Source organism: Microbacterium allomyrinae, from assembly GCF_020682705.1.
In the GTDB taxonomy this organism is placed as follows: Bacteria; Actinomycetota; Actinomycetes; order Actinomycetales; family Microbacteriaceae; genus Microbacterium; species Microbacterium allomyrinae.
This window is the reverse complement of the sequence record NZ_JAGTTN010000003.1, coordinates 453621-511291: the sequence shown is the minus strand read 5'-3', so window position 1 is coordinate 511291 and position 57671 is coordinate 453621. Positions and strand designations below refer to the sequence as shown.

The window sequence follows — 57671 nt, the reverse complement described above, 5'->3', positions numbered from 1 at the left end:
GCTCGTCACGATGAGCACGAGCGCGAGCACGATGCTCGATGCCAGCACGACGAACAGCCACATCGGCGTCTCCTGGGTCGCCGGCGTGGCGATCAGGGTGTCGGACACGACGATCGTCACCTGGGCCTCGGCAGTGCCGCCGGAAGCCGCACCGGTCAGGGTGACCAGGTGCGTGCCCCCTCGAACGTCGCGCGGCACCGGCAGAACGCCGGCGACCTCGCCCTGTGCGCCCGCCGCGAGCGGCCCCACCGACACCAGTCCGTTGTCGAGGGTCGCCACCACCTGCTCCCCCGGTGTGAAGCCCTGGCCGGTGAACGCCACGGACGTGCCGGCGTCGACGGAGGTGCTCGCGAGCCCCAGGCGCAGCGCGCCGATCGCCGGAGCCGCCTCGGTGCCGGTGGCGGCAGCAGCGGCATCCGTCGTTCCTGCCGCGCCCGTACCGGCAGCGGCGAACGTGATCGGCGTGAAGGTCTCGTTGTTGGCGTTCTTCACGCCGTGGGCGCCGATCGTGATGATGCCGCACGTCACCTCACGGCAGTCGACACTCGAGTTGTTTCCCGAGCGGTCGCGGCTCTCGAAGACCGCGCCGGGAACCACCATCGACACCGTCCACGAGCCATCGGCGGCCATCACCGCGTGCGCGGCGCCTTCGGTCTCGCTTCCCGGGAACGCCACGAACCGCTGGAAGCCCTGGTTGTCCTGGGATTCCGAGTCGGGGACGTATCGGAAGTCGGTGCCGACGAGTCCGCCACTGCTCGGCGTCCACGACGTGCCGCGGGGGTCGTCCACCCAGCCGAACAGCACATAGACCCCGCCGAACCCGTTGGCGATCGACTGGAATCCGCTGCCTCGAACCGTCATCTCGGTCGCGTAGTCGGGGTCGGCGGTGGCCGCGCCCTGCGCGTTGGTCACGACGACCCCGGCGGCCGCGTGAGCGGCGGACAGCGGCAGCAGGATGCCCGCCACGAGAGCCACGGATGCCGCGGCCGCAGCCAGCCGGCCGGGGAGCCGCGAGCCGGTCACGATGCGTCCTCAGGGGCGTAGAGCGCGACCGCGAGCGCGTCGAGCACCCCGGCCGTGTGCGGGCCGAAGCTCAGGATGGTCGTGTCGGACATGTCGACGATGCGCCGATGCTGCCCGGCCGTCGTCTGAGCGACCGCCGGAATGTGCTCGACGAGTCCGTCCACACCGCCGACCGACTCGAGACCCTTCGTCATCATCAGGATCACGTCGGGATTCGCGGCGACCAGCGCCTCTGCGGTGAGGGGGCGCATCCCGATCCACCCGTTCTCGCCCGCGACGTCGATACCACCCAGCGCCTCGATCAGGGTGTCGGCTCCGGATTCCTCACCGAACAGGTAGTAGACCCCGGACTGGCCGCGGACGTAGAGGAACAGCATCCGCAATCTGTCGGCGGGATCGGCCGGTGTGACTGCGGCGATCTCGGCGACCTTGGCGGCCACCGCATGCTGCGTGCGCTCGGCGAGGAGCGATCCGCGCTCCGTGACGCCGAGGGCCGAGGCGACTTCGGCGATCAGGCCGCCGATGCCGTCGATCGAGCGGTGCGAGTCCACGACGACGACGGGGATGCCGATCTCGCGCATCTGCAGGATGGTGTCCCAGGGCCCCAGGCTCGTGTCGGTGAGGATCACGGTCGGGTTCAGCTCGAGCATCGCCTCGGCGTTGAGGTCGTGGCCGTTCTGGGTCACCAGCGGGACGCCGGCGATCTCGGGGAAGCCACTCGAGATGTCACGCCCGATCACCTGGTCGCCGAGCCCCAGCTCGAACACGATCCTCGACAGCGACCCGTAGATGTCGAGCGCGAGGATGCGGGATGCGTCGGTGACCGTGACGCTCGTGCCCTGCGAGTCCGTGACAGTGACCGGCAGCTGCACTTCGCCCGCGGTGACGGGATCGATCGCGGTCGTGCCGGCCACAGCCGTGCTCGGTCCTTCCCAGCTGCGGGGATCATCGACGACGGTGACCTCGGCGAGCGGCGGCGTCGCGGGGCCGTCGTCGGCGCCGTGGGCGCCCGCCCCCTGACATCCGGTCAGTGCGAGCGACAGGGCAAGTAGCGCGACGACCGCGCGGACAGGGCGATGAGTGGGCTTCGTCAACAGGATCTCCTGGTTCGAGTTAGGCAAGCCTTGCCTTAATCCTCGATGGCTTAATAAGGTAAGCCTAACCGAAGTTGTCGTGGCAACAATCGCCCGGCTTCGGCATATTCCCGAATCCGAAAGGAACATTCGACGTGCCATCACGCACCGACACACACAGACGCCCGTTCGCGCGGCGACTCGCCGCCCTGGGGGCCGCCGTCGCGCTCACCGCGTCCGGCCTCGCGGTCGCCGCGCCGGCCAACGCCGCCGAAACCGAGGTCGACGGAGCCACCTTCACCTGGGGCCTCAACGGATATGCCCAGAAGGGCATCTTCGGGCCATGGACGTTCAAGAACCTGACCGGCAACGTCGTTCAGCTCTCGGGCGCGACCCAGACGGAGTACGTGACTGCTGCGTTCCCGGCCACGTCCTTCCCGACGAACGCCCCGGCCGGCGCGAACCCGAACGCGGTCAAGTTCAGCGAGGGCGAGGGCACCGTCGATCCCGACACCGGAGCCGCAGCACTCTCGTGGATCGGTTCCTACACGGTCAACGCGTACCCGGCGATCTACAACGCACCGAACGAGATCTACTCGGACCCCGAACTGACGGTTGCAGCGGACGGATCCGGTGAGCTCACCTTCGACTTCACGATCGGCGCGGGCACCGACATGAGCGGCAACCCGTTCGAGGCGGTCGACTACGGGCGCCTCACGCTGGCGACGTTCAGTGCCGGCTCGATCAGCGGCCTCGACAGCGACAGCCTGCGACTGAAGCCGGACTTCTCCGGAGTCGTGCTCGATCCGACGATCGTGGCCGGCCAGATCACGACGTGCACGGCGCCGAGCCTGGCCGGCTCTTGGCCCGCCGAGTTCGTCGAGACGCTCGCCGGCGACCCGGCAGGCGCCTCGGTCTCGGCGCACTTCTACTCCACCGGCTGCGGCGGCAACCAGGACCTCAAGCCTGCGCTGCCGATCGACATCGGGTTCGTCCTCGCCGAGGTTCCGACCGAGCCCGCGGCGGCCCCCGGCGACATCACCGTCGAGGTTCCCACCGCGTCCGAGCCCGCGACGGGCTCGTTCGGCTGGGCATGGGCGACCGAGTCGGCCGTCGACCTCGGGACCGCGACCGCGACCGGTGCCACCTTCACCGCGACGGGCGCACTGAACGACGTCGTCGTCACCGACACCCGCACGGGCGGCACCGGCGCCTACAGCTGGAGCATCTCGGGCCAGGTGTCGGACTTCGTCTCGGGCGCGAACACCTTCACCGGTGCATACCTGGGCTGGGCGCCGAAGGTGACCGCCGGCAGCGCGACCGCCGGTGCCGCGGTGACGTCCACGCAGCTCGGCGGTGCAGGTCTCGCCGCCGCCAGCGTGCTGGCCGGCTCGAACGCGGCAACCAGCGCCACGGTGGGCGCCGACCTGTCGCTCGTCATCCCCGGCAGCACTGCTGCAGGGGACTACAAGACGACGCTGACGCTCACCGCCGTCCAGTAACCCACAACCGCATGGCGGGGGTCCGGCGCACGGCGCCGGACCCCTCGTGTGCTCCCGAAAGCAGACCCGATGCCTCGCCCCCCGCTCCTGTCGTCCGTCCTCGCGTCCGCGGCCCTCGCTCTGGCCGCACTCGCGGCATCCGTCCTCGCCCCGACCATGGCCCTCGCCGCCGACGCCCCGCCCGCCATCGCGTGGACGGTCGAGACCGTCGACGGCGCCCAGGGCGCCGGCCGCCCCAACTTCTCGTACGCCGTCGACCCGGGCGCCACCCTCACCGACACCATGCGTGTGACGAACACCGGCGCGACGGCCCTCGACCTCGCCGTCTATGCCGCCGATGCGTACACGACGCCCTCGGGCAACATCGACCTGAACACGACGGATGCGCCGTCCGTCGACGCCGGCACGTGGGTGGTCGCCGACGTCGCCGCCCTCTCGCTGCAGCCCGGTCAACAGGCCGACGTCGCCTTCACGGTCACGGTGCCCGCCGATGCGGCGCCCGGCGATCATTCGGCCGGGCTCATCACCTCGTTCCGCGGGGGCGAATCCACCGACACGATCGACGTCGACCGGCGGCTGGGCACCCGCGTCACAGTGCGCGTCTCGGGCGAGATCGCACCGGCGGTCGCCGTGCAGAACGTCACGACGACCTACTCCCCCTCGTGGAACCCCTTCGAACCCGGCACGCTCGTGCTGTCGTACCGGCTCGCGAACACCGGAAACACACTCCTCAGCGGTACGGATGCGTCGACCGCCGCCGGCCCGTTCGGCGCCTTCGCCGCCGCGAGCGCCCCGCTCGTGCTCTCCGAAGTGATCCCCGGATCGAGCATCGACGTGGTCCGTGAGATCCCGATCGCGCCCTGGGGGTGGGTATCCGGCACGGTCGCCGTCCAGCCGGAGGCGATCGGGCTCGGCGCTCAGCCCCTCGCGGCCGTCACGCACGAGTACGGCGTGGTCGCCGTGCCGTGGACGCTGCTCATCGCGTTCAGCGTCATCGGCGTGGCCGTGGTCGTCGTGTGGCTCGTCCGGCGCCGGCGGCGGGCCGAGCCGTCAGATCCGCAGCGGGAGCAGGTCGGAGATGTCGGCGCGCGTGCCCGAGGCGACGATGCGACCTGAGGTCGCGGCATCCGCCCACTGCTCGCCGCCCGTGGCGATCGCGATCCACGTGACGGCGTCGGTCTCGACGACATTGGGCGGCGTGCCACGGGTGTGACGCGGCCCCTCGACGACCTGCACGGCTCCGAACGGCGGCACGCGTACTTCGACCGAGTTGCCGGGGGCCTTCTCGACGAGCAGCTGCAGCAGGTAGCGCACGGCGGTCGCGAGATCGGTGCGGGACGGGAGGGATGCCTCGCCCGCGGCGCGCACCGCCTCGAGGGCGGAGCGTCCGTCGTCGGTAGAGATCTTGCGGGCCACGTGGCCAGGCTACGCCGCGCCTGCGACCTTCGGGCCGGTGCCGGCCGCACGTCCCGAAACATGCCGGGGACCCGCGGGTAGGCTGGGCGGGTGAAGATCCTGGTTCTCGGCTCGGGCGCGCGAGAGCACGCCATCATCCTCGCGCTGCGCTCGGAAGAGGCGGCGCACGAGATCTTCGCAGCCCCCGGCAACGCCGGCATCGGGCAGGACGCGCAGCTGGTCGCGCTCGACGCGAACGACCCCGCGGCGGTCACGATCTTCGCCAACGAGAACGCCGTGGACCTCGTGGTCATCGGGCCTGAGGCCCCCCTCGTGGCGGGCGTCGCCGACGCGCTGCGGGCACGCGGCATCCCGGTGTTCGGCCCCGGAAAAGCGGCCGCGCAGCTCGAAGGATCGAAGGCGTTCGCGAAGCGGATCATGGACGCCGCGGGCGTGCCCACCGGCCGCGCACTCCGCGCGGCGACGCGGCCCGAGCTCGAGGCGGCACTCGACGATCTCGGCGCCCCCTATGTCGTGAAGGCAGACGGCCTGGCCGCGGGCAAGGGCGTCATCGTGACCTCCGACCGCGACGCGGCGCTCGCCCACGCCGACGAGTACCTCCCCGTGGGCCCGGTGCTGGTAGAGGAGTTCCTCGCCGGCCCCGAGGTGTCGCTGTTCTTCCTGAGCGACGGGGACCACGTGCTCGCGCTCAGCCCCGCACAGGACTACAAGCGCCTGCTCGACGGCGACGAGGGCCCCAACACCGGCGGCATGGGCGCCTATTCGCCGCTGCCGTGGCTCGACGGCCCGTTCGGCAGCGAGCAGGAGTTCGTCGACCTCGTCACTCGAGAGGTCGCCGAACCGGTCGTCCGCCGACTGGATGCCGAGGGCACGCCCTTCATCGGCCTGCTCTATGCCGGCCTCATCCTGACCGACTCCGGCGTCAAGGTCATCGAGTTCAACGCGCGCTTCGGCGACCCCGAGACGCAGGTCGTGCTGCCCCGGCTGCTCGACCCGCTCTCGGAGCTGCTGCTCGCCGCGGCATCCGGCAATCTCGAGGATCGCCCGCGTCCCGCCTTCGCCGACGCCGTCTCGGTCACCGTCGTGCTCGCCAGCGAGGGCTACCCCGCTGCACCCCTCACCGGTCGCCCGCTCACAGGGCTTCGCGCCGCCGAGAGCGTCGAGGGCGTGCACCTCGCCCACGCGGCCACCGCCGAGTCCGAGGGCGGGCTCGTGGCCACCGGCGGCCGCGTGCTGAACGTCGTCGCGCTGGGCACGACCTTCATCGAAGCACGCGATCGCGTGTACCGTGCCGTCGCCGAGATCGGCCTCGACGGCGCTCAGCACCGCACCGACATCGCCGCACGCGTCGTCGAGCACTGACCTCTCCGAGCGCGCGCGCTCGACCGCACCGCACCGCGCCGTGCCGTGCGTGCGCGCCCGACCGCGCCGCGCCGTGCCGCGCCGCGCGTCGGGGATACACCGTATTCGTCACGAGACACCACACAGCGGATGGTGTCTCGCCCTGAACATGGTGTATCCGGGTCAGGCCTGAAGGGGATACACCGCATTCGTCACGAGACACCACACAGCGGATGGTGTCTCGCCCTGAACATGGTGTATCCGGGGCAGGTCTGGCTCAGACCGCCTGGCGCACCTGCAGCAGCGGGCATTCGAACGGGTCCCGCTCGCCGAGCCCCACGCGGTTGATGTAGCGCGTCACGATCCGGTACGACTCCCAGAGCCCGGTCTCGGTGTACCGCACGTCGTGCGCGAGGCAGTACTCCCTGATCGCGCCCGATGCCTGCCGGAGGTGGGGGCGGGGCATCGACGGGAAGAGGTGGTGCTCGATCTGATAATTCAGTCCGCCCATCGCGACGTCGAGCAGGCGACTGCCGCGGATGTTCCTGCTCATCAGCACCTGCCGGCGCAGGAAGTCGAGCTTCGCGCCGGCGGGGACCAGCGGCATCCCCTTGTGATTGGGTGCGAACGCGAGTCCCATGTACACGCCGAACAGGCCGAGCTGCACCGCGAGGAAGACGGCGGCGATCCCGGGTGAGAGCACGACGAACACGAGCGCGAGATAGCCGCCGAGGCGGATCGCGAGGAACGCGATCTCGATCGGACGCCTGCGGAGGGGTTCGCGCGAGACGACACGCCGCACGCTCGACGCGTGCAGTGAGAGGCCTTCGAGCAGAAGGATCGGGAAGAAGAAGACGCCTTGATGCGCCATCACCCAGGCGAGCGGGCGGCCGTAGTGCTTGGCGCGTTCCTCGACCTGATCGGCGGTGACCGCGATCACCGGCAGCTCGATGTCGGGGTCGGACCCGATCTTGTTCGGGTTCGCATGGTGGCGGGTGTGCTTGTGCTGCCACCAGCCGTAGCTCATCCCGACGAGCAGATCGCCCAGAACGATGGAGGTCCAGTCGTTCCAGCGCCCAGAGACGAAGATCTGCCGGTGCGCGGCGTCGTGCCCGAGCATCGCGATCTGCGTGAAGACGATGGCAAGCGCCGCGGCGGTGAACAGCTGCCACCACGTGTCGCCGATCAGGACGAATCCCGCGAGCGCCGCGGCCAGCACGAGCGCACCGCCGATCAGCTTGGTCCAGTAGTACCCGTAACGGCGTCGCATCAAGCCGCTCGCGACCACCGTGCGCGAGAGCTCCGTGAAGTCGTTGATCGCACGCGATCGGCGCTCGACGACGCGAACGCCCCGATCGACTTGTTCGGTCATCGTCCCAGCCCCGATCCTCCGGCCGCACGGCTGTGCGGGCCGACGATGTCGGGGTCCGGGGCACCTGTGCTCAGGCTACGCCGATGTCGCGCGGTGCGGGGCTGCTCGGAGCGAGTTCACAGACCGCGGACTCACCGATCGCGGAGGCCTCTCACGTCTGGCGCCGGATGAAGCGCATCAGCCAGGCGATGACGGCGATGATGATGATGACGAGGCCGATCCACAGCAGGAACTTCGCGGCCTCGATGAACACGCCCAGCAGCAGCAGGACGATTCCGACGACGAGCAGGATCACGGCGAGTGCGGTCATGTTCTCATCGTGCGCGCCTGCGGATGCCGCGTCCACCCGGTTGACAGAGCCGCCGAGGCCATGCCAAAGCCGCGGTTCAGTCGGCCAGCGAGGCCGCCTGCCACTGGTCGGGCGACACCGGCTTCGGGCGCCGCAGGAACAGCACCGCCACGACGCCCACCAGCATGACGACGGCGGGCAGCAGGATGGTCTGGGCCATCGCGGTCGAGAACGGCTCGGCGACGGCCGCGGGAAGCTGTCCGCCCGCGAAGCTGCCGCCCGCGGCATCCGACGCACCGGGCAGGTTCGCCTCGATCCGCGCCTGCATGAACACCGCGATCGCGGCCGAGCCGAGCACCGACCCGATGGTGCGGGTGGTGTTGTAGATGCCCGCGCCGGCGCCGGCCTGCCGTGGTGAGAGGTTGCGGGTGGCGGTGGTGGCCAGCGGCCCCCACATGCCGGCGTTGCCGACACCCATGAGGAACGACGGGATGAGGAACATCCAGATCGGGGTATCGAGGTTCATCAGTGCGGAGTAGAGCACGAGCGAACCCGCCACCAGCAGCAGGCCGGGCACGAGCAGCACGCGCGGATCGGTGTGGTCGAGCCAGCGGCCGGCGAGGGGCGACAGCACGCCGGCGGCGATCGCCATCGGCACGAGCAGCAGCGCCGACTCGGTCGGGGTGAGCCCTCGCGCCAGCTGGATGAAGAACATGAGCGGCAGCGACATGCTGGTGACGGTGAATCCGACGGTCGAGATGCCGATGTTGGCGACCGAGAAGTTGCGGTCGCGGAACAACTCCATCGGCACGAGCGGCTCGCTCTTCGTGCGGAACTGCTGCCAGATGAACAGGCCGAGCACGATGACGCCGGTGAGGATGACTCCCCACACCGTGATCGGGCCCCAGATGACGCCCCAGTCGTAGGTCTCGCCCTCCTGCAGCCCGAACACGATGAGGAACAGGGCGACGGCGCTCAGCACGACGCCGACGAGGTCGAACTTATGCGGGTGCGTCTCGAGCTTCGGGACGAGGATCCATGCGAGCACGAAGCCGACGATGCCGACCGGGATGTTGATGAAGAAGATCCACTCCCAGCCGAGGCCGTCCACGAGCAGGCCTCCCGCGAGCGGGCCGACGAGCATCGCAACGCCCGACGTCGCACCCCACAGGCCCATCGCCGCACCGCGCTGGGTCGGCGGGAAGGTGCGGGTGATGACGGCCATCGTCTGCGGCGTCATGAGCGCGGCGCCAAGGCCCTGCACGGCGCGGAACGCGATCAGTGCGCCGAGCGTGGGCGACAGCCCGCAGGCGAGCGAGGCGAGCGTGAAGACCGCGAGCCCGATGAGGTAGATGTTCTTCGGGCCGAAGCGGTCGCCGAGGCGTCCGGTGATGAGGAGGGGCACGGCGTACGCGAGGAGGTAGGCCGAGGTCACCCAGACGACGTTGTCGAGGTTGTTGGTGTCGGGATCGAGCGCGGCCTTGATGGCGGGGTTGGCCACCGAGACGATCGTGGTGTCGACCAGGATCATGAAGAAGCCGATGACCAGGGCCCACAGGGCCGGCCACGGGCTGCGCGGGGCGCTGTTCTTTCGAGCGGATGCCGCACCCGGTGCGGTCACGCCGCTCCCGGTCGCTGAGCTTCTCAATGCGTCGGTCACTGTCGTGCCGCCTTTCTCTGGGCGATGTAGCGTTCCGAGGGCTCCACGTCGGGACCCCACGGGAAGTCGGAGGCGTCGAGGCGAACGAGCAGTCCGTCGAGCCAGGTGAGGTCGGCCGCGAGGAGGGCCTCGTCACGGTCGACCTCGAGCAGATACTGCGCGGGCACGCCCTTGGCGTCGGCGAACCGGTGCCCCTCGACAAGGGCGCGGTGGGCGTCGGCGAGTGCGGTCCTGCGGGCGAGCAGCAGGGCGATCACCTCGCCGCGATCGAGGTTGTGCGCCTCGGCGAGCGCGACGCGGAACTCGGCAGGGCGATCGACGCGGGGAAGCTCGCGCCGCACCCATTCGACGACAGCGCGGGCGCCGGCATCCGTCACCGTGTAGGTGGTGCGCTCGGGGCGATTGCCTTCGCGATCGACGCCGACCTCGCTGACGAGCCCCGCCTTCTCGAGCCGCGAGACGGTGTGATAGACGGTGCCGTTGGTGATCGTGACGAGCCGCTCGTCGCGCCGCATGCGCATGAGGCGGATCATCTCGTACGGGTGCATGTCGCCCTCGCTGAGCAGCGCGAGCACCATGAGTCCGAGCGGGGTCAGCCGGCCGACGTCGTCCTTCACCATCACTCCATGTCGATTAGTCCAGATGGACTATACCTCTGTTCGCGCTCGTCGGGACCCATGGGCCGGGGATAATGGGCGGGTGACGGACGCGAACCCCACCTCTCTCGACCTGCCCGGCTGGCGCCACGTGTACTCGGGCAAGGTGCGAGACCTGTACCGGCCGACGGACGACACCCAGCGGATGCTCGTCGTCGCGAGCGACCGGGTGAGCGCCTTCGACCACGTGCTCTCGCCCGGCATCCCCGGCAAGGGCATCCTGCTGACCACGCTCAGCCTGTGGTGGTTCGACCGGCTGGCGGGCTCTGACGGCGGCCGCAGCATCCCGAATCATCTCGCGGCATCGCACGTGCTGACCCGCGGAGCCGACGGCGCGGCGAACACCCCCGACGATCTGCAGAACCTGATCCCGGATGCCGTCACCGGACGCGCCATGGTGGTCAAGAGTCTCGACATGCAGCCGATCGAATGCGTCGTGCGCGGGTACCTCACCGGATCCGGATGGGCCGAGTACCGCGAAAGCGGGACGGTATGCGGCATCCCGCTTCCGGCTGGGCTCGCCAACGGCGACCGCCTGCCCGAGCCGATCTACACCCCCGCGTACAAGGCCCCGCTCGGTGAGCACGACGAGAACATCTCGTACGAGCGCACCGTCGACCTCGTGGGAGCCGAGCGCGCCGCGGAGCTGCGCGACCTCTCGCTCGAGATCTACGAGCGTGCCGCGCGCACGGCCGAGGCGCACGGCGTCATCCTCGCCGACACGAAGTTCGAGTTCGGCATCGACGAGAACGGCGTGATGACGCTCGCCGACGAGGTGCTCACGAGCGATTCGTCCCGCTACTGGGATGCCGCGGCCTGGGCCTCGGGCACCACTGCCGAAGAGCGCATGGCGAGCTTCGACAAGCAGATCGTGCGCGACTGGCTCGCCGCGAACTGGGCGCCGCCGCGCGAAGGCGAGCCTCCGGCGCTGCCCGCCGATATCGTCGAGCGCACGACCGCCCGCTACCGCGAACTGCTCGACCGCCTCACCGCAGCCTGACCCGCCGCGCAGCGGGAGCGACGGCGCGGAAGCGACCGGCGCAGGCACGGGAGCGACCGGTGGGGCAGGCGCGGGGCACCGGCCGGCGTCTCCTGAGAGACGGCGGGTGGTGCGGGAACGACGGGCGGCGCAGCCGTGGGCATCCGCAGATTCCGGCATCGGTCTGTCGTGGCCACGCGCGCACCACCCCGGGGCACATTCGCCACCTCGGGGCGTGATCCTCCCGCCCCGAAGTGAACAACCCGCCCCGGGGGCACGGCATCCGCGGGTCGCGGCGCATGCAGCCCCGGCGCACGCAGCCCCGGGGCACATTCGCCCCGGGGCACATTCACCACTTCGGGGCGTGATCCTCCCGCCCCGAAGTGAACAACCCGCCCCGGGGCATCCCATCCCCGGGGCGCGCGCGGGGGGACTTCCAGCGGGAATTCACGGCGGATGCCGGGGGTTGAGTATTCACATGAATGAAGCAGTCCCCGGCCGGCTCGCTGCCGACACCTCTATGGGTGCGGTGACCCTGCTCGTCGGCGACCTCGATCGGATGACCGCGTTCTACCGCGATGTCGTGACGCTCACCGTGCTGTCGGCCGAGGGCGACACCGTCACGCTCGGTCGCGCCGGCCGGCCGATCGTGGTGCTCCGCCACGATCCCGCGCTCCGCCACGCGACCGCCGGTTCGGCGGGCCTGTTCCACACCGCGATCCTCTTCGAGACGCAGGAGGCCCTCGCCGCCGCGCTGTACAGCGTCGCCCGTCACGCGCCCGGCACTTTCACGGGCAGCGCCGATCACCTCGTGAGTCAGGCCTTCTACCTGACCGACCCCGAGGGCAACGGCATCGAGCTCTACTGGGACCGCACGCGCACCGAGTGGTCGTGGACGCACGGCCAGATCGAGATGGCGACGCTCTCCCTCGACCCCAACGAGTTCCTCCGCGACCACTTGACCGAGCGGGCCGAGACCGGCGAGACGACGCAGGATGCGGCATCCGTCGGTCACGTGCACCTGTCGGTGGGCGACGTCGCCACCGCGCGCGCCTTCTACGTCGATGCGCTCGGCTTCGACGAGACGGCGTCCTTGGGCAGCCAGGCGGTCTTCGTCAGCGCGGGCGGCTACCACCACCACATGGCGATGAACGTCTGGAACTCTCGCGGAGCAGGGCCTCGGATGCCCGCCCTCGGACTCGGTCGCGTCGACCTCTCGCTCACCGACTCCGATGCGCTCGGCGCACTGTCGGAGCGTCTGCGCGACCGCGGCTTCCCGGTGCGCGACGACGGTCGGACGCTCTCGTTCGACGACCCCTGGGCGAACCTCCTGCACGCCACGGTCCCCGGCCGCGGCTGAGCCGCGGGCCTGAGCGCGGCCCGGACACCAGAGCCGCGACGAGACCAGGCGTCAGACCGAGTCGCGGACGACGAGTTCCGTCTCGAGGATCGTGACGTGGCGCGGATGCCGCCCCGCGAGCAGATCGAGCAGCACCGTGGCCATGCGCTCCCCCTGCGCGAAGGACGGCTGGCGCATCGTCGTCAGCGGAGGGATCACGGATGTCGCGACGGGCGAGTCGTCGAAGCCCATGATCGCGACGTCCTCGGGCACCCGCAGGCCGGCCGCCGCGAGCACGGTCAGCGCGCCGCGTGCCATCAGGTCGCTCGCGACGAAGACCGCATCGGGCCGATCGCCGGACTCGAGGATGCGCCGCATCGCGTCGGCGCCGCCGTCCGCCGTGAAGTTGCCGTCCTCGATCGCGCCGGGAGCGAGCTGGAAGGAGGCGAGCGCATCCCGGAAGCCCCGCAGGCGGTCCACGCCCGCGGGCATGTCGCGCGGGCCGGTGATCGATGCGATCCGGCTGCGTCCGCTCTCGACGAGGAACACCGTCGCATCGTAGGCTCCGCGCACGTTGTCGACGTCGACGTAGTAGTCGCGTTCGCGTTCGCGCACGGGACGGCCGCCGTAGACCACCGGCACGACGCTCGCGATGCGGTCGATGAACGTGTCACTGGTGTGGTGCGAGACCACGATGGCGCCGTCGACTGCGCCGCTGCGCACGTAGCTGGTGGTCTTGTCGCCCGGGTCGTCGCTGGCGATGAACAGGTTGAGCACGTAGTCCGAGCGGCCGAGCCGGGCGTTGATCCCGGAGACGATCGCGGCGAAGAACGGGTCGCCGAAGAATCGCGTCGTGTCTTCGGGCACGATCAGCGCGATCGCGTGCGTCTGCCGGCTCGCGAGCGAGCGGGCGGCGCGGTTCGGCACGTAGTTGAGGTCGGCGATCGCCCGCTTCACGGATTCGAGGGCCTCGGGGCTCACCGCCGTGGAACCGTTGACGACACGCGAGACCGTCGACCGCGACACGCCCGCGGCCGCGGCGACCTCCTCGATCGTGACCGCTGCGCGGATCACTTCGGTGCTCATCCCTGCTCCCTCTTCCGGATGCCGCGGCTCGGGCCCGATCAGCCGACGAACAGCGTCAGCCGACGGTGGCGGCCGTCTCCGGCTCGAGCGCTCTCGAGCCGATGATCCGGCTGTACTCGAGTCCGCTGTCCTTCACCGTGCGCTCCTGCGTGTCGTAGTCGACGCGCACGATTCCGAACCGCTTCTCGTACCCCCACGCCCACTCGAAATTGTCGAGGAGCGACCAATAGAAGTATCCCCGCACATCGGCGCCCGCATCGACCGCATCGAGGATCGCGGCGAGATGCGCGCGGACGAAGTCGGCGCGCTCGTCGTCGTGGACGCGCACCCGGCCGTCCTCGACCACGCGCTCGTCGTCGTAGGCCGCGCCGTTCTCGGTGACATAGAGCACCGTCCCCGCCGGCTTCGCATACTCGTCCCAGACGTGGGTGAGCAGACGGGTGAGACCCTCGGGCTGCACTTCCCAGTTCATCGGCGTGCGCGGCAGGCCCCGCTCGTGCCAGTGGATGCCGTCGTGCGAGGGGAACGGAGAGCGCCCGGGGCGGTCGGTGGGCGCATCACCGGCCCGAGGCGGATCCGCCGGCACATGACCGCCGACGAACTCGCCGTGGTAGTAGTTGACGCCCATGGTGTCGAGCCGTGTCGAGATGACGTCGAGGTCGCCGGGGCGCACCGCGGCCTCCCACGCGTCGATGGCCGCGGCATCCACCTTCCGGATGTCTTCGACGACGTCCGCCGGGTACTCGCCCCGGAAGATCGGGTCGAGGAACCACCGGTTGAACTGCCCGTCGATCCGGCGCGCGGCGTCCACGTCTGCCGGGTCGGTCGGATCGACCGGATCGGCGACGGTGAGGTTCAGCGTGATGCCGAGCTGCAGCGACTCGTCTCGGGCGCGGAGCTCCTGCACGGCCTGACCGTGGCCGAGCATGAGGTGGTGCGCGGCGAGCACGCCCTCCTCGACGCTGTAGTGGCCGGGGGCGTGCAGTCCCGCGGTGTAGCTGAGGAACGACGAGCACCACGGCTCGTTGAGCGTGGTCCAGACGTTCACCCGATCGCCCAGCGCGTCGTGCATGCTCAGCGCGTACTCGGTGAACTTCTCGGCGGTGTCGCGGTTCGCCCAGCCGCCCTGCTCCTGCAGCGCCTGCGGCAGGTCCCAGTGGTAGAGCGTCAGCCACGGCAGGATGTCGGCGCCGAGCAGTTCGTCGACCAGGCGCTTGTAGAAGTCGACGCCCTGCGCGTTGACCGCGCCGCCGTCGGGGCGCACTCGCGACCACGACGTCGAGAAGCGGTACGTCTGCAGGCCCATGTCTTTCATGAGCGCCACGTCGCCGGCGTACCGGTGATAGTGATCGCAGGCCACGTCCCCGTTGTCGCCGTTGATGACGGCGCCCGGGACGCGGCAGAACGCGTCCCAGATCGAGTCGCGGCGGCCGTCCTCGTGGGCGGCGCCTTCGATCTGGAAGGCCGCCGTTGCGGCGCCGAAGAGGAAGTTCGACGGGAAGCTGCGCGAAGTCGCGTTCGTCATGAGGGCAGAGTCCTCTCGTGGTGCGGTGGTGGTCATGTGTCTATCAGCCCTTCACCGCGCCGGCCATGATCCCGCTGACCAGCTGCTTGCCGGTGAAGGCGAACAGGATGAGCAGCGGAATCGTCGCGAGCAGTACGCCGGCCAGCACGATCGAGTAGTCGACGAAGTAGTTGGATTGCAGCAGCGACAGTGCGACGGGCAGGGTCGGGCTCTGCCGGTCGAGCACGATGAACGGCCAGAAGAACTGGTTCCACGCGCCCACGAAGGTGAACAGGAACAGCATCGCGGCCGCGGGCCGGGCCGCGGTGACGCCGACAGTCCAGAACGTGCGGATCATGGATGCCCCATCCACACGTGCCGCTTCGATGAGCTCGTCCGGCACGGTCTGCGACAGGTACTGCGTCATCCAGAACACGCCGAACGCGCTGGTGAGCGCGGGGATGATGATCGCCCCGATCTGCCCGGTCCAGCCGAGGTCCGAGAACAGCAGATAGAGAGGAACGACTCCGAGCTGCATCGGCACGGCCATCGTCGCCACCACGAATGCGAGGAGTGCCTTGCCGCCGGGAAAGCGGAGCTTGGCGAACGCCCAGCCCGCGAGGGTCGAGAAGACGACGACGGATGCCGCGATCACGGTGGAGCTGAAGATCGAGTTCCACAGCGCCAGCCAGAAGTTCACGGCGGGGTCGTTCATGACCTTGAGCGCGTTGTCGATGAAGTTGCCGCCGGGCAGCCACGACATGTTCGGATCGTTGATGGTCGTCGAGTCGCCCGAGCCGATCAGGAACGACCAGTAGTAGGGGAAGATCGCCGAGACCACGACCACTCCGAGGCCGACGTATACCCAGACGCCGGCGCGGACGCCGCGGATCTTCGTGGTGCGATTGCTCCGGCGCGCGTTGGGGAGATTCTCCTCGACGATCGCGAGAGGCGGGGTGCTGATGGCGCTCACTGCGGGGCTCCCTTCCGGCGGCGGCGGCGTTGGATGACTCCGCGACCGCCCTCGTCGCGGACGAGGCGACGCGTGATGGCGAGGTTGATGAGGCCGATCGCCAGGATGATGATGAAGAGGATCCACGCCAGGGCTGCGGCGCGACCGAAGTTGAACTCGCCCCAGCCGATGTTGTAGAGGTACAGCGTGATCGTCAGCCATTGGCCGGCAGCGCCTCCGCGGCCGGTCTGGTCGAACATGCGGGGCTCGTCGAAGATCTGCAGCCCGCCGATCGTCGACGTGATGATCACGAAGATGAGCGTCGGCTTCAGCGACGGCAGCGTGATGCTCCAGAACTGGCGGAATGCGTTGGCGCCGTCGACGGTCGCGGCCTCGTAATACTCACGGGGCACGGCCTGCATGGCGGCGAGCAGGATGAGGGCGTTGTAGCCGGTCCAGCGGAAGTTGACCATCGTCGCGATGGCGATGTGGCTCCAGAACGGGTCCTTGTGCCAGGCGATGGGGTTCAGGCCGAGGTCGGTGAGGATGTTGTTCACCAGGCCGTGGTTGTCGCCGAACATGTTGCTGAAGATCAGCGCGACCGCCACCGGGGCCATGACGTACGGGAGCAGGACGCTCATCCGCCAGAAGGTCTTGGAGCGGATGTTGCGGTCGAGCATCGCCGCGATGAACAGCGCGAGGATGAGCTGCGGCACCGACGACAGCAGGAAGATGCTGAAGGTGTTGCGCAGGGCCACCCAGAAGTCGGCCTGCGACAGGATCCAGATGTACTGATCGAAGCCGACGAAGGTGCCGGAGTTTCGGACGAGGTCCCATTCCTGGAACGAGATGACCGCCGTGTAGACGATCGGGAAGAGTCCCACGATCGCGAACAGGATGAAGAACGGCGAGATGTAGAGGAAGGGCGAGAGCTTCAAGTCCCAGCGGCTCAGCCGGTGGGAGAAGGAGAGGACGCGTGCGGGGCGTTCGGGGGTGGGCCGATCGGCCGGCCCGGATGCCGTGGTGCGGGTTGCGGTCGAGGTCACCGGTGGCTCCGATTCGGGTGTCGAGGGTGGGGGTGGATGCGGAGTGCGTGCGGACCGGGAGGACCCGCACGCACTCCGCCTCTGTCGTCAGATCACGTTCGCGCGAGCGAAATGATCGTCAGGGGTGACCGGTCAGAACGCTTCGACTTCGGCGACGAAGTTGTCCCACGACGTCTGCGCGTCTTCGACCCCGTCGAAGACGCGCGTGATGGCGTCCTGCAGCGCGGTGTTGTACTTGAAGTAGTTCGCGCTCTTGTACGGGGTGACGGTGATCGCCTCGGAGCGGTCCGCGAAGACCGTGCCGGTGGGCGCGTCGGCGAAGTACTCGTTCGTCGAGTCCGTGATGGACGGCGCGCTCTGCGCGTCGACCGCGCTGGGGAATGCACCGACGGTGACGAAGGTCTTCTCCTGCTGCTCGGGAGCGGTCAGCCAGTCGGCGAGCGCGAGGGCTGCGTCCACGTTCTTGCCGTTGGCCGGAACGGTCAGGTACGAGCCGCCCCAGTTGCCGCCGCCGTTGGGGAACGCGTTGGCGATCTCCCAGCCGGTGACCTCGGGAGCGTTGCCCGAGATGATGCCCAGCATCCACGGCGGGCACAGCATCGCGGCGAATTCGCCGTTGGCCATCGAGGCGTTCCAGTCGTCGGACCACTGGCCCGAATAGGCCGAGTTCGGGATGCCGCGCTCGATGACGAGCTCGTACGCCGCCTTGGTCTCGGGGCTGGTGGTCGCGACGACGGTGCCGTCGGCCTCGTCGTACGGGAACTCGACCTGGTTGATGATGCCCTGGAACGCCGAGTTCGCGGCGTCGATCATCGGCTTGCCGGTCGCGGCCTTGTACTGGTCGGCCAGGTCGAAGAACGTGTCCCAGTCCCCGTCGATCGCGCCGGCGACCTCGTCGGGCGTGGAGGGGAGGCCGGCAGCGGCGAACAGGTCGGCGCGGTAGCAGACCGCCTGCGGGCCGATGTCGGTGCCGAAGCCGACGAGGCGGCCGTCGGCGTCGGTCGCGGCGGCTTCCTTCCAGTCCACCCAGCGGCCCTTGGCGCTGTCGGGCACCTCGGCGAGCAGATCGGAGTACTGCATGGCCTCGGCGAACCAGTCCACCTCGACGGCCTCGATGTCGGCGAGGCCCTCCTTGCCGAGCTTGGCGAAGAAGTTCGTGCGGGCGTCGTCGGTGATGGCGGCCTTGTTGTGGACGATCTTCACGTCCGGGTTCTCGTCCATGTACTCCTGGAGGAGTTCATCGTCGTAGCCGAAGTCGTTGAAGGTGGCCAGGGTCAGCGTGATCTGGCCGTCGTCGCCGGCGGCGTCGTCATCGCCGCTACCGCCGGCACAGCCGGCGAGGATGATGGCCGAGGCCGAGAAGGCGGCGACCGCCACGGCGCTTCTGCGGAAGGCGCGAGTATTCACTGTCACTCCTTTGTGTTGTCAGGGTCGTGTGTGTGTCTTGCAGGATGCGGTCTCACGGGTGCCGAGACCTGACCCGTGGGAGCGTTCCCACGGATTGTTGGGTAACGCTATGGGATCGCTCCCACGAATGTCAAGGGAGCGCTCCCACGAACTGATCACGGTTGAATCACGACAGATCCCGATGCAGGGGAAGCGGCGGTCTCCGCGGCCCGTAGACTGGGGGCGACCCCTTCCCGCGACATCCGGAGCTGTCTCATGCCCACCATCGTCGTCGACGTCATGCCCAAGGCCGAGCTGCTGGACCCGCAGGGGAAGGCCGTGACCGGCGCCCTCTCGCGTCTGGGAGTCGACGCCTTCTCGTCCGTCCGCATCGGCAAGCGCTTCGAGCTCACCGTCGAGGGCGAGGTCGACGACCAGGTCCTCGAGGCCGCTCGCAAGGTCGCCGACGAGATCCTGTCGAACTCGGTGATCGAAGACGTCATCTCCGTCGAGGTGGTCGCGTGACGACCCGCGTCGGGGTCATCACCTTCCCCGGCTCACTCGACGACCGCGATGCGCAGCGCGCGATCCGCGTCGCCGGCGGTGAGCCGGTCGCCCTCTGGCACGGCTCGCACGATCTCGACGGCGTCGATGCGCTGGTGCTGCCCGGCGGCTTCAGCTACGGCGACTACCTGCGGGCCGGAGCGATCGCGGCGCTCGCCCCGATCATGACCGAGGTGAAAGATGCCGCAGCCAAGGGCATGCCGATCCTCGGCATCTGCAACGGCTTCCAGATGCTGGTCGAGGCGCACCTGCTTCCCGGCGGTCTGATCCGCAATGCGCACCAGCAGTTCATCCGCCGCGACCAGCGTCTGCGCGTCGAGAACAACGACACCGCGTGGACCAGTGAATTCACCTCTGGCCAGGAGATCGTCATCCCGCTGAAGAACGCGGACGGCGGTTACGTCGCGTCGGAGTCCGAGCTCGATCGCCTCGAGGGCGAGGGCCTCGTCGCGTTCCGCTACGTCGGCGTGAACCCGAACGGATCGCTGCGCGACATCGCCGGCATCACCAATGATCGCGGCAACGTGGTCGGTCTCATGCCGCACCCCGAGCACGCCGTCGAAGAGGGCTTCGGTCCCGACACCGCCGCCGCCATGCGCTCCGGCGTCGACGGTCTGCCGTTCTTCACCTCGGCCATCGCCGCAGTGGTGGGCGCCGCGGCCTGAGCCCCGGCATCCGCCGTCAGACCGTCCCGGCGGGCGGCCACACCCCGATGATGATCGCCATGATCACGATGGTGACGAGCTCGTGCGCGATGTTGAGCACGGTGAGCGACGACGGCCGCCCCTCGAACGCATCGTGCGTGATGAACCGCGCGGCCGTGAAGCCCGCCCACAGGATCACGCCGGTGCCCAGCGCCGCGAGCAGGTAGCCGCCGTCATAGAAGTACCACGCGATCGTGGTCGCGCCGGCGAGCACCCACGCCGTGATGAAGCTCACGATGACCGTGACCACGATCGGCACGACGGCGCTGGCGCCGGGGCGATCCATGTCGACGTTCGCGAGCTTCGCCCAGCGCGTGCCGAACACCTTCGGCGTGTACCAGATCGAGCCCACCACCATGCTCGATGCGGTCGCCAGCAGCACTGCCCAGTAGTTGATCTCGGGGACCACGTCCGCCTCCTCTGTCCGGTTTGCCCGAACTCTATTCCTCACGAGCCCCGATAGCGTGGAAGACGTGAGCAGCAGCGGCATCCGGAATCTCGTCGTCTCCGTCCCCACCGAGCACATGGCCGCCGATCTCGGCCCCCTTCCCGACGGTGTCGAGGTGGTGGTGTGGCCGATGGATGCCGCGGCTCCCCGGGACCGGTTCGACATCGTGGTGCCGCCCTACATGTCGATGTCACGCGTGCTCGCGCGTCTCGAGAACGTGCCGGTGGGGCTCGTGCAGGGCCAGTCGATCGGATACGACGGCGTCGCGCAGGTGCTGCCGTCCGGTCTGGTCTTCGCCAACGCGGCGTCGGTGCACGAGACATCCACCGCCGAGCTCGCCGTCGGCCTCGCCATCGCCGCGCAGCGCCACCTCGACGCATTCGCCGTCGATACCGCAGCGGGCCGGTGGGCGCCGGTGTTCTCGCAGAGCCTCGCCGACCGGCGCGTGCTGCTGCTCGGCTACGGCGGCGTCGGCAAGGCGGTGGCCGCACGTCTTGCGGGCTTCGAGGTGCAGCTCACGCCGGTCGCGTCGCGAGCACGCGACGAAGACGGGACGCCGGGGTCAGCACAGGTCCACGTGCACGGCGTCGACGAACTGCCCGACCTGCTGCCCCACGCCGACATCGTGATCCTCACCCTTCCCGGAGGCGACGCGACGCGAGGGCTCGTCGACGACGCGTTCCTGTCCGCACTGCCCGACGGCGCGCTGATCGTCAACGTCGGACGCGGCACGCTCGTCGACACCGACGCCCTCGTCGACCACGTGCGGCGCGGACGCATCCGCGCGGCGCTCGACGTGACCGAACCCGAGCCGCTGCCCGAAGGGCATCCGCTCTGGAGCCTGCCGGGCGTGCTGATCTCGCCGCACGTCGGCGGAGCCTCCAGCGCCATGCAGCCTCGCATCGCCCGGCTCGTGCGCGCCCAGATCGAGCGCATGGCCGCCGGCGAGCCGCCGCTCAACGTCGTTCTGCCGGTACCGGTCCCCTAGCCTCCCCCGCGACGCGTCGAGCAGCGCCCACCCCGCGGGTAGCAGCACCACACCCCACCGGTCTCCTCCTCCACTGCTGCAGTTCCCTGCGAGTGCTGCGTCGCCCGACGCAGCACTCGCAGGAAGATGCAGCACTCGAAGCGCGCGGCAGTCAGCATGCAGGCGCGGACTCGGCGGGCGCGGGCGGCGCGGGGCGGTCAGCGGGTGTCGATGTCGGCGCCCGACCACAGATCGGCGCACTCGATCTCGAGGGCGTCGTGGGCGATCAGGTACGCGCGCGCCCCGCGATCGCCCGAGAGCGACTCCGCGGCGGGGGCGAGATGGGCTGCCCCCAGGGCGACGGGATGCCCCGGCTCGCCGCCGTAGACCGCCTGCGCGAGTGCGTGCACGGGGTCGGTTCCGAGCGCAGCGATGACCCGGGTGATGGCGGCGGGTGCGGCATCCGGAGTATCCACGGGCATGACGACCGCGGCGTCGCACCCGAGCATCGACGCGGCGCGGAGACCCGCCCGCAGCGACGCCGACAGCCCATCGGACCAGTCGGCGGCCACCACCGTGCCGATCCCGTCGGGAATGAGTGCCGTCACTTCGGCCGCTCGTGCGCCGACGACCACGAGCACGTCGTCGCAGCCCCCGGCCTGCAGAGTGCGCACGGATCGCGCGACCCAGGGCTCGCCGTCGGCGCCGCGCGTCACTCCCTTGGGCGCCCCGTAGCGGGTTCCGGCGCCGGCCGCGAGCACGATCCCGCAGATCCCCACGTGAACGACCCCCTCCGGGAACAGGATGCCGCGGCCGAGCCGTCGACGTTTCCTGAGCGTAGTCCGCGCGAAACACGACGCGCCTAGCGTGTGCGCATGCTCGAGCTCGCTGCTGAACTGCTGCCTCTGCTGCGGAGCGCGACCGCTGTCGCGGCGGTGACCGTCGCGCGCGTCGCGCGCAGCGCCCCGCGCGGCGCGGGAGCGACCATGGCGGTGACGGCCGACGGACGGGTGCTCGGATCGATCTCGGGAGGCTGCGTCGAAGGCGATGCGGTCGTGCTGGCGCACAGCGCACGCGTCGGGGGCGCACCTCTGACCGCTCGGCTCGGATTCTCGGATGATGCCGCCCACGCCGCCGGACTCGCCTGCGGCGGAAGCGTCGACGTCGTCGCCTACCGCGTGACGCCCGACGCGGCCGTGATCGCGGCGCTCGATGCCGCTGCGGCGGGGCGCGGGGCCACCGTCGGGATCGTGCTCGGCGGAGCATCGGCGGGCCGCGTGCTCGACGAAGTCGCCCTGCGCGCAGCGGTCGCGAAGGCTGCCGCCGTGCTCGACCAAGACGCCCTCCATGCAGCGGTCGCCGAGCCCCCCGCCCCCTCCGACAACACCCTCCGTGAAGCCGACTCGAACGCCACCGCGCGCGACGGACGCGGCTCGGCCGCTGCGGCTGCGGCTGCGGCTGCGGCTGCGGGGCGCACTCCCTCCCGCCCCGGCGTTCCCCTCGCGGAGCTCGACGCCCTCATCGCGCACCGTGAAACCGCCGTGCTCCCGGCCGCGGTCGAAGGCGCCGATGTCCTCGTGCTCTCGCATGCCCCGATGCCGAGGCTGCTGATCGTCGGCGCCGGTGAGCATGCCGCCGCCCTCTGCAGGGTCGCCACCGCCGCGGGGTTCGCGGTCAGCGTGTGCGACGTGTGGGAAACCCTCGTCACGCCCGTGCGGTTCCCGGGAGCGGTCTCGTTGATCGCGGGTCTTCCGGACGAGTACCTGGCGGCGATCGATCAGGACGCGCTCGACGGGCGCTCGGCCGTGTGCGTCCTGACGCACGACGAGCGTCTCGACGTGCCCGCTCTCGCGGCCGCACTGCGGTTGCGAGTCGGCTTCGTCGGGGCCATGGGCGCGCGGGCCACGGTCACGCGCCGCGCCGAGCTGCTCCGCGAACGGGGGATCGCGGAGTCCGACATCGCGCGCATCCATTCACCCCTCGGCCTCGACCTGGGTGGGGCGACGCCCGACGAGACCGCGATCTCGGTGCTGGCCGAGATCGTGGCGGCCCGTCATGGCGGGTCGGCCCTACCCCTGCGCGAACGCACCGGTCCGCTGCACCGCCGCGCGCCCGTCTCCGGCACCGCCGCCGACACGTCGTCAGCGAGCGCGCCGCGCGTCGCGTGCGGCATCCCCCTTCCCACAGGAGCACCATGACCCGCACCATCATCGAGAACGCGCACATCGCCACCGTCGACGCCGCGAGCACGGAGTATCCGACCGGCCACGTCGTGGTCGACGGCGGCCGGATCTCGGCGGTCGGCGCGGGGCGCGCGCCCGACCCCCTGCGCGAGGGCGCTGAGATCGTCGACGCCCGCGGATGCCTCGTGACCCCCGGGCTCATCAACACCCACCATCACCTGTACCAGTGGCTGACGCGCGGGTACGCGCAGGACTCGATCCTGTTCGACTGGCTCACGGCGCTGTATCCGCTGTGGGCACGCATCGACGCGGGTCTCACCGGTGCGGGTGCCGCGGGCGGGATGGCGGTGCTCGCGCGGTCCGGCTGCACCACGGTCGGCGATCACCACTACGTCTTCCCGCGCGGATCCGGCGATATCGTCGGCGCGCTGGTCGAGTCGGCGTCGACCGTCGGCGTTCGCCTGCACGCGACGCGCGGGTCGATGGATCTCGGGCAGTCGCAAGGCGGCCTGCCGCCGGACTTCGCCGTGGAGACGACGGATGCGGCGCTGAAGGCGTCGCAGGAGGCGGTCGAGCGGTATCACGACCCCTCGTTCGACGCGATGGTTCGCATCGCGATCGCGCCGTGCTCGCCGTTCTCGGTGACGGCCGACCTGCTCCGCGAGGCAGCCGTGCTGGCACGCTCGCTCGACGTGCGGCTGCACACGCACGCATCCGAGACGGTCGAAGAGGACGCGTACTGCGCGGAGCAATTCGGCAAATCCCCCACGCAGTACCTCGAAGACCTCGGCTGGCTCGGCGACGACGTGTGGATGGCGCACGGCGTGCACCTGGACGAGACCGCGATCGCCCGTTACGCCGCGACCGGCACGGGTGTCGCGCACTGCCCGTCGTCGAACGCGCGGCTCGCGGCCGGCATCGCTCCGGTGCGCGCACTGCTCGATGCCGGCGTCCCGGTGGGGCTCGGTGTCGACGGCTCGGCGTCGAACGAGTCCGGTCAGCTCGGGGTCGAGATCCGCGAATCGGTGCTGATGAACCGGCTGCGCACGGGCTCCGAGTCGATGAGCGTCCGCGACGGACTGCGGATCGCGACGATGGGCGGCGCGCGGGTGCTCGGCCGTCACGACGAGATCGGCTCGCTCGAGCCCGGCAAGCTCGCCGACATCGCGGTGTGGCAGGTCGACCGGGTCGAGCACGCCGGAATCCTCGACCCGGTCGCGGCCCTCGGGCTCGGAGCGCTGCCACCTCTCAAGCGCCTCTTCGTCGGCGGCCGGGCGATCGTGGAGGATGCCCGCCTCACGAGCGCCGACGAGGACGGGATCGCCCGCGGTGTGGCACGCGCGTCTCGGGAGCTCGCAGAGCGGCTCTGACGGGACGCCTCGTCCGTCGGCCCCGGCTCCACCGGGGTACTTCTCATTCGCGCCCGTCGGGGGTATGACCGAAGGGAGGAAACGAGGACGAGATGGATGCATCCCCTTCGCCCGAACACGACGAGACCCCGCCGCCGGCCGACGATGCCCGCGAAGGGCTTCCGCCCCGCGCGGACGTGGAGCATCTCCAGACGTCCGAGTGCTGGTCTCTGCTGCAGGATTCGCGCTTCGGCCGGATCGCGGTGATCCACGCGGACGGAGCGCCCGACGTGTTCCCCGTGAACTTCGCGACCCACGAGGGCGCGCTCTTCGTGCGAACGGCGCGCGACGCCAAGCTGCTGCACATCGCGCAGCATCCGCTGGTCGCGTTCGAGGTGGACGGCGAGACCGACGACTCCTTCTGGAGCGTGGTCGTCCGCGGCAGCGCCGCCAGGGTCACGAGCGATGACGAGATCCGTCGCAGCGGCGTGCGGGGCCTGGAGTCATGGAGTCCTACGGCGAAGTACTTCGTGATCAAGATCACCGCCGCCACGGTCGCGGGCCGACGCTTCCCGAAGAATGCCGGCCGTGCCGACCCGCCGATCGCGTTCGAAGGACACGTGCGACCCGAAGCCCCGCCGGATGAGCCGCACGCCTCCCGCGGCGAGCCTCCGCAGCCGATCCCGCACCACACCCCGCGCCCCACGACAGACAGCATCCCCATCGATCCGCACCGCGAGCAGAACGACTGAAGCCCCGCGCCCACATGCCGCGCACCGGCAATGCGGCGAAACAACGCCGAAACCGCGGCTTGCTTGACTGACCCGCCTACGACCCCGCGCTGCTGCACACGCCGCAGCGCCCGGGATCAGCGGAAGGAGGGCGGTCATGGACATCACCACCGTCAGCTCGTACCGCCGGGCACACGAGCGCCGCGACCTCCGACTCGCAGCGGGCGAGACGCTGCTCGCCGGCGGCACCTGGCTCATGAGCGAGCCCCAGCCGGGCACCACCGGGTTCGTCGATCTGACGACCATGGACTGGCCGGCCCTCGAGATCACCGGCGAGGGCCTGCGCATCGGCGCGACCTGCACGATCGCGCGCCTCGTGGCGTGGGCCGAGGGACGCGATGAACTGACCGTGCCTGACGAGTGGGCTGCGGCATCCGTCATTCCCGAGGCCGCCAACGCGCTGCTCGCATCGTTCAAGATCTGGAACACCGCCACTGTCGGCGGCAACGTCTGCCGCTCGTTCGCGGCGGGTGCGATGATCTCCCTCGCCGTCGCCCTCGACGGCGTCGCCGAGATCTGGATGCCCGATGGCGGCACCCGCACACTCGCCGTTGCGGAGCTCGTCACCGGCAATGGCCGCAACTCCCTCGACCGCGGCGAGGTGCTGCGGGCGATCGGCATCCCGTCGCGCACCCTCCGCTCGCGACTGGTGCTCCGCAAGATCGCGCTCGCCGAGCACGGACGGTCGGGCGCGGTCGTGACCGGGCGCATCGACGTCGACGGCGCGAGCGTTTTCGCGGTGACGGCGGCGACCGAGCGGCCGGTGGTCCTGCGCTTCGCGGAGATTCCGGATGCCGCGACCCTCGCCACCGCGGTGCACGGGGCTCCCGGGTACTACACCGACCCGCTGGGCGCGGCGGACTGGCGCCGTGGAGTGAGTGTCGTGCTCGCCGAGCGCATCCGCGGCGAGCTCTCCGGAGCGGAGCACGCGGCATGAGGTTCGACGTCAACGGCGAGCCGATCGACGCCGAGCCCCGCGCGGGGCAGTGCCTGCGGACGCTGCTGCGCGAGACCGGCCACCACGAGGTCAAGAAGGGCTGCGACGCCGGCGACTGCGGCGCGTGCGGCGTGCTGTTGGACGGCGTGCCGGTGCACTCGTGCATCATCCCGGCGGTGCGCGCCGAGGGCGTGTCGATCACGACCGCGGCCGGGCTCGCTCCCGGCGACGAGCTGCACCCCGTGCAGGAAGCCCTCGTGGAGCATTTCGGGTTCCAGTGCGGGTTCTGCACCGCCGGCATGGCGGTGACCGCCTCCACCTTGACCGCCGACGACCTCCCCGACCTCGACCGGCGCATGAAGGGCAATCTGTGCCGGTGCACCGGCTACCGGCCGATCCGCGAGGCGATCGAGGCCTCGGTGCTCGGCCCGGTGCGCTCCACGGGGCCCGCGTCGACCGAACCCGCCCGCGGACACGTCGGGCAGTCGGTGCGCCCCGAGCCCGGGCGGCGCGTCGTGCAGGGCCTCGAGCCGTTCACGTTCGACACCGAAGTGCCCGACGCTCTCGTGCTGCGCGTCGTCGGATCGCCGCACGCGCACGCGCGGATCGTCGCGATCGACACCGCTGCGGCGCGTGCGGTGCCAGGGGTCGTCGCCGTGTTCACGCATGAGAACGTCACCGCTCGCCGCTTCTCGACGGCACGGCACGAGCATCGCGAGGACGACCCCGACGACACCCGCATCCTCGATGACGTCGCCCGGTTCGTCGGGCAGCGGGTCGCTGCGGTGGTGGCAGAGTCCGCCGAGGCCGCCGACGAGGCCTGCCGGCTGATCGAGGTCGAGTACGAGGTGCTCCGCGCCGTGTTCGACCCGGAAGAGGCCCGCACCCCCGGCGCACCGCTGGTGCATCCCGACCGGACCGTCGACGATCGCGTCGCCGAGGCATCCCGCAATGTGCTCGCGACCCTCCACGACGGGATCGGCGGCGATGTCGACGCCGCCCTCGCCGCCAGCGCCGTCACGGTCGCCGGCACGTGGCAGACCGCCCGCGTCTCGCATGCCCAGCTCGAGACGCACGGCGCGATCGGCTGGCTCGACGACGACGGCCGTCTCGTGATCCGCTCGAGCACCCAGGTGCCGTTCCTGGTGCGGGACGAGCTGGCTCAGCTGTTCGGGCTGCCGCGCGAGCGCGTCCGCGTGTTCGCGGCACGCGTCGGCGGCGGATTCGGCGGCAAGCAGGAGATGTTCACCGAAGACCTGGTCGCCCTCGCGGTGTTGCGCACCGGCAGAGCGGTCTCGTACGAGTTCGCACGCGCCGACGAGTTCCGCCGAGCCTCGGTCCGGCATCCGTTCCGGGTCGGCGTGACCCTCGGCGCCACCCCCGACGGCGTGCTCACCGCGATGAAGCTCGACGTGCTGAGCGACACCGGGGCGTACGGCAACCACGGCATCGGCGTGATGTTCCACGGCTGCGCCGAATCGATCAACGTCTATCGCTGCCCCGTCAAGCGCGTCGACGCCGAGGTCGCGTACACGAACAACGTGCCGTCGGGCGCGTTCCGCGGGTACGGGCTCGGGCAGGTGATCCTCGGAGTCGAGTCGGCCCTGGACATGCTGGCCGAGCGCCTCGGCATCGACCCGTTCGATCTCCGCCGCATCAACGCGGTCCGCGAAGGAGACCCGCTCCTCACGGTGCACGACGAGCACGACGAAGACCTGGTGTGGGGCAGCTACGGCCTCGATCAGTGCCTCGATCTCGCGCAGGGCGCACTGCGTCGCGGCAACGGCGTCACCGCCCCCGACGGATGGCTGGTGGGCGAAGGCATGGCGCTCTCGTTCATCGCCGCGATGGCGCCGGGCGGGCACCATTCCCACGCCGCGGCGACACTGCGCACCGACGGCACCGTGATCCTGTCCGTCGGCACCGCCGAATTCGGCAACGGCACGAGCACCGTGCTGCGCCAGATCGCCGCCACCGTGCTCGAGGCATCCGAAGATCGCATCGCGCTGCGCGCATCCGACACCGACCTCGTCGCGCACGACACCGGCGCGTTCGCCTCGGCGGGAGTCACCGGGGCCGGAAAGGCCCTGACGGCCGCGTGCCTTCAGCTCAAGGAGCGCATGCTCGAGACGGCGCGGCGCATGACGGGAGCGGATGCCGCGCACCTCGCCGCGGGCGGAGTCCAGGCCGGAACCCGGCTCGTCTCGTACTCCGACCTCGTGCGCGCCGCCGTCCCTGCGCATCGCGCCCTCGAAGGCATCATCGGCACCGGCAGCGAGCACGGCGACGAGCGCAGCCTGTCGTTCAACGTGCACGCCGTACGCGTCGCCGTCGACCCCGAGACCGGGTCGGTCAGGGTGCTGCAGTCGGTGCAGTCCGCCGATGCCGGCTATGTCATGAACCCCGCCCAGTGCCGCGGTCAGATCGAGGGCGGAGCCGCCCAGGGGCTCGGCAGCGCGCTCTACGAAGAGGTGCTGATCGACGAGTCCGGCGCGGTCGCCAACCCCGTCTTCCGCATGTACCGGGTGCCGCAGTTCGCCGACATCCCCCACACCGAGGTGCTGCTGGCCGACACCCACGACTCGGTCGGGCCGTTCGGCGCCAAGTCGATGAGCGAGTCCCCCTACAACCCGGTCGCCGCGGCCGTCGGCAACGCAATCGCCCGCGCCGTGGGAAGCCGCCCGTACCAGCAGCCGTTCACGCGCGAGCGGGTGTGGCGGCTCGTCCAGGAGCATCGAGCGGATGCCACGCCCACGCTGGCGGCATCCACTCTCGTCTGACACGCGGCGGGGTGGGACGGGGTCGTCACACCCCTGAAACACCAGGGCGCACGCGGCGAAACCTCGACGGCTTAGCGTCGCACCAATCACATCATCATGAAGGGGAGCCACACCCGATGGCACGACACAGCAACCCAGGGCGTCAGTACCGCATCGCGGCCGCAGCAGCCGCGTTCGTCGCATCCGCCCTCGTCCTCGCCGGCTGCGCCTCCGGTGGCGCAGAGCCCGGCGCGAGCGACGGCGCCGCAGAGGCGGCCTCCTACGGCGAGATCAGCGTCCAGTACTCCTGGATCAAGAACGAGGAGTTCGCAGGCGAGTTCTACGCCTACGAGAACGGCTACTACGACGAGGCCGGCTTCGACGAGGTGATCGGCATCTCCGGACCCGACACCGGCGTCGCGAAGCTGCTCTCGGGCAGTGTCCAGGTCGCCCTCAGCGACGCCGCGTCGATCGGCGCCGCGATCGCCGAGGAGGAGGCGCCGCTGAAGATCATCGGCGCAACCTTCCAGAAGAACCCGTTCACGATCCTGTCGCTCGCCGACGGCGGCAACATCACGTCGCCCGAAGACCTCATCGGCAAGACGATCGGCGTGCAGGACTCCAACGCCTCGGTGTTCGCGGCCCTGCTCAACGCGAACGACATCGACCCGGCCGACGTCACCGTCGTGCCGGTCGACTTCGACCCGACTCCCCTCATGAACGGCGAGGTCGACGGCTTCATGGCCTATCTGACGAACGAGGCCCTCACGGTCGAGCTCGCCGGCTACGACGTCACGAACCTCTCGTACGCCGAGAACGGCGTGCCCTACGTCGCCGAGACGTTCAGCGTCACCGACCAGTTCCTCGCCGAGAACAAGGACCTGCTGAAGGCATTCCTGACGGCCGAGATCAAGGGCTGGACCGACGTCTTCACCGAGTCGACCGACGACACCGTCTCGCTCATCGATACGTACTACAACCAGGCGGCATCCGAGTCGGAGGACGGCCTGGAGGCGATCTTCGGAGCGCTCGACCCGGTCAAGACCGCCGCCGGCCTCGAGGCGGAGAAGCTGCTGATCTCGACCGACGAGACCGAGGCCAACGGCCTGTTCACCATCTCGGACGACCTCAAGAAGCAGACCGTCGCCTCGCTCGCAGCCGCAGGCTGGGACGTGTCGGTCGACGATCTCTTCGACACGACGATCATCGACGAGATATACGAGGAGAACCCCGAGCTGAAGGACTACCTGCCGTAGTCCCAGAGACCGGACAGCACTCATGACCGACACGCATCTGAACGACATCGACACATCGGATGCCGCGGTCGCGGCACCGGCGACGGGGGAGACCTCGTCGCCGGTGCCGGCGCCCGGCACCGGCATCCGCATCGACGGACTCAGCAAGACGTTCCAGACGGGTCGCGGACAGAGCGTGACCGCCCTGCAGGACACCCACCTGCATACCGACAAGGGGTCGTTCCTCGCCCTTCTCGGCCCTTCGGGGTGCGGCAAGTCGACGATCCTCCGCATCCTCGCCGACCTCGAGTCGCCGACCACCGGAGAAGTGTTCGTCGACGGCAAGACCCCGGCCCAGCTGCGGCGCGACAGCGAGCTGGGCATCGCCTTCCAGGACCACGCACTGCTGCCGTGGCGGAGCGTGTACGCCAACATCCGGCTGGTGTTCGAGATCGCCGGACGTCGCGCCGACAAGGCATACATCGACGAGCTCATCGCGCTCGTCGGTCTCACCGGCTTCGAGAAGGCCAAGCCCGCGCAGCTTTCGGGCGGCATGCGCCAGCGCGTCTCGATCGCGCGCGCCCTCGCCCTCAAGCCCTCGGTGCTCCTGCTCGACGAGCCGTTCGGCGCGCTCGACGACATGACCCGTCAAAACCTCAACCTCGAACTGCTGCGCATCTGGACCGAGAAGCCCGCCACGACTCTCCTCGTGACGCACGGCGTCTCGGAGGCGATATTCCTCTCGGATCGTGTCGCGGTGATGTCTCCGCGCCCCGGTCGCATCAAGGAGATCATCGAGGTCGATCTGCCGCATCCGCGCACCCCCGACATGCAGCGCACGCCCGAGTTCCATGCCCTCGTGGATCGCGCGTCGGAACTGCTTTTCGGCGCGGACGGCCGCGCTGCCGCGGAAGCCTGATGCGCGGGCGCACCATCCCGGGCTGGCTCGCCGCCCTGATCGGCACCGCCGTGCTGATCCTGGCGTGGTGGCTGTTCTCGGTGACGATCTTCCAGCCGCCGCCGGGGACGACCTTCACTCCGGTCCCGTCGCCCTTCGTCGTGTTCCAGACCATCTGGCAGGACGGCCTCGCGGCCTACTGGAGCGTCTTCCAGGTGACCATCACCGAGGCCCTCATCGGGTACGCGTGGGGCAACGCCATCGCGCTGCTGATCGCGGCGACCGTGCTGCTGCTGCCCCGGATCGAGCCCGTCGTCGTCCAGATCGCGGTCGTCAGCTACTGCCTGCCCGTGGTCGCCGTGGGCGGCATCGCGATCGTCGTGCTCGGAGGCGCCAAGCGCGCCGGCGACCCGAGCGCGACCGCGATCTTCCTCGCCGCCCTCGCCGTCTTCTTCACCACGGTCGTCGGCGCCCTGCTGGGCTTCCGTGCGTCCGACCGCTCGAGTCTCGACGTCGTGCACGTCTACGGCGGCTCGCGGTTCACGCAGCTGCGCAAGGTGCGTCTGATCGCGGCACTGCCGGCGATCCTCAACGCACTGCAGATTGCCGTGCCGGCTGCATTCCTCGGCGCGGTGCTCGGCGAATACATGGGCGGCACCGACCGCGGCGTCGGCATCACCCTCATCAAACTGCAGGGCGATCTCGACTCAGCGCGAGTATGGGCGGTCTTCCTGCTCTCGGCGGTCGTCGCACTCATCGGATATGCGCTCGTGGGCCTGCTCGCGCGCGCGGTGACACCGTGGGTGTCGGGAAGGGCCGTCGCATGATGACCGCGGTCTGGCGAACCACCGGGCGCTCGCTGCTCAACGCACTCCTGACGTTCGTGATCGTCATCGCGCTGTGGTGGGCGGTGGTGAACCTCACCGGCATCTCGCCGTACGTCGCCAAGGGCCCGCTCGACGTGTGGAACTACCTCTTCGTCGAGGCCGAGGCCGCGGCGAATCGGGCCGAGCTCGCACCGCTGCTCGCCCAGACGCTGCAGGACGCCGCGATCGGCTTCGTCGTCGGCATGCTGGTGGCCGTCGTCTTCGCGCTCGCCTTCTCGCTGTCGCGCGCGGTCGAGGCGGGGGTCATGCCGCTCGCCCTGCTGCTGCGGAGCGTCCCGCTCGTGGCGATCGCGCCCGTCATCATCCTCATCACCGGACGCGGCACCGTGGCATCCGTCGCCGTCATCGGCTCGATCGTCGTGCTCTTCCCCGCACTCGCCTCGATCATGTTCGGGCTCAGCCGCGCGTCGAAGGAGAGCCTGGACCTCGTGCACGTCTACGGCGGCGGGCGCGCGACGCAGCTGCACAAGGTGAATGTGCCGGGGGCGCTGCCGTCGCTGTTCGCCGCGGCACGCGTGTCGGTGCCCGGTGCGGTCACCGGCGCGCTGCTCGCGGAGTGGCTGTCGACCGGTCAAGGCATCGGCGGCATGATCGTGAAGTTCACCGCGTCGGCACGCTTCGACGAGCTGTGGGCGTCGGTGGCGCTCATCACGATCATCACCCTGCTGCTCTACAACATCGTGCAGGTCGTCGAGAACATCGTCCTGGCACGCATGGGCATGACGACCGCCCAGCGCTGACCCCCCTGACCCATCCCGTCGAGAGTGCGCAAAGCGCGATCCAGCGGGCTTGAGACCGCGGTTCGTGCACTCTCGACGGGGTCGAGGGCTGGGGTCAGCGATCGGCGGCGAGCTGCAGGACGGCTTCGGCGAGGGCCCGGATGCCGAGCGCCACGTCCGCGGTCGACACCGCCTCGTCGGGGTGGTGGCTGATGCCGTGCGGGTTGCGCAGGAACAGCATGCCGACGTCGGTGATGGCGCCGATCGCCATGCCGTCGTGCCCGGCAGGACTGAACAGGATCGCGGGATCGTCGGCTCCGTCGGGAAGCGTCGAGAGGATGCCTTCGCGCACGACATCCTGCAGCAGCGGCGCGCAGAACACGGCCGGGGCGCTGTGCACCTCGCGGGCGCGCCAGCGCAGGCCGCGTCGCCCCATGATGGTGTCGAGCTCGCGCTCGATCGCCAGCCACACCCGATCGCGCTCCCCGTCGAACTCGCCGCGGAGATCGAGCGAGAGCTGAGCCTCGCCGGGCACGATGTTCACCGCGCCGGGGAACGCCTCGAGCTGGCCGACCGTGCCGATGACGTGGTGCTCGCCGCGGCAGATCCGCTCCACGGCGAGTGCGGCCTCCGAGGCGCCGAGCAGCGCGTCGTGGCGCATGTCGTACGGGGTGCCTCCCGCGTGCCGCGCCTCGCCCTCGACAGTGAGCTGGAAGCGCCGGGCCGACGCGATCGACGACACCACCGCGAGCGACTCGCCCCGCCGGTCGAGCTGGGGGCCCTGCTCGATGTGGGCCTCGAGGTATCCGACCAGCTCGGCGGGCCGCCGCGCGGCCTCGCCCACGCGACCCGGGTCGAGTCCGAAGTCGAGGAACGCTTCGCGCAAGCTCGTGCCTTCGGCATCCGTCAGCGTCCACCAGTCGTCGTTCCACGAACCCGAGACGGCCGACGAACCCAGCAGCGCCTTGCCGAAGCGGGTGCCCTCCTCGTCCGAGAACGCGATGACCTCGAGCGCGAACGGCAGCCCGGTGCGGGCCGCCTCGTCGCCGGGAACGCGCAGCAGGCGGACCACCTCGAGGGCCATCAGCACGCCGACGATTCCGTCGAACCGGCCCGCGTCGGGCACGGTGTCGAGGTGCGATCCCAGCAGCAGCGCGGGCGCGTCGGGCTCACCCGAGACGGGTGCGATCCGGCCGAGCTGGTTGCCCGCCGCGTCCTGCCGGGTCGTCATGCCGATCTCGCGCATCCACTCGGCAGCGAGCCGGTTGACGCGCGCGTGCTCGGGTGAGAGGTAGACGCGTTCGATCGATCCGCGGATCGCCGAGACCCGGGCGAGTTCGTCGCATCGCGCCATCACGCGACGCGCGGCCGTGGCGACGAGATCGCTCTCGACGCCGAGCAGTCCTCTACGGGTCATCGCGAGGCCCGGCCGAGAGTGCACGAAATGTTCGCGAACACCCGGAACGACCGCAGTTCGTGCACTCTCGACGGGGCTTTGACGAAGGACACGTCATGCCGCCCGGAAGGTGTCGGCCGCGGCATCCGTGCCGCCGGCGGCGGGCACCGACGCGCCGAAGCGCCGCAGCACCGCCTCGAGGGCGGCGAGAGTCGTGAGCACGGCGTCCTCGCGGGCGTTGTAGCCCATCGTGCCGATGCGCCACACGCGGCCGTGGAGCGGGCCGAACGACGTGCCGATCTCGATTCCGAAGTCGGTGAGCACCGCGGCGCGCGCCTCGTCGCCGGGTACCCCGGCCGGGATCTCGACGGCGACCACATTGTTCATCTTGTGGGCCAGGTCGCCGAACACGGTGAGGCCGAGTCCCTGCACGCCGGCGAGCATCGCGGCTCCGGCGACGCGGTGACGCTCGATGACCGCGTCGCGGCCCTCGAGGAGCAGCACCCGGGCGCACTCCCGGGCGGCGTACAGCATCGAGGTCGCCTCGGTGTGATGGTTGAGCCGCCGCGGACCCCAGTAGTCCAGGATCATCCCGAGGTCGAAGTAGTTCGAGCGCACGAAGTCGGCGGCCGAGGCATCCCCCGGCTCGCGGATCCCGGCCTCGACGCGTCCGCGTGAGCGCACGACCTCGACGGCCCGTTCCGACAGGGTGAGGGGCGAGGACCCCGACGGGCCGCCGAGGCATTTCTGCAGGCCGGCGGTCGCGGCATCCAGGCCCCACGCGTCGGCTTCGAACGCGTTGCCGCCGAGGGATGCCGTCGCGTCGCTGTAGAAGAGCACGCCGTGCTTCGCGCAGATCGCGCCGACCTCGTCGAGGGGTTGGTTCATCGTCGTGGAGGTGTCGCCCTGCACGAGAGCGAGGAGAGTGGGCTTGACGCGCACGATCGCCTCTTCGATGACCGAGACGGGAAACACCTGCCCCCACTCGGTCTCGATCGTGTGCACCTCGGCCATCGCACGCTCGGCGATCTCGGCGAGCAGGTGACCGAAGCGGCCGAACACCGGCACCAGCACCCGGTCCCCCGGGCGCACGAGCGACACGATCGCCGCCTCGATGCCGGCGCGCGATGTGCCGTCGATCAGCAGGGTCGCGTCGTTGCGCGTGCCCCACACGCCTCGATAGAGCTCCTGCGTCTCGGCCATCGCGGCGGTCATGAACGGGTCGTACTGGCCGACGAGGGGTGCCGACATCGCACGCAGCACGCTCGGGTAGGCCGAGATCGGGCCGGGGCCCATCAGCAGGCGCGCGGGCGGGTCGATCGGGCCGGGGATCGTCGCGGCATCCGTCATGGTTGTCTCCGTTCGTTCGCGTCGATGCGGCCGGTGGGGCGGGCACGCGACTCGACATGGTTCGCACGAGTCGATGCGCTGCGCGCGCACGCCCGGGATCGATTCGCTCCGCCCGCACCGACGCGCGAATGCGACGGCGCGCGGAGCGCGGGATTCGTGCTCACGACACCGTCGCCGCGACCACGCCGGCCAGGCGCCGCGCGAGACGCACGAGGGCGATATCGGTGCCCTCGCGCGAGACGAGGCAGACCCCGACGGGTGCGGGGCCGAGGGTCGAGGCGACGGTGAGCAGCGGTGCCGACAGCGCGGGAAGCCCGCCGACGGCGGCAGGCGACGTCATGCGCAGGGTGGCGATGCGCACGGCATCGATGCCCGCACCGCTCTGCCCGCGCACCGGCGCCGGACCGGGGACCGTGGGCAGAAGCAGCACGGCACCGTGCACCAGGTCGCGCACGCGCTCCCGCAGCGGCGTGAGAAGAGCGCGAGCGGATGCCTCGTCCTCGGCCGTGACATCGGCGGCGGCGGCGAATCGCTCGGCCACGGCGGGGCCGACGGCTCCGGGGTGCTCACGGATCCAGGCGCCGTTGTTGCGCCAGGCCTCCGCGGCCTGCACGGTGCGGAACGGCACGAGGTAGTCGTCGAGGTCGCCGATCGAGGCGCGCTCGACGACGGGGGCCTCGGCGGTCGCGGCGAGCCGTGCGAGCAGCGCTTCGAAGGCGTCGCGCGTGGACGGCTCTGCCGCGGCGAGCACCTCGTCGGGCACGACGAAGCGCCACGGCAGGTCGGTGCCGGACTCGCCCCATCGCCCGCGATCGGATGCGGCGCCGCTCTCGGCCGGGTCGAAGCTGTCGTAGCTGAGGCACCAGTCGGCGACGCGCTGCAGGGTGTCGCCGTCGCGCGTCAGCCACCCGACGGTGTCGAACGACTGCGCGAGCGGCAGGAGTCCCTGGCGCGGCACGAGCCCGTGCGTCGTGCGCAGGCCCCACAGTCCCTGATACGACGCGGGCACCCGCACCGAACCCGCGGTGTCGGTCGCGAGGCCGATGTCGCATTGACCGGTGGCGACCGCGGCCGCCGGTCCGCTCGACGAGCCGCCGGGCAGGGCTCCCGGAAGTGCACCGTTCTGAGGGGTGCCGTAGTGCACGTTGTCGCCCGCGATCGAGTACGCGAACTCGTCGGTGCGGGCGATGCCGCGCAGCGACGCACCGGCGCGCAGCAGGTCGCTCACGGCGGGGGCGGTCGTGGTCTCGGCACGCGCCGAGTCGAGGAAGGCCGGGTTGCCCGCGCCGATGCGGTACCCCTTGATCGCGAAGAGGTCCTTGACCGCGACGGTGAGGCCGGCCAGCGCTCCGTCCCACGCGCCCTGCCACAGCGGATCGCCGACGGTGCGCCAGACCGTGCGGTCCAAGGGCTGCGCGCGCGGCGACACGTGCGCGGCGGTGATGCACCAGGCTCCGTCGATGCGCTGCCAGAGCTGGGTCTGCAGCCCTCTGCCGCCGCCGGCGTAGCGCGACACCGAGACCAGCAGAGCGGCATCCGTTCCCAGCGCCCGATGCTCGATCCGCTCGATCGTCCGCGGCGCGACGCCACCCCGTGTACCGCGGAACGCCGAGATCGCGTCGTGCCCGATGAGAAGTCCGGCCGCGTCGCCGCGCAGGGTGTCGGGGCCGGGGGCGAATGTCGCGTCGAGCACCTCGATGTCGTCGGCGATGATCGCCGATTCGTACAGCTCGAACGCGGCCAGCAGGTCCAGCGGCACACCCTCGGCGCCGGGGATCACCGCGGGCGGAAGTGGCGCCGGCTCGGTCATGATGTCTCCTCCGCGGTCGCCGCGACCCGGACGCCCGCGAAGTCCGCCTCGCGGATGCGCGCGTGCACACCGCAGACGATGTCGACCACCTGCGAGATGTCGAAGTCCGTCGCCGCCGACAGGTACGCGTAGGCGAGGTGCTCGTCCATGCCGTAACGGGCCTGCAGCAGCGAGAGCGCCGCGCGCACGCAGTTGCGCATCGCGACGCCGAGGTCGGGATCGAGGCCCGTCGGCACGAGGTATTCGTCGGTGCGCACCAGCGGGCCCGCGACCTCGCCGAACGCCGCGAGCGCCTCGGCGCGGGGAACGACATCGAAGCCCAGGGTCGCGCGCAGCGATGCCTCGAGCGCGGTGAGCGCGACCTCTCCGTCGCCCTGCGCGAAGTGCGGATCGCCGACGTATGCCAGCGCGCCCTCGACCTGTACCGGCAGGTAGAGCACCGCGCCTTCGACGAGGAGGTTGATGTCGATGTTGCCGCCGTGGGCGCCAGGCGGAACCGAATGCGGGCGGGCGTCGTCGTCGACCGCGAGGCCCATCGTGCCCAGGAACGGCGCCAGCGGGAACTCCACGACCCGCGCACCGCCTTCGACGAGGGGCAGCACGCCCCTCCAGTGGCCGTCGCGTCGCTCGATCGGAGCGAAGACGCTGACGTTGTGCTCCCCGCGCGGCAGCTCTCCCGGCAGTGCGCCCTTGCCGTGACGGTTCGAGATGACCCCGTACGGCACACGCGGGTCGAGCCGCTCGACCGTGATCTTCAGGAGGTCGCCGGGATGCGCCCCCTCGACCAGGATCGGACCGGTCACGACATGCGGTCCGTCCGCGAGCGGATCGCGGGCGAGCGCCGCGGCGATCTCGACGGCGTCTGCGAGAACGGATGCCGCAGGCACCCCGTGCGCGGCGAAGAACGCGAGCGGGTCCTTCCCCTGATCCTCGAGGATCCCCTCGTGACTCACCGTGTCGATCGTCACGGTGTCGCCCGGCGCGATCGTCAGGACCGCGGCATCCGCCCGGCACGGCAGTCGCCCCCACATGACCGTCGCCGGCGTCGCCGCAAGATAGTGGTCGCCGGGGATCTCGCCGACGCCCGGCTGGAGGATGGGGAGTTCATCGCGCATGCCGCCATTGAAGCCCATGCGCGTGTCGGTGGTGTGTCCGCTCATGCCGGCACCCCTGCCACGGCCGACAGCAGTCGCCCCCGCGGGCGCCCGCGGAAGCGGGGCGACTGGCCCGCGCCGCCCTCGGTCACGTCGTAGACGGTGCGTCCGCGCAGCCAGGTGCGGCGGACGCGCCCGGTGAGCGTGCGGTGGTCGTACGCCGTGATCGGGTTGCGGTGCAGCAGTTCGCCCGCAGAGATCGGGAAGGCGTCGTCGAGCCCGAAGACCGTCAGATGCGCGGGCGCACCCACTTCGATGACGCCCGCACCCTCCAGTCCCGCGACGCGCGCGGGTCCGGTCGTGTACAGCGGCAGGATCGTCTCGAGCGGGATGCCGCGACCCCGCGCCTCGGTCCACACCGCCGACAGCCCCACCTGGAGTCCCGCGATGCCTCCCCAGGCCAGGCCGAAGTCGCCGTCGCCAGAGCGCTTCAGATCCACCGTCGAGGGCGAGTGGTCGCTGACGATCGCGTCGATCGTGCCGTCGACGACCCCCTCCCACAGCAGGTCGCGGTTGCCCGAGTCGCGGATCGGTGGACAGCACTTGAACTCCGAGGCGCCGTCGGGAATCTCCTCGGCCGTGATCGTCAGGTAGTGCGGGCACGTCTCGACGGTGAGCGCGACCCCCTCCGCCTTGGCGGCACGGATCGCGGGCAGCGAATGGGCGTCGCTCAGATGCAGGATGTGCGCGCGAGCGCCGGTGCGGCGGGCCTCGTCGATCACGGCTCCGATGGCGGACGCTTCGCTCGCCGGAGGGCGCGACGCGAGGAACGCCTCGTAGCCGCGGCCGAGCGCCCCGGTGTCGTGCAGCAGCGCCGGGTCTTCGGCGTGCACGATGAGGCGCGAGCCGATCGCCGCGATCTCCTCCATCGCGGCGGCGAGCTGCGACCGGTCGAGGTGTCCGAACTCGTCGACGCCCGACGGCGCGAGGAAGCACTTGAAGCCGTAGACGCCGGCGTGGTGAAGAGCCTCCAGGTTGCCGAGGTTCTCGGGCACGGCGCCTCCCCAGAATCCGACGTCGACGAACGCCGCCGGAGCGGCCGCGGCTTTCTTGACGGCGAGCGCATCGGGTGTCGTCGTGGCCGGGATCGAGTTCAGCGGCATGTCGACGAGGGTCGTGATGCCGCCTGCCGCGGCTGCGAGCGTCGCGGAGCGGAACCCCTCCCACTCGGTGCGCCCCGGTTCGTTGACGTGGACGTGCGAGTCGACGAGGCCCGGCAGCAGCACGGCGTCGTCGGGAACGCGCCGCTGCTTCGCATTGGCGACAGGATCGCGCGCGTCGAGGATGTCGACGATTCGCCCGTCCTCTACGACGACGGCCGCCGGCCGGGAGGCTCCTCCGATGAAGGCCCTCCCGGCGCGGATGACGAGTCGTTTCTGCGTCACTCAGGCTCCTGTTTCGACGGCGACGGGCTCGACCGGCTCGGCAACCGGCTTCGGTCGATACGACCACATGACCGCGGTGTAGAGGGCCGCGCCGAGGAGGGCGCCGATGACCCACGCGAAGCCGCTGAGTCCGGCGAGCGCCGGCACCCAGACCGCCGCGATCGAGAAGACACCCGCGACGCCGATCGCGATGAGCGCCCGCACGTTCCAGCCCTTCTGGTAGAAGTACCGACCGGATTTCTCCATCGAGTAGAGATCGGCCACGTGCACGGCTCGACGCTGCACGATGTAGTAGTCGGCCACGAGAACACCGTAGAGCGGCGCGAGGATCGCGCCGAGCGTATCGACGAACATCGGCAGCCCGATCTGGCTGATCGTCGCGACCCACAGCGCCCCGACGATGAAGCCGAGTGCCGCGGTGAGGTAGCCGCCCGTCTGGAAGCTGATGCGCTGCGGAGCGAGGTTCGACAGGTCGTACGCCGGCGGGATGAAGTTCGCGACGAGGTTGATGCCGATCGTCGCGATGACGAACGTGACCGCTGCGATGATCGTGAGGAATACGTTGCCGACAAGACCGACGATCTCGGCGGGGTTCGTCAGGGGCACCCCTTCGCCGCCCTGCAGGACGATGAAGGCGCCGGCGGTCGTGAACAGGCTCAGGAAAGTGAAGAACGTCAAGCTGACGGGCAGGCCATAGAAGTTGCCGCGCTTCATCGCCTTCTCGGTGCGGGAGAACCGCGCGAAGTCGCCGAAGTTGATGATGACGGCCGAGAAGTAGGCGATCATCGTGCCGATGACGCCGAAGAACGCGCCGACGGCCGCCCAGCCCTCGACCGAGCTGTTGTTGAAGATCGAGCCGACGGCGGGCAGCAGCCGGTCGCCGGCCTGCACCCAGATCGCGACGAGCAGCGCGATCATCACGACGTAGACGGCGGGCCCGGCGAAGTTGAGGAACCTCTCGATCCACGCGATGCCTTTGAGGAAGAGCACGACCTGCAGCGCCGCGACGAATACGTAGGAGATCCAGTCGATCGCATCCATGCCGAGGAACAGGGGAAGCTCCGGGTTGCCGAAGATCGCATCGAGCGCGAGTGCGACCGCTGTCGAGGCGAAGTATGTCTGCGCCCCGTACCAGAAGATCGCGACGATTCCGCGGATGAGCGCGGGGAACTGCGCCCCGCGCACGCCCATGCTCGAGCGGGCCATCACGGCGTAGGGGATGCCGTACTTCACGCTCGGCTTGCCGGTCAGGTTCACGAGGAAATTGACGAACACACCCGCGAGGATGATCGCCGCGAAGACCCACCAGCCGTTGATGCCGGCCGTGATGAACAGACTCGCCGCGAGCGTGTAGCCGGCGAGACTCTGGACGTCGTTCGTCCAGACGTTGAAGAACTCGAAGGCTCCCCAGCGGCGCTTGTCCTGCGTGAGTGGAGCGAGGTCTTCGTTGTAGAGCGAGGGGTGCGGATCCGAACCGATGTTCGTATCGAAATCAGGGGTGGGGCGGGTGACGGTCATGGCGACTCCAGACGTGGCGGTGCGAGCGGTGCTGGATGGTGCTCCGACGGCGTCATCGGCGTCGTGAACGTCAAGCTATTGCTTAAACCGGCCCTGCGGATTTCGCTCGTGTAACGCCTCCGTGACGTTTAAGCTCCCGCTTAAGTCCCGACGATGGTCAGCCAGATGGCGACAGCGTTTCCGCGCGTGCGATTGGCCACGCGATGCGGGCGGGTTGCTGCGAACGAGAGCGATCCGCCCGGGCCCAGCACCACCTCGCCCTCTGTGAACTCGAACGTCAGCTCGCCGCTCATCACGTACCCACTCTCATACCCCGGGTGCACGAGCATGGCGCCGTCGAGACTCGATGAGGTGCCGGGGGGATACGTCGATTCGAAGTAGTCGACACCGGCCAGCGGGGCCGGCGACAGCCTGCGATAGCTGACACCCTGCCCGAGGTGCGCGGTCGCCGCCGCGCCGTGCGAGACGAGGACGCCGTCGATCGGCTCGGTGACATCCGCGCCGTGGTCGGTGATCTCGGGCGAGAACACCTCGAGATCGTCGAAGATCGCCGAAACGGGCGCGCCCAGCACGCCCACGAGCTCGACGAGACGGTTCACTGAAGGCTGCATCGCACCGGTCTCGATCTGCGACAGCGCGCTCGCCGAGATACCCATCTCCTGGGCGACCGAGGCGAGCGAGCGTCCGGTCGATCCGCGCAGCTTGCGCAGTCGAGCCCCGATCTGCGCGGGCAGCGGCATCTCGTCCATTCGGCCCTCCCCGCTCCTGGCCCATCGTAGACGGACTCGGGTTACGTTCCCTTTACACGGGCGAAACGTCGCTCGTCGGCAGCAGAGATACCGTTCACAGGACGAAAGGGAAGATGTGCTCATCGCCGACTTCAACGCGCAGGATGCCGCCGACGCACGCGCCTCCGCGCTCGTCTGGGCGGCGATCCCGCGCTGGGCGAACGCCGTCGTCGTCCGGCGCCCCTACTCGTCGGTGGCGGACCTCGTCGAGGTCGCCGAGCGCCTCGCCGCGACCTGGACGCGCGCAGACCTCGACGCGGCGCTGGCCCACCACCCGCGCATCGGCGAGAAGCCGCGCGGCACGAGCGCCGAGGCCGAGGCATCCCGCCGCGAGCAGGCGTCGATGACGGATGCCGCATCCCCCGTCGCCGCACGGATCGCCGACAGCAACGCGGCCTATGAGGCCCGGTTCGGGCGGGTCTTCCTCATCCGCGCCGCCGGACGCAATCCCGACGAGATCCTGGCCGAGCTCGAGCGTCGGCTCGGCAACGACGACGACACCGAGGCCGCCGAGGCGACCGCGCAGCTTACTGAGATCGCGCTGCTGCGCCTGCGCCAAGCCCTCACGCCGCCCACCCCTGAGAGCTCGCCCCCGGCATCCGCCGAACCCGCTCATTCCTCCGCCGGTCAGCCCCCGAGCACGTCCACGGACGAAGGAGTCCCCGCATGAGCCACCTCACCACCCATGTGCTCGACGCGGTGACCGGCGCCCCCGCCGAGCACATGGTCGTGTCACTCGCACGGCACCTCCCCGGCGGCGGCACCGAGGGGGTCGCGCAAGGGTTCACCGATGGCGACGGCCGCCTCGCGCTCGGTCCTGAGACCCTCGAGCCGGGCATGTACGCGCTGACGTTCGGCACCGGCGCCTGGTTCGCCGACCGCGGGATCACGAGCTTCTACCCGCTCGTGACGGTGACCTTCACCGTCGATGCCTCGTCGGGCCACCTGCACGTGCCGCTGCTGCTGAGTCCGTTCGCATATTCCACCTATCGAGGGAGCTGACCGGCATGAAGATCGTGATCGTCGGAGCCGGCATCGGCGGCACCAGTGCGGGCATCGCCCTGAAGCGACTCGGGCACGACGTCGTGATCTACGACCGCATGCGCGAGAACAAGCCCGTCGGCGCCGCCCTCTCGCTGTGGTCCAACGGGGTCAAGGTGCTCAACTGGCTGGGCCTCGGCGATGAGGTCGCCGCCCTCGGCGGGCGCATGGACCACATGGCCTACCTCGACGGCCGTTCCGGCGAGCAGCTGTGCCGCTTCAGCCTCGAACCGGTCGCCGAACAGACGGGACAGCGACCCTACCCCGTCGCCCGCGCCGATCTGCAGGCGCTCCTCATGCGCGCATTCGGTCTGGACGACATCCATCTCGGCAAGCAGGTGGTGGAGATCTCCGACGACGGCCGCGTCGTCACCGCGACCTTCGCCGACGGCAGCGTCGACACCGCCGACCTGCTCATCGGCGCCGACGGCGCACGATCGATCACGCGCGACTACGTCACCGGCGCCGACGCCGCAGCGACGCCGATCGAACGCAGCTACTCGGGCTACACGAACTTCAACGGACTGGTGACCGTCGACCCCGAGGTCGGCCCCGCCGACCAGTGGACGACGTACGTGGCCGAGGGCAAGCGCGCCGCGGTGATGCCCGTCGAGGGCGACCGCTTCTACTTCTGGTTCGACGTGCCTCAGCCTGCCGGGCTGCCGTACGAGCGGTCGTACGGCACGGCGCCGCTCGTCGAGGCGTTCGGCCACTGGGCGCCGGGCGTGCAGAAGCTCCTCTCGGCGATCGACCCGGATGCCTCGCTCAACCGGGTCGAGATCTGGGACATCGACCCCTTCCACACGTGGACCCGCGGACGCGTCGCGATCCTCGGAGACGCCGCCCACAACACCTCGCCCGACATCGGCCAGGGGGCGTGCTCCGCGCTCGAAGACAGCTTCGCGCTCGCGATCAGCCTCGCCACCCACACGATCAGCGTCGAGGATTCGCTCAAGCGCTACGAGCGGATGCGCACCGAGCGCGCAGGCGAGCTCGTGCTGCGGGCCCGCAAGCGCGGCGACGAGACCCACGGCTACGATCCCGCGGTGACGGCAGCCTGGTACGAGAGCCTCCGCGACGCCGACGGGGTCGGCATCATCCGCGGCATCGTCGGCAACATCGAGGGCAGCCCGATCAACCTCGGCGTCGGGGTCCTGTAGCCGCTCCCGGCCCGGCACTTCCCTGCGAGTCCCGCGCTTCCCGGCGAGCACACTTCCCGGCGAGCGCGGCACTTTCCTGCGAGGGCTGCGTCGCGCGACGGCGCACTCGCAGGAAACTGCAGCACTCGACATCGCGAGCGGACCGGTGAGCAGAGCAGCCCACGGGGACCCATCCAACGACGGCGGGACCCGGGTGTCCGGATACCCGGGTCTCCCGCCGTCGTTCTCCGGCGAGGGGCGCTGGTGCGCTGCCCCCGCTTCTCATCGGACACGGGCAATTCCGCGGATGCGCGCCTTCCGTTCCTCCGGGGGCGCCGAGTCCGTGGCTGTGCGGATCCGATTCGCTCTGCGTCCGATCGGCGCGGGGCCGATCGGCTCGGTCGGTGCGCCGCGGCCTAGGGCTGCAGCCTCGCTTCCGGCGTGCCCGGCTCCGCCACGCCTCGCTCGGGTCCGTCGGGGACCTTCGCACCGGGCTCGGCGGCGACGGGATCGAGGGATGCCTGGGGTGCGGCATCCGCGTCGAGAACCTGCGTCGGAATGAGGCCGGTTCCTTCCGCGTCAGGGTGCACGAGGGCCGCCGCTGCCGGGCCGCGCACGGCGTCGTATGCTGCGAGCGCGGGATCGGCGGCGGCGCTCGCGCGCATCTCGTCGGAGTTGAGCAGCAGATTCAGCAGGATCGCGAAGATCGCGCCCGCGGAGATTCCCGAGTCGAAGATCAGCGTGAACCACTGCGGGAACTGGTCGTAGATCGTGGGCGCGACGGTCGGCAGCAGCGCCACCCCCACCGAGATCGCCACGATGAGCACGTTCTTGTTGTTGAACTTCGCCTTCGTGAGCGTCCGGATCCCGGATGCCGCAACCATGCCGAACAGTGCGATCCCCGCTCCGCCCAGCACGGCGCGGGGAACACCCTCGACGACCGACGAGACCTTGGGGATCAGGCCGAGGACGACGAGCATCACGCCCGCAGCTGTCGCGACATAGCGCGAGCGCACCCCGGTGAGCGAGACGAGACCGACGTTCTGCGCGAACGCGGTATAGGGGAACGTGTTGAAGATGCCGCCGATCACGGTGCCGAGGCCGTCGGCGCGGAGGCCGTCGGCCAGCTGTCGCCTGTCGACCGGCTTCTCGACGATCTCGCCGACGGCGATCATGTCGCCGGTCGTCTCGGTCATGATGACGATCCCGACGATGATCATCGACACGACCGACGCCACCTGGAAGGTCGGCAAGCCGAAATGGAACGGAGTCACGACCGCGAACCAGGCGGCGTCGCCGACGTGCGACCAGTCGACCATTCCGGGCACGAACAGCGCGGCGACCGTCCCGAGCACGAGCCCGAGCAGAACAGAGACGCGCTGCAGCGCGGGCGGCGCGAAGCGCTCGATGAGCACGATCAGCAGGAGCGTGCCGAACGCGAACGCGACATTGATCGGCGGCGCGCCTTCGGTCGACCCGTCGATGATCCAGCCCGCGGCGACGCGCATGAGCGACAGGCCGATGATGAGGATCACGGTTCCGGTCACGATCGGCGGGAAGAAGCGCAGCAGCTGCGAGAAGAAGGGCGCGACCAGGATCATGAACAGCCCGCACGCGATCGTCGCGCCGAAGACCGCCTGGATCCCCTCGCTCTGGCCGATCGCGATCATCGGTCCCACCGCGGCGAAGGTCACACCCTGCATGAGGGGCAGCCGCACACCGAAGCGCCAGAACCCCACCGACTGGATGATCGTGGCGATGCCGGCCACGAACAGGTCGGCGCTGATGAGGAACGTGAGGTCTGCCGCCGAGTAGCCGAGGGCTCCCCCGACGATGAGGGGCACCGCGACCGCACCCGCGTACATCGCGAGCACGTGCTGCAGCCCGAGAGGGAAGAGTCGCGCGAACGGAGGGATCGAATCGACCGCGTTCTCGGCGGCGCGCACCCGGCGCGCCTCTCTTCTGGCCGCCTTGCCGGTGTCCTGCTCGACCGCCTCGTCCGTCTTCGCCATGCCGCACTCCGTTCTGCGGGGCGCGGGGCGAGGGCCGCGCGCCCTTGCCGTGCGTCAGAACCTAGGGGTCGGCATCCGCCGTCCACCAGGGGATGCGTGCAGTCGTCGCACGGAATTCACAGCGCGAAACAGAGACGCAACCCGCACGCTATATGAGTCCTGCACCATGGAATCGTTCTCAGGACCTCCACGCGGCACGGTTCTCGCTCAGGCGACACCCGAGTCGGGCGCTGTGTCCCCAGCCTTCACCCGAGGAATACCGAGTGCACGTCACCGACAATCGCGCGGCCGCCCAGCGCCGGCAGTTCCATGAGCACCGCGGTGCCGACGACATCTCCACCGAGCGCGGCGACCAGTTCGTGGCCGGCGACCAGCGTGCCGCCGGTGGCGAGCACGTCGTCGACGAGCAGCACGCGCGTGCCGTCGACGATGTCGTCGTGCGCCTCGATCGTCGCCGTGCCGTACTCGAGCGCGTAGGAGACGGATGCCGCCGGCCGCGGCAGCTTGCCAGCCTTGCGAATCGGCACCAGCCCGACGCCAGCCTCCATGGCGACTGCGCCGGCGAGCAGGAACCCGCGCGCCTCGATGCCCGCCACCACGTCGAAATCGCCCTCGAACGGGGCGATCATCGCGTGGATGACCGCGCGCAACGCCGTCGCATCCGCCAGCAGCGGCGTGATGTCGCGGAACAGCACACCCGGCTCGGGGTAGTCCGGGATCGTCCGGATGAGGGATTCGGCACGGATCAGGGCGTCAGACGGCACTTTCTCACAGTAATGCCGCCCCGGCAGATCGCTGTCCGGCTCTCTCTATCCACAACGATTCGTCTATCGGAACGCCGTGCTGTAAGCGCTTGCAGTAGGCTAGTCGGATGACTTCCGCTGACACCGCCGAGCGCACCGCCGCGCCCCTCGCCCCTGCAGCCGCCGAGTGGTGGCGCACCGCCGTCATCTACCAGATCTACCCCCGCTCCTTCGCGGATGCGTCGGGCGACGGAATCGGCGATCTGCCCGGCATCACCTCGCGCCTCGACTCGCTCGCCGACCTCGGCGTGGACGCCATCTGGCTGAGCCCCTTCCAGCGGTCGCCGCAGAAGGACGCCGGCTATGACGTCAGCGACTACTGCGACGTCGACCCGCTGTTCGGCACCCTGTCCGACTTCGACGCGATGCTCGGTGCGGCACATGACCGCCGCATCCGCGTGATCGTCGATCTGGTGCCCAACCACTCGTCCGATCAGCACGCGTGGTTCCAGCTCGCCCTCGCCGCCGCGCCGGGCAGCGCCGAGCGCGGACGCTACATGTTCCGCGACGGCTCCGGCGAGAACGGCGAGCTCCCCCCGAACAACTGGGAGTCCGTGTTCGGCGGTCCTGCCTGGACCCGTGTCGTCGAGCCCGACGGCCGGCCCGGCCAGTGGTACCTGCACCTGTTCGACCCTTCGCAGCCCGACTTCGACTGGTCGAACGAAGAGGTGCGCGAAGAGTTCCGCCGCATCCTGCGGTTCTGGCTCGACCGCGGCGTCGACGGCTTCCGTGTCGACGTGGCACACGGCCTCATCAAGGCTGAGGGCCTGCCCGACTACGTGCCCGACCCCGAAGCCGGCTCGATGGGCGGCGAAGAGGCGAACGTGCCGTATTGGGGCCAGGAGGGCGTGCACGAGGTCTACCGCGACTGGCGCAAGATCCTCGAGGAGTACGAGGGCGACCGTGCCCTCGCGGCCGAGGCCTGGCTGCCCACCGCCGACAAGACGGCCCTGTGGGTGCGCTCCGACGAGATGCACCAGGCGTTCAACTTCCCGTACCTGATGACCGAGTGGAACGCGGCTGACCTTCACGAGGTCATCGCCGAGTCGCTCCGCGCGTTCTCGTCGGTCGGCGCACCGAGCACCTGGGTGCTGTCGAACCATGACGTCGTGCGCCATGCGTCGCGCCTCGCGCTGACCGCCGAGAACCCTCAGGGTCACGGCATCGGTCCCGACTCGCCCGGCAAGCCGATCCCCGAGGTGGGCCTGCGCCGCGCGCGCGCCGCGACGACGCTCATGCTCGCGCTCCCCGGCTCCGCGTACCTCTACCAGGGTGAGGAGCTCGGGCTTCCCGAGGTCATCGACATCCCCGGCGACGCTCGTCAGGATCCCACCTGGTTCCGCACCGAGGGTGAGCGTTATGGCCGCGACGGCTGCCGCGTGCCGATTCCGTGGCAGGCGGATGCCCCCGCCTACGGCTTCAGCCCGGCCGGCGCGTCGTGGCTTCCCCAGCCCGAGGAATGGGCGACGTTCGCCCGCGACGCGCAGGCCGCCGATCCCGCATCGACGCTCTCGCTGTACCGGTCGCTGCTCGCCGAACGCCGCGCACGCGCCCTCGGCGCGGGCTCGCTCGAATGGGTCGACGGCCTGGGCTCAGACGTCGTGGCCTTCCGCAACGGACACGTGACCGTAGTCGCGAACCTCGGCTCCACCCCCGTGGCGCTTCCGGACGGTATCGTGATCGCATCGAGCGGCACCGTCACCGGCGGTGAACTCCCGGTCGACACCACGGTCTGGTTGGCGAACGACTGAACCCGACCCGGCCGCGTGCCGGGAAGGGGCTCAGCAGTGAGCCTCGCGCGGCGGGCGGTTCCGTCCGCCGCGCGAACGACCTCCGACCGGCGGTCCGTCGGTCGCAGGCCCGCCGGATGACGGGGCTGGGGCCCGATGGCTGTAAAAGGAGGACACGTGGTCGGCATCGATGAAGTTGCCCGCACGGCGGGCGTCTCGACGGCGACGGTCTCTCGCGCGCTGAGCGGTCGCGGCCACGTCTCGGTCGCCGCGAAGACGAAGGTCGAAGCGGCAGCGAAGAGCCTCGGCTATGTGGTCTCGGCGTCGGCGTCGAGTCTCGCCTCGGGGCGAACACGCAACATCGGCGTGCTCGTGCCGTTCCTCGACCGCTGGTTCTTCTCCACTGTGCTCAGCGGCATCGCCTCCGCGCTCATGCAGCGCGGGTACGACATCACCCTCTACAGCCTCACCGCCGACCGCACGGCGCGCCATGACGTGTTCGACACGTTCCTGCGCCGTCAGCGCGTCGACGGCGTCATCGCGATATCGCTGGAGCTGGGCGAGGAAGAGACCGAGCGCCTGCTCGAACTCGATCTGCCCGTCATCGCGATCGGCGGACCGAACCCGAGACTCACCACCCTGACGGTCGACGATATCGCCGTCGCCCGTCTGGCCACCGAGCACCTGCTCGCGCTGGGCCACCGCGAGATCGCCCACATCGGCGCGAGCCCCGAGTTCGACATCGACTTCCACATTCCGACGCATCGACGGCAGGGCTTCGAACTCGCGCTGGCCGACGCCGGCATCACGGTGAAGCCGTCGCTGTTCGAGCCCGCGGACTTCACCATCGAAGGTGGCTTCCGAGCCGCGAAGCAACTGCTCGGCAAGCCCGGCGGACGCCCCACCGCGATCTTCGCGGCATCCGACGAGATGGCCATCGGCGCTCTGCTCGCCGCCCGCGAACTCGGTTATCGCGTCCCCGAGGACCTCTCGGTGGTCGGCATCGACGGCCACGAGCTCGGCGAGTTCTTCCGTCTCACCACGGTCGACCAGTTTCCGCTCGGGCAGGGCGAACGCGCAGCCGACGCCATCCTTGCGGAACTGGAGTCTTCCGAGGCCGAGGCGCCGACGCACCGGCCGGGCGAACTGCCGTACGAGCTCATCGTGCGCGGCTCGACCGCCCGCCTCATCGACTGACGCTATTCCTTCCTCGCCTTCCTGATCGCAGGGCGCCCCGGACGTCGACCGACAGACCCGCGGATAGGCTCGACGTCATGACCATCGACCTCGAAGCGCTCTACATCGACCTGCATCGGCATCCGGAACTGTCGTTCCAGGAGACGCGGACAGCGGGGGTCATCACGACACATCTGGCTGATCTCGGCATCGATTTCGAAGAGGGCATCGGCAAGACGGGCGTCGCCGCTGCGATCGAGAACGGCGAGGGGCCCGTCGTCTGGCTGCGTGCCGACATGGATGCCCTCCCCGTTCCCGAGCAGACGGGACTCGAGTACGCGAGCACGGCGCGCGGCACCGACCCGTCGGGCACCGACGTGCCCGTGATGCACGCGTGCGGGCACGACATGCACGTGTCCGCGCTGCTGGGCGCCCTCGAGCGCCTGGTGGCGACCAAGGATCAGTGGTCCGGCACCGTCGTCGCGGTCTTCCAGCCCGCCGAGGAGTACGGCGCGGGGTCGCAGGCGATGATCGCCGACGGTGTGCTCGACCGGTTCCCCACGCCCGACATCGTGCTGGGCCAGCACGTCACACCCCTGCCCGCCGGCACGATCGGCGTACGCAGCGGCACCCAGATGGCGGCATCCGACGGCCTCACCGTCACCCTGCTGGGTCGAGGCGGCCACGGCTCGCGCCCGCAGGCGACGATCGACCCGATCGTCATGGCTGCGGCCACCGTCATGCGGCTGCAGACGATCGTGTCGCGCGAGGTCGACCCGCGCGACGTTGCCGTGGTCACGGTGGGATCGATCCACGCCGGACTCAAGAACAACATCATCCCCGCCGAGGCGAAGCTCGAGCTGAGCCTGCGGTACCCCGATGACGCGGCCCGCGCGGTCGTGCTCGAGAAGGTCGAACGCATCGTCCGCGCCGAGGCGCAGGCGTCGGGCGCCGAGGAGCCGCCGGTCATCGTCACCGACCACTCGCTCCCGCCGACGATCAACGATGCCGCCGCGACGACACGCCTCATCGAAGCCTTCGACACCGCGTTCGGCGCCGGCACGGTGATCGACCCGGGCATGTTCACCGGCAGCGAGGACGTCTCGTGGTTCGCCCGCGAAGCCGGCGCGCCTCTCGTCTTCTGGTTCTGGGGTGGCGTCGACCCGGCGGCGTTCGCAGCGGCCGAGGCCACCGGAACGCTCGAGCGCGACATCCCCACCAACCACTCCCCGTTCTTCGCGCCGGTGCTGCAGCCCACGCTGAGCCGTGGCGTGGACGCCCTGGTCGTTGCTGCGCGCGAGTTCCTGGGCGCTCCCGCGAGCGCATAGCCCCGTCCTCCGCGACCGCCCGCTCACCGACCGGGCCCGGCGGGCGGGCGCGGGTTCGCGGCATCCGTCTCGCGCAGGTCGCGGGCATCGATGAGCCGCTGCCCGGAGACGATCCCCGGCAACCCCCGGCGATCGGGCGTGGTGAGCATGACACCCACCGACGACACCGCGAACGCCGCAGCGACCAGGCCCCATGCGCCGGGGAGCGCGGACAGCACGAGGTAGCCGCCGATGCCGCCGGCGAATCGGAGGGTTCGCGCGAGCGTCGCGGGCAGCGGGCCGCCGGTGTACCGCAGCTGCACCGCGAGATCGCCCACGCTGCGCCCGGTGGCGAGCACCACCACGAACCAGACCGCGATCGACACGGCGTCGCCGACGACGTTCGCGGCCGATCCGTCTCTCACTGCGGCGTCGGCCCCGAGAGCGTAGAGCGCGAGCTGGAACACGAGCGCGACCGCGGCCGCCGTCAGCCACGCTCCGATCACGTCGCAGAGCATCACGAGGAAGCGCCGGCTCCGCGTGATCGGCGTCGGCTGCTCGGCGTCGACGAACTTCGGCACGCCCCAGTGCCGTCGCGGCACCGCCAGAGCGACCATCGAGCCGATGACGGCCCCCAGCGTGTTCGTCAGCAGATCGTCGACGTCGAACACCCGGTAGGCGCACGGGTAGATGCCCCAGACTCCGGTGAGCTGCGTGGTCTCGACGAGCGCCGACATCCCCAGTCCCACGGCGAGCGCGATGACGATGCCGCGTCCCCAGAGCACGCGCACGAAGAATCCCAGCGGCACGAACAGCAGCACGTTCAGCAGCAGCTGGAGGACGGCCGGATCCCGCAGCGGCTCGCTCGATCGGCCGAGCGCCGCCCGCACATCGTCGACGAACGCGAACGGGTCCAGGCCCGTCCCCGCGCAGCGCAGCGCGTCGGGGTCGGGCAGCGGCAGCAGGGTGTAGGTCCACAGCGCCATCGCATAGACGAGCGCCGCGCCCCACACGACGAACCGTCGGAACCCGAATCCACCGCTTCGCCGGTAGCTGAGCGCGACGAACGGCACGAAGAGCAGCACGCCCACGGCCACCCCCAGGGTGACGGCGAGCGCGCCGAGGATCACCTGGTCGCCCACGCCCTGATTTTCGCAGAGAGAGGCGAGTCGCATGGATTTCGTGAGGATGCCGCACCCCGGCCCTCACCGGGTCCGCGCCGCGCGTAACATCGGCCGCCGTGACCTACGAAAGCCGCGAGCCGAACGACGCGCCGCCCCGGGCGAAGCGCCTCATCCTCGGCGACCCGCTCACCTCCGAGAAGATGGACGACCAGCTGCTGCCGAAACGGCGTGCGCTGCCGATCTTCGCGTCCGATGCGCTGAGCTCCGTCGCGTACGCGCCGCAGGAGCTTCTCATGATCCTGCTGATCGGCGGCACGGCGTTCCTGGCGCTCAGCCCGTGGGTCGCGAGCGGCGTCGTGCTGCTGCTCATCGTGGTCGTCGTCAGCTATCGCCAGCTGATCAAGGCCTATCCGTCGGGCGGGGGTGACTACGAGGTGGCGCGCACCAACCTCGGCGAAGTGCCGGGCGTGGTCGTGGCATCCGCCCTGCTCGTCGACTACGTGCTGACAGTGGCCGTCTCGGTGGCGTCGGGCGTCGACAACATCATCTCGGCGATCCCCGAGCTCAACCCCGCCCGCATCGAACTGGCCGTCGGCTTCGTCATCCTCATCATCATCGTGAACCTGCGAGGGGTTCGCGAGGCATCGTTCGCCTTCGCGATCCCGACCTACGTGTTCATCGGCTCGGTGGCCGTCATGATCGTCGTCGCGCTCGCACGCACGGCGATGGGCGACCCGCCCGTCGCCTCGAGCGCCGAGTTCGGCGTGCAGGGCGAGGAGCTCACCCAGGCCGCGATGATCCTGCTGGTGCTGCGGGCGTTCTCGTCGGGCTGTTCGGCGCTGACCGGCGTCGAAGCCGTCTCGAACGGCGTGCCCGCGTTCCGCAGACCCAAGGTGCGCAATGCCCAGTCGACCCTGACCCTGATGGGCGGCATCGCGATCCTTCTCTTCGCGGGACTGACCGCGGTGGCCCTCATCTCGGGGGTGCACTACGCCGAGAACGCGTGCCACCTCATCGGCTTCGACTGCTCCCAGCCGCAGCCGAGCCTGATGGCGCAGGTCGCGGGCGCCACGTTCGGGCTGGGCTCCATCCCGTTCTTCATCATCCAGGCGGCGACCGCGTGCGTGCTGCTGCTCGCCGCCAACACCGCATTCAACGGCTTTCCGCTGCTCGGCGCCGTCCTCGCCCGCGACGGCTACGCGCCGAAGGCGATGAACACCCGGGGCGACCGGCTGGTGTTCTCCAACGGCATGATCCTGCTCGGCATCGCCGCGATCATCGTGCTGATCGTCTATCGCGCGAACCTGACGACGCTGATCCAGCTGTACATCATCGGCGTCTTCGTGTCGTTCTCCCTGGGCCAGATCGGCATGGTGCGCCATTGGCGGAGGATCCTGCGGAACCTGCCGAAGACGTCGACGGATGCCGCGGCCTCGGCATCCGTGATCGCCGAGCGCCGCTCCGCGTACCGCGGCCTCGTCATCAACGCGGTCGGTGCCGCGATGACCGTGTTCGTGCTCGTGATCGTGACGGTCACGAAGTTCACGCACGGCGCCTGGCTGGTGTTCATCGCGATCCCTGTGCTCGCCGTGCTCATGATCGGCGTGAGCCGCTACTACCGCGACGTCGAGCACGAGATCCGCGTCGACGACACCACGCATTTCGGAGCGGAGGGCGACCTCGCGATCATTCTCGTCAACCGCCTGCAGAAGCCCGTGATCAAGGCCATCGACTACGCCCTCGCCGCCCGGCACGACAAGACCATCGCCGTCCACGTGGCCGTCAGCGAGGAGGAGGTGGCCGAGCTGCAGCGGCAGTGGGACGAGCACCGGATCCCGGTGAAGCTCGTGATCATCGATTCGCCGTACCGGTCCTACGCCTCCCCGGTCGCGAAGTTCATCAAGAAGTACCGCGAGCAGCACGGCTCTGCGGTCGTCACCGTCTATCTGCCGCAATACATCGTCGGACACTGGTGGGAATCGCTGCTGCACAACCGCCGCTCGCGGCGCATCGCGCAGCAGCTGATGCTCGTGCACGGCGTCTCCATCACCCTCGTCCCCTGGCTGCTCGACTCCACCGAGCTCATCTACGGCCGCCGATCCCGCCCACTCCCCGGCGACGAACGCGCCGGACGCCCGGCGCCGCCCATCGAACGTCATGGGCGCCGCGCGTCGCGTCCCGCCGGGCCTCCCGTGGCGGACGGCACCGCCGGGCAGCCCTCGACGGACCCGAGTGCCGGGGCCGGGGCCGGGGCCGAGGCATCCGATCCTGCGAAGGTCTAGCCGGGGCACGGGTTCCTGCTGTCGCCCGCGCGCCCGCGCCGCAGCCCGCCCCGCCCGCGCCGCCCGCCCCGCCCGCGCCGCCGCCCGCCCCGGGGCTTATTCACCGCCCCGGGGCGGGAATCCCCGGCCCCAAGGTGACACGGCCGCCCCGGGGCAGACCCGTCCGCGGAGGAACGGGCCCCCGCAGCCCCGCGCCCCCGCCCGCGCCGCAGCCCCGCGCCGCCGCCCGCCCCGGGGCGGATTCACCACCCCGGGACGGGAATCCCCCGCCCCAAAGTGACACGGCCGCCCCGGGGCAGACCCGTTCGCGGAGAAGCGGGCCCCGCAGCCCCGCAGCCGGCACGCCCCCGCGTCCGTCGCAACCGCCCCGGAGCGCGGCATCCCGCGTAGCCTGGAAGGGTGAGTTCTCCTGCCGCTGTCCTCGATCTCGCCGCGATCCGCGCGGACTTCCCGCTGCTCGGCGAGAAGGTGAACGGACAGCCCCTGGTGTATCTCGACTCGGGGGCGACGAGCCAGAAGCCGCAGGCGGTGCTCGACGCCGAGATCTCGTTCCTCACGCATGCGAACTCCGCGGTGCACCGCGGTGCGCACACGCTCGCGGCCGAGGCCACCGAACTGTTCGAGGACGCGCGCCTCACGGTCGCGGGCTTCGTCGGCGCCAGGCCCGAACAGCTGGTGTGGACGAGCGGAGCGACGGCCGGCCTCAACCTCGTCGCCTACTCGATCGGCAACGCCTCGGTCGGCCGCGGCGCTCCGGCGAGTGCCGGCTTCGCCCTGCGTCCGGGCGACGAGATCGTCGTCACCGAGACCGAGCACCACGCGAACCTCATCCCGTGGCAGGAGCTCGCCGCACGAACGGGCGCGATCCTGCGGCACATCCCCGTCCACGACGACGGGACCCTCGATACGGATGCCGCGGCCGCCCTGATCACGGAGCGCACGCGTGTCGTCGCCTTCACCCACGTCTCGAACGTGCTGGGGATCGTCAATCCGGTCGTCGAGCTCGTCGCGCTCGCGCGGGCGGTCGGTGCGCTGACCGTGCTCGACGCGTGCCAGTCCGCACCCCACCTGCCCCTCGATCTGCCGGCGCTCGGCGTCGATCTCGCTGTGTTCTCGGGTCACAAGATGCTGGGCCCCTACGGGATCGGCGGACTCTACGGGCGCTCCGAGGTGCTCGAGGCACTTCCGCCGTTCCTCACCGGCGGCTCGATGATCACCACGGTCACCCTCGACGAAGCGCAGTATCTGCCGCCGCCGCAGCGGTTCGAGGCGGGCACGCAGCCGGTGTCGCAGGCCATCGCCCTGGCCGCCGCGGTGCGCTACCTCGACGGGGTCGGCATGGATGCGGTGCACGCGCACGAGAAGGCGCTCGAGGCCCGCATGGGCGCAGGCCTGCGCTCGATCCCCGGCATCCGGCTGCTCGGCGACGCCGCGACGGGCGCAGCGACCGGGAACGGCGCAGCGACCGGCAGCCCCGAGCGCGTCGGCCTGTGGGCGTTCGATGTCGACGGCGTCCACGCGCACGATGTCGGGCAGTTCCTCGACGCACGGGGCGTCGCGGTGCGCGTCGGGCATCACTGCGCCCAGCCGCTGCACCGCCGGTTCGGACTGACCGCCTCGGTGCGCGCCTCATCGGCGATCTACAACACCGACGCCGATGTCGACACCTTCCTCGACGCGCTGTCGGGTGTGCGGTCGTTCTTCGGAGCCGGATCATGAGCGGCCTCGAATCGCTCTATCAGGAGCTGATCCTCGACCACTCGAAGCGCCCGCAGGGCAAGGGCCTCGCCGAGGAGGAGGGCCGCTCTGCGACCTCCTACCAGCGCAACCCGATCTGCGGTGACGAGATCACGCTGCGCGTGCGCCTCTCCGACGATGGCGAGACGGTGCAGAGTGTCACGTGGGACGGCGCCGGCTGCTCGATCTCGCAGGCCTCGGCGTCGATGCTCGCGGCGCTCATCGCCGAAGAGGGCGGGATGCCGCGGGTCGAGGCATCCGCTCTCGTCGACGGATTCCGCGAAGCGCTGCGCTCCCGCGGCGAGATCCCGCTCGACGAAGAGGTCTTCGGCGATGCCGCTGCCCTCTCGGGCGTGTCGAAGTTCACCGCTCGGGTCAAGTGCGCGATGCTCGCGTGGGTCGCGTTCGAAGACGCCGCCGCCCGCGCCTGACCGCAGCGCACGACCGCCCGCGCTCGGAGAGGCGGTCGTACCCGCACCCCGCCGACGATCGTGGCGCCGGCACCGAGCGCGAGCTGCTCGTCCCGGCGACGGAGCGGGAGCGACCGCGGTCTCGGGAGGCGGGGCGACCTGTGTGCGGCCGGTGTGGAGATCCCGTACCTCCGCCCACGGGCGATCCGCACCGCGGACGGAGGTCTTAGGGCTCGCGCGCCCCGCATGGATTCCGTGAGGGCGCGCCCCTGAACGCCGGGACGAGGCATCCGTCGATCTAGGATTCAGGCGTGCAGGCCTCGAGCCGGCCCGCGACCGGCACTCTTCGCGTTCTCCCCCGCATGACGGGCGGAGCACTCACTCGACGCCGCGTGGCTCTCGGCTTCGCGGTGGCGATCATCGGCGGTCCCCTCCTCACCTGGC

50 protein-coding genes and 1 pseudogene (2 of these 51 cut by a window edge) are annotated in these 57671 nt (G+C 70.3%); 27 read left to right on the top strand and 24 right to left on the bottom strand.

What is annotated here, in order from left to right:
- Together KEC57_RS12145 and KEC57_RS12140 are read right to left on the bottom strand one after the other, a co-directional pair.
- Positions 1 to 1023: the 5' portion of a hypothetical protein gene (locus KEC57_RS12145; protein WP_229384873.1), read on the bottom strand. It extends 282 nt beyond the left edge of the window; the window shows 1023 of its 1305 coding nt (coding positions 1–1023); the start codon lies at positions 1021 to 1023; its stop codon lies beyond the left edge, outside the window.
- Complete coding sequence (locus KEC57_RS12140; protein ID WP_229384872.1) at positions 1020 to 2117, bottom strand: heme/hemin ABC transporter substrate-binding protein; 1098 nt, start codon at positions 2115 to 2117, stop codon at positions 1020 to 1022. The genes KEC57_RS12145 and KEC57_RS12140 overlap by 4 nt, the downstream gene beginning before the upstream one ends.
- A gap of 134 nt (positions 2118 to 2251) precedes the next feature.
- Here KEC57_RS12140 and KEC57_RS12135 point away from each other — a divergent pair, with 134 nt between their 5' ends.
- Together KEC57_RS12135 and KEC57_RS12130 are read left to right on the top strand one after the other, a co-directional pair.
- The gene (locus KEC57_RS12135) at positions 2252 to 3598 is read left to right on the top strand and encodes a hypothetical protein (RefSeq protein WP_229384871.1); all 1347 of its coding nucleotides are present in this window, start codon (positions 2252 to 2254) and stop codon (positions 3596 to 3598) included.
- A 69-nt stretch (positions 3599 to 3667) separates the two neighbouring features.
- A complete protein-coding gene (locus KEC57_RS12130) occupies positions 3668 to 4714 on the top strand; it encodes a WxL protein peptidoglycan domain-containing protein (protein ID WP_229384870.1) in 1047 nt (348 codons plus the stop codon).
- Here KEC57_RS12130 and KEC57_RS12125 read toward each other — a convergent pair.
- Positions 4649 to 5014 carry a sterol carrier family protein gene (locus KEC57_RS12125; protein WP_229384869.1) on the bottom strand — a complete coding sequence of 122 codons (366 nt, stop codon included), beginning with the start codon at positions 5012 to 5014 and terminating at the stop codon, positions 4649 to 4651. The two genes, KEC57_RS12130 and KEC57_RS12125, sit on opposite strands and share 66 nt — an antisense overlap.
- Positions 5015 to 5104: 90 nt before the next feature.
- Between KEC57_RS12125 and purD the strand changes: the two genes are divergently transcribed.
- Complete coding sequence (purD, locus tag KEC57_RS12120) at positions 5105 to 6376, top strand: phosphoribosylamine--glycine ligase (RefSeq protein WP_229384868.1); 1272 nt, start codon at positions 5105 to 5107, stop codon at positions 6374 to 6376.
- A 256-nt stretch (positions 6377 to 6632) separates the two neighbouring features.
- Here purD and KEC57_RS12115 read toward each other — a convergent pair whose 3' ends face one another.
- The 4 genes from KEC57_RS12115 to KEC57_RS12100 form a co-directional block, all read right to left on the bottom strand.
- The gene (locus tag KEC57_RS12115) at positions 6633 to 7727 is read right to left on the bottom strand and encodes a fatty acid desaturase family protein (protein WP_229384867.1); all 1095 of its coding nucleotides are present in this window, start codon (positions 7725 to 7727) and stop codon (positions 6633 to 6635) included.
- A gap of 151 nt (positions 7728 to 7878) precedes the next feature.
- A complete protein-coding gene (locus tag KEC57_RS12110) occupies positions 7879 to 8037 on the bottom strand; it encodes a hypothetical protein (protein ID WP_229384866.1) in 159 nt (52 codons plus the stop codon).
- 76 nt (positions 8038 to 8113) lie between these two features.
- Positions 8114 to 9637 (bottom strand): DHA2 family efflux MFS transporter permease subunit, encoded by a 1524-nt coding sequence (locus tag KEC57_RS12105; RefSeq protein ID WP_308187599.1) that lies wholly within the window; start codon positions 9635 to 9637, stop codon positions 8114 to 8116.
- Positions 9638 to 9672: 35 nt separating this feature from the next.
- On the bottom strand, positions 9673 to 10296 hold the full coding sequence (locus KEC57_RS12100; RefSeq protein ID WP_229384865.1) for a PadR family transcriptional regulator: 624 nt from the start codon (positions 10294 to 10296) through the stop codon (positions 9673 to 9675).
- A 79-nt stretch (positions 10297 to 10375) separates the two neighbouring features.
- Between KEC57_RS12100 and KEC57_RS12095 the strand changes: the two genes are divergently transcribed.
- Together KEC57_RS12095 and KEC57_RS12090 are read left to right on the top strand one after the other, a co-directional pair.
- Positions 10376 to 11332, top strand: a complete 957-nt coding sequence (locus KEC57_RS12095) for a phosphoribosylaminoimidazolesuccinocarboxamide synthase (RefSeq protein ID WP_229384864.1) — start codon at positions 10376 to 10378, stop codon at positions 11330 to 11332.
- A gap of 457 nt (positions 11333 to 11789) precedes the next feature.
- Positions 11790 to 12671, top strand: a complete 882-nt coding sequence (locus tag KEC57_RS12090) for a VOC family protein (RefSeq protein WP_229384863.1) — start codon at positions 11790 to 11792, stop codon at positions 12669 to 12671.
- A 51-nt stretch (positions 12672 to 12722) separates the two neighbouring features.
- Here KEC57_RS12090 and KEC57_RS12085 read toward each other — a convergent pair whose 3' ends face one another.
- The 5 genes from KEC57_RS12085 to KEC57_RS12065 form a co-directional block, all read right to left on the bottom strand.
- Positions 12723 to 13736, bottom strand: a complete 1014-nt coding sequence (locus KEC57_RS12085; protein WP_229384862.1) for a LacI family DNA-binding transcriptional regulator — start codon at positions 13734 to 13736, stop codon at positions 12723 to 12725.
- A gap of 55 nt (positions 13737 to 13791) precedes the next feature.
- Complete coding sequence (locus KEC57_RS12080) at positions 13792 to 15261, bottom strand: glycoside hydrolase family 1 protein (RefSeq protein WP_229384861.1); 1470 nt, start codon at positions 15259 to 15261, stop codon at positions 13792 to 13794.
- Positions 15262 to 15304: 43 nt separating this feature from the next.
- Complete coding sequence (locus tag KEC57_RS12075; protein WP_229384860.1) at positions 15305 to 16213, bottom strand: carbohydrate ABC transporter permease; 909 nt, start codon at positions 16211 to 16213, stop codon at positions 15305 to 15307.
- Positions 16210 to 17238 (bottom strand): carbohydrate ABC transporter permease, encoded by a 1029-nt coding sequence (locus tag KEC57_RS12070; protein WP_229384859.1) that lies wholly within the window; start codon positions 17236 to 17238, stop codon positions 16210 to 16212. Before KEC57_RS12070 ends, KEC57_RS12075 begins: the two co-directional genes overlap by 4 nt.
- A gap of 132 nt (positions 17239 to 17370) precedes the next feature.
- Entirely contained in the window at positions 17371 to 18645 is a 1275-nt protein-coding gene (locus KEC57_RS12065; protein WP_229384858.1) for an ABC transporter substrate-binding protein, read from the bottom strand.
- Between the two features lie 255 nt (positions 18646 to 18900).
- On the opposite strand from KEC57_RS12065, the gene purS reads away from it, so the two are divergent.
- Both purS and purQ read left to right on the top strand, forming a co-directional pair.
- Positions 18901 to 19149: a phosphoribosylformylglycinamidine synthase subunit PurS gene (purS, locus tag KEC57_RS12060; protein ID WP_229384857.1), complete on the top strand. Its 249-nt coding sequence runs from the start codon at positions 18901 to 18903 to the stop codon at positions 19147 to 19149.
- Positions 19146 to 19853 carry a phosphoribosylformylglycinamidine synthase subunit PurQ gene (gene purQ, locus KEC57_RS12055; protein WP_229384856.1) on the top strand — a complete coding sequence of 236 codons (708 nt, stop codon included), beginning with the start codon at positions 19146 to 19148 and terminating at the stop codon, positions 19851 to 19853. The genes purS and purQ overlap by 4 nt, the downstream gene beginning before the upstream one ends.
- 16 nt (positions 19854 to 19869) lie before the next feature.
- Here the strand turns inward: purQ and KEC57_RS12050 are convergent, their stop codons facing one another.
- On the bottom strand, positions 19870 to 20301 hold the full coding sequence (locus tag KEC57_RS12050) for a DUF1761 domain-containing protein (RefSeq protein WP_229384855.1): 432 nt from the start codon (positions 20299 to 20301) through the stop codon (positions 19870 to 19872).
- Between the two features lie 115 nt (positions 20302 to 20416).
- On the opposite strand from KEC57_RS12050, the gene KEC57_RS12045 reads away from it, so the two are divergent.
- The gene (locus KEC57_RS12045) at positions 20417 to 21328 is read left to right on the top strand and encodes a 2-hydroxyacid dehydrogenase (RefSeq protein WP_229384943.1); all 912 of its coding nucleotides are present in this window, start codon (positions 20417 to 20419) and stop codon (positions 21326 to 21328) included.
- Between the two features lie 197 nt (positions 21329 to 21525).
- Here KEC57_RS12045 and KEC57_RS12040 read toward each other — a convergent pair whose 3' ends face one another.
- Positions 21526 to 22086: a nucleotidyltransferase family protein gene (locus tag KEC57_RS12040; RefSeq protein WP_229384854.1), complete on the bottom strand. Its 561-nt coding sequence runs from the start codon at positions 22084 to 22086 to the stop codon at positions 21526 to 21528.
- 96 nt (positions 22087 to 22182) lie between these two features.
- Between KEC57_RS12040 and KEC57_RS12035 the strand changes: the two genes are divergently transcribed.
- The 9 genes from KEC57_RS12035 to KEC57_RS11995 all read left to right on the top strand — a co-directional run bounded on the left by KEC57_RS12035 (position 22183) and on the right by KEC57_RS11995 (position 33086).
- Positions 22183 to 23505: an XdhC family protein gene (locus KEC57_RS12035; protein ID WP_229384853.1), complete on the top strand. Its 1323-nt coding sequence runs from the start codon at positions 22183 to 22185 to the stop codon at positions 23503 to 23505.
- The gene (locus KEC57_RS12030; protein ID WP_229384852.1) at positions 23502 to 24860 is read left to right on the top strand and encodes an 8-oxoguanine deaminase; all 1359 of its coding nucleotides are present in this window, start codon (positions 23502 to 23504) and stop codon (positions 24858 to 24860) included. Before KEC57_RS12035 ends, KEC57_RS12030 begins: the two co-directional genes overlap by 4 nt.
- A gap of 92 nt (positions 24861 to 24952) precedes the next feature.
- On the top strand, positions 24953 to 25591 hold the full coding sequence (locus KEC57_RS12025; RefSeq protein ID WP_229384851.1) for a pyridoxamine 5'-phosphate oxidase family protein: 639 nt from the start codon (positions 24953 to 24955) through the stop codon (positions 25589 to 25591).
- A 136-nt stretch (positions 25592 to 25727) separates the two neighbouring features.
- Positions 25728 to 26567 carry an FAD binding domain-containing protein gene (locus KEC57_RS12020; protein ID WP_229384850.1) on the top strand — a complete coding sequence of 280 codons (840 nt, stop codon included), beginning with the start codon at positions 25728 to 25730 and terminating at the stop codon, positions 26565 to 26567.
- A complete protein-coding gene (locus KEC57_RS12015) occupies positions 26564 to 29347 on the top strand; it encodes a molybdopterin-dependent oxidoreductase (protein ID WP_229384849.1) in 2784 nt (927 codons plus the stop codon). The genes KEC57_RS12020 and KEC57_RS12015 overlap by 4 nt, the downstream gene beginning before the upstream one ends.
- 116 nt (positions 29348 to 29463) lie before the next feature.
- Complete coding sequence (locus tag KEC57_RS12010) at positions 29464 to 30582, top strand: ABC transporter substrate-binding protein (protein WP_229384848.1); 1119 nt, start codon at positions 29464 to 29466, stop codon at positions 30580 to 30582.
- 22 nt (positions 30583 to 30604) lie between these two features.
- Positions 30605 to 31480, top strand: coding sequence for an ABC transporter ATP-binding protein (locus KEC57_RS12005; protein WP_229384847.1), 876 nt, complete (start codon positions 30605 to 30607; stop codon positions 31478 to 31480).
- Positions 31480 to 32286 (top strand): ABC transporter permease, encoded by an 807-nt coding sequence (locus KEC57_RS12000; protein WP_229384846.1) that lies wholly within the window; start codon positions 31480 to 31482, stop codon positions 32284 to 32286. The genes KEC57_RS12005 and KEC57_RS12000 overlap by 1 nt, the downstream gene beginning before the upstream one ends.
- Positions 32283 to 33086 (top strand): ABC transporter permease, encoded by an 804-nt coding sequence (locus KEC57_RS11995; RefSeq protein WP_229384845.1) that lies wholly within the window; start codon positions 32283 to 32285, stop codon positions 33084 to 33086. The genes KEC57_RS12000 and KEC57_RS11995 overlap by 4 nt, the downstream gene beginning before the upstream one ends.
- A gap of 94 nt (positions 33087 to 33180) precedes the next feature.
- On the opposite strand, the gene KEC57_RS11990 is transcribed toward KEC57_RS11995, so the two are convergent.
- The 7 genes from KEC57_RS11990 to KEC57_RS11960 all read right to left on the bottom strand — a co-directional run bounded on the left by KEC57_RS11990 (position 33181) and on the right by KEC57_RS11960 (position 42427).
- Positions 33181 to 34482 carry an allantoate amidohydrolase gene (locus KEC57_RS11990; protein ID WP_229384844.1) on the bottom strand — a complete coding sequence of 434 codons (1302 nt, stop codon included), beginning with the start codon at positions 34480 to 34482 and terminating at the stop codon, positions 33181 to 33183.
- Positions 34483 to 34575: 93 nt separating this feature from the next.
- Positions 34576 to 35811 (bottom strand): pyridoxal-phosphate-dependent aminotransferase family protein, encoded by a 1236-nt coding sequence (locus KEC57_RS11985; RefSeq protein ID WP_229384843.1) that lies wholly within the window; start codon positions 35809 to 35811, stop codon positions 34576 to 34578.
- Positions 35812 to 35971: 160 nt separating this feature from the next.
- Positions 35972 to 37621, bottom strand: coding sequence for an AtzH-like domain-containing protein (locus KEC57_RS11980; RefSeq protein WP_229384842.1), 1650 nt, complete (start codon positions 37619 to 37621; stop codon positions 35972 to 35974).
- Positions 37618 to 38781 carry an acetamidase/formamidase family protein gene (locus KEC57_RS11975; protein ID WP_372457034.1) on the bottom strand — a complete coding sequence of 388 codons (1164 nt, stop codon included), beginning with the start codon at positions 38779 to 38781 and terminating at the stop codon, positions 37618 to 37620. Before KEC57_RS11975 ends, KEC57_RS11980 begins: the two co-directional genes overlap by 4 nt.
- On the bottom strand, positions 38778 to 40160 hold the full coding sequence (allB, locus tag KEC57_RS11970) for an allantoinase AllB (RefSeq protein ID WP_229384841.1): 1383 nt from the start codon (positions 40158 to 40160) through the stop codon (positions 38778 to 38780). Before allB ends, KEC57_RS11975 begins: the two co-directional genes overlap by 4 nt.
- Complete coding sequence (locus KEC57_RS11965; protein WP_229384840.1) at positions 40161 to 41678, bottom strand: NCS1 family nucleobase:cation symporter-1; 1518 nt, start codon at positions 41676 to 41678, stop codon at positions 40161 to 40163.
- Positions 41679 to 41818: 140 nt separating this feature from the next.
- Complete coding sequence (locus KEC57_RS11960; protein ID WP_229384839.1) at positions 41819 to 42427, bottom strand: helix-turn-helix domain-containing protein; 609 nt, start codon at positions 42425 to 42427, stop codon at positions 41819 to 41821.
- A gap of 115 nt (positions 42428 to 42542) precedes the next feature.
- Here KEC57_RS11960 and uraD point away from each other — a divergent pair, with 115 nt between their 5' ends.
- The 3 genes from uraD to hpxO are packed head-to-tail and all read left to right on the top strand — an operon-like array spanning position 42543 to position 44667.
- Positions 42543 to 43136 (top strand): 2-oxo-4-hydroxy-4-carboxy-5-ureidoimidazoline decarboxylase, encoded by a 594-nt coding sequence (gene uraD, locus KEC57_RS11955; protein WP_229384838.1) that lies wholly within the window; start codon positions 42543 to 42545, stop codon positions 43134 to 43136.
- Entirely contained in the window at positions 43133 to 43468 is a 336-nt protein-coding gene (gene uraH / locus KEC57_RS11950) for a hydroxyisourate hydrolase (RefSeq protein WP_229384837.1), read from the top strand. The genes uraD and uraH overlap by 4 nt, the downstream gene beginning before the upstream one ends.
- A 5-nt stretch (positions 43469 to 43473) precedes the next feature.
- A complete protein-coding gene (gene hpxO / locus KEC57_RS11945; protein ID WP_229384836.1) occupies positions 43474 to 44667 on the top strand; it encodes an FAD-dependent urate hydroxylase HpxO in 1194 nt (397 codons plus the stop codon).
- A gap of 395 nt (positions 44668 to 45062) precedes the next feature.
- On the opposite strand, the gene KEC57_RS11940 is transcribed toward hpxO, so the two are convergent.
- Both KEC57_RS11940 and KEC57_RS11935 read right to left on the bottom strand, forming a co-directional pair.
- Positions 45063 to 46658, bottom strand: a complete 1596-nt coding sequence (locus tag KEC57_RS11940) for a nucleobase:cation symporter-2 family protein (RefSeq protein ID WP_229384835.1) — start codon at positions 46656 to 46658, stop codon at positions 45063 to 45065.
- A gap of 245 nt (positions 46659 to 46903) precedes the next feature.
- A complete protein-coding gene (locus tag KEC57_RS11935; protein ID WP_229384834.1) occupies positions 46904 to 47422 on the bottom strand; it encodes an adenine phosphoribosyltransferase in 519 nt (172 codons plus the stop codon).
- Between the two features lie 107 nt (positions 47423 to 47529).
- Here KEC57_RS11935 and KEC57_RS11930 point away from each other — a divergent pair, with 107 nt between their 5' ends.
- From KEC57_RS11930 to KEC57_RS11920, 3 genes are all read left to right on the top strand, one after another.
- Complete coding sequence (locus tag KEC57_RS11930) at positions 47530 to 49212, top strand: glycoside hydrolase family 13 protein (RefSeq protein WP_229384833.1); 1683 nt, start codon at positions 47530 to 47532, stop codon at positions 49210 to 49212.
- Between the two features lie 156 nt (positions 49213 to 49368).
- Positions 49369 to 50388 carry a LacI family DNA-binding transcriptional regulator gene (locus KEC57_RS11925; RefSeq protein ID WP_229384832.1) on the top strand — a complete coding sequence of 340 codons (1020 nt, stop codon included), beginning with the start codon at positions 49369 to 49371 and terminating at the stop codon, positions 50386 to 50388.
- A 77-nt stretch (positions 50389 to 50465) separates the two neighbouring features.
- A complete protein-coding gene (locus tag KEC57_RS11920) occupies positions 50466 to 51695 on the top strand; it encodes an amidohydrolase (RefSeq protein WP_229384831.1) in 1230 nt (409 codons plus the stop codon).
- 23 nt (positions 51696 to 51718) lie between these two features.
- On the opposite strand, the gene KEC57_RS11915 is transcribed toward KEC57_RS11920, so the two are convergent.
- On the bottom strand, positions 51719 to 52816 hold the full coding sequence (locus tag KEC57_RS11915; protein WP_229384830.1) for a VanZ family protein: 1098 nt from the start codon (positions 52814 to 52816) through the stop codon (positions 51719 to 51721).
- 98 nt (positions 52817 to 52914) lie between these two features.
- On the opposite strand from KEC57_RS11915, the gene KEC57_RS11910 reads away from it, so the two are divergent.
- The 4 genes and pseudogenes from KEC57_RS11910 to KEC57_RS11895 form a co-directional block, all read left to right on the top strand.
- The gene (locus KEC57_RS11910) at positions 52915 to 55080 is read left to right on the top strand and encodes an APC family permease (protein ID WP_229384829.1); all 2166 of its coding nucleotides are present in this window, start codon (positions 52915 to 52917) and stop codon (positions 55078 to 55080) included.
- A gap of 399 nt (positions 55081 to 55479) precedes the next feature.
- Positions 55480 to 56799, top strand: coding sequence for a SufS family cysteine desulfurase (locus KEC57_RS11905; RefSeq protein WP_229384828.1), 1320 nt, complete (start codon positions 55480 to 55482; stop codon positions 56797 to 56799).
- A complete protein-coding gene (sufU, locus tag KEC57_RS11900; protein ID WP_229384827.1) occupies positions 56796 to 57248 on the top strand; it encodes a Fe-S cluster assembly sulfur transfer protein SufU in 453 nt (150 codons plus the stop codon). Before KEC57_RS11905 ends, sufU begins: the two co-directional genes overlap by 4 nt.
- Positions 57249 to 57529: 281 nt before the next feature.
- Positions 57530 to 57671: pseudogene (locus tag KEC57_RS11895) on the top strand (sensor histidine kinase) (its annotated part continues 1349 nt past the right edge of the window); the annotation flags it as partial.

Excerpts from the sequence above, each read along its gene's own strand:
- sufU (WP_229384827.1), top strand. The coding sequence starts at position 56,796 with ATGAGCGGCCTCGAATCGCTCTATCAGGAGCTGATCCTCGACCACTCG.
- uraH (WP_229384837.1), top strand. The coding sequence starts at position 43,133 with ATGAGCCACCTCACCACCCATGTGCTCGACGCGGTGACCGGCGCCCCC.
- purS (WP_229384857.1), top strand. The coding sequence starts at position 18,901 with ATGCCCACCATCGTCGTCGACGTCATGCCCAAGGCCGAGCTGCTGGAC.
- KEC57_RS12110 (WP_229384866.1), bottom strand. The coding sequence starts at position 8,037 with ATGACCGCACTCGCCGTGATCCTGCTCGTCGTCGGAATCGTCCTGCTG.
- KEC57_RS12115 (WP_229384867.1), bottom strand. The coding sequence starts at position 7,727 with ATGACCGAACAAGTCGATCGGGGCGTTCGCGTCGTCGAGCGCCGATCG.
- hpxO (WP_229384836.1), top strand. The coding sequence starts at position 43,474 with ATGAAGATCGTGATCGTCGGAGCCGGCATCGGCGGCACCAGTGCGGGC.
- KEC57_RS11975 (WP_372457034.1), bottom strand. The coding sequence starts at position 38,781 with ATGAGCGGACACACCACCGACACGCGCATGGGCTTCAATGGCGGCATG.
- KEC57_RS11940 (WP_229384835.1), bottom strand. The coding sequence starts at position 46,658 with ATGGCGAAGACGGACGAGGCGGTCGAGCAGGACACCGGCAAGGCGGCC.
- KEC57_RS12030 (WP_229384852.1), top strand. The coding sequence starts at position 23,502 with ATGACCCGCACCATCATCGAGAACGCGCACATCGCCACCGTCGACGCC.
- KEC57_RS12015 (WP_229384849.1), top strand. The coding sequence starts at position 26,564 with ATGAGGTTCGACGTCAACGGCGAGCCGATCGACGCCGAGCCCCGCGCG.
- KEC57_RS11965 (WP_229384840.1), bottom strand. The coding sequence starts at position 41,678 with ATGACCGTCACCCGCCCCACCCCTGATTTCGATACGAACATCGGTTCG.
- KEC57_RS11995 (WP_229384845.1), top strand. The coding sequence starts at position 32,283 with ATGATGACCGCGGTCTGGCGAACCACCGGGCGCTCGCTGCTCAACGCA.
- KEC57_RS11930 (WP_229384833.1), top strand. The coding sequence starts at position 47,530 with ATGACTTCCGCTGACACCGCCGAGCGCACCGCCGCGCCCCTCGCCCCT.
- KEC57_RS12035 (WP_229384853.1), top strand. The coding sequence starts at position 22,183 with ATGCTCGAGCTCGCTGCTGAACTGCTGCCTCTGCTGCGGAGCGCGACC.
- KEC57_RS12020 (WP_229384850.1), top strand. The coding sequence starts at position 25,728 with ATGGACATCACCACCGTCAGCTCGTACCGCCGGGCACACGAGCGCCGC.
- KEC57_RS12130 (WP_229384870.1), top strand. The coding sequence starts at position 3,668 with ATGCCTCGCCCCCCGCTCCTGTCGTCCGTCCTCGCGTCCGCGGCCCTC.
- KEC57_RS12000 (WP_229384846.1), top strand. The coding sequence starts at position 31,480 with ATGCGCGGGCGCACCATCCCGGGCTGGCTCGCCGCCCTGATCGGCACC.
- KEC57_RS12085 (WP_229384862.1), bottom strand. The coding sequence starts at position 13,736 with ATGAGCACCGAAGTGATCCGCGCAGCGGTCACGATCGAGGAGGTCGCC.
- KEC57_RS12100 (WP_229384865.1), bottom strand. The coding sequence starts at position 10,296 with ATGGTGAAGGACGACGTCGGCCGGCTGACCCCGCTCGGACTCATGGTG.
- KEC57_RS11980 (WP_229384842.1), bottom strand. The coding sequence starts at position 37,621 with ATGACCGAGCCGGCGCCACTTCCGCCCGCGGTGATCCCCGGCGCCGAG.
- KEC57_RS11960 (WP_229384839.1), bottom strand. The coding sequence starts at position 42,427 with ATGGACGAGATGCCGCTGCCCGCGCAGATCGGGGCTCGACTGCGCAAG.
- KEC57_RS12080 (WP_229384861.1), bottom strand. The coding sequence starts at position 15,261 with ATGACGAACGCGACTTCGCGCAGCTTCCCGTCGAACTTCCTCTTCGGC.
- KEC57_RS12045 (WP_229384943.1), top strand. The coding sequence starts at position 20,417 with ATGGCCGCCGATCTCGGCCCCCTTCCCGACGGTGTCGAGGTGGTGGTG.
- KEC57_RS12090 (WP_229384863.1), top strand. The coding sequence starts at position 11,790 with ATGAATGAAGCAGTCCCCGGCCGGCTCGCTGCCGACACCTCTATGGGT.
- KEC57_RS11985 (WP_229384843.1), bottom strand. The coding sequence starts at position 35,811 with ATGACGGATGCCGCGACGATCCCCGGCCCGATCGACCCGCCCGCGCGC.
- KEC57_RS12005 (WP_229384847.1), top strand. The coding sequence starts at position 30,605 with ATGACCGACACGCATCTGAACGACATCGACACATCGGATGCCGCGGTC.
- KEC57_RS11920 (WP_229384831.1), top strand. The coding sequence starts at position 50,466 with ATGACCATCGACCTCGAAGCGCTCTACATCGACCTGCATCGGCATCCG.
- KEC57_RS12010 (WP_229384848.1), top strand. The coding sequence starts at position 29,464 with ATGGCACGACACAGCAACCCAGGGCGTCAGTACCGCATCGCGGCCGCA.
- KEC57_RS11990 (WP_229384844.1), bottom strand. The coding sequence starts at position 34,482 with ATGACCCGTAGAGGACTGCTCGGCGTCGAGAGCGATCTCGTCGCCACG.
- KEC57_RS12025 (WP_229384851.1), top strand. The coding sequence starts at position 24,953 with ATGGATGCATCCCCTTCGCCCGAACACGACGAGACCCCGCCGCCGGCC.